45 protein-coding genes, 1 pseudogene and 1 riboswitch (1 of these 47 running past the window's edge) are annotated in these 57,671 nt (G+C 64.2%); of the genes and pseudogenes, 24 read left to right on the top strand and 22 right to left on the bottom strand.

The genetic code is table 11. The features are described from left to right. The 3 genes from GJ700_RS29815 to GJ700_RS29805 form a co-directional block, all read right to left on the bottom strand. Positions 1-856: the 5' portion of a S1 family peptidase gene (locus GJ700_RS29815; RefSeq protein ID WP_154380912.1), read on the bottom strand. 530 nt of this gene lie to the left of the window's left edge; only the first 856 of its 1,386 coding nucleotides appear in the window; the start codon lies at positions 854-856; its stop codon lies beyond the left edge, outside the window. A 111-nt stretch (positions 857-967) separates the two neighbouring features. Beyond that, complete coding sequence (ribA, locus tag GJ700_RS29810; protein ID WP_154380910.1) at positions 968-1,618, bottom strand: GTP cyclohydrolase II; 651 nt, start codon at positions 1,616-1,618, stop codon at positions 968-970. 122 nt (positions 1,619-1,740) lie between these two features. Beyond that, positions 1,741-2,442 (bottom strand): pirin family protein, encoded by a 702-nt coding sequence (locus GJ700_RS29805; RefSeq protein ID WP_154380908.1) that lies wholly within the window; start codon positions 2,440-2,442, stop codon positions 1,741-1,743. Positions 2,443-2,704: 262 nt separating this feature from the next. Here GJ700_RS29805 and GJ700_RS29800 point away from each other — a divergent pair, with 262 nt between their 5' ends. Next, positions 2,705-3,670 (top strand): EAL and HDOD domain-containing protein, encoded by a 966-nt coding sequence (locus GJ700_RS29800; protein WP_195764051.1) that lies wholly within the window; start codon positions 2,705-2,707, stop codon positions 3,668-3,670. Then, on the top strand, positions 3,663-5,852 hold the full coding sequence (locus GJ700_RS29795) for a putative bifunctional diguanylate cyclase/phosphodiesterase (protein WP_154380904.1): 2,190 nt from the start codon (positions 3,663-3,665) through the stop codon (positions 5,850-5,852). Before GJ700_RS29800 ends, GJ700_RS29795 begins: the two co-directional genes overlap by 8 nt. Positions 5,853-5,862: 10 nt before the next feature. On the opposite strand, the gene GJ700_RS29790 is transcribed toward GJ700_RS29795, so the two are convergent. Next, positions 5,863-6,039, bottom strand: a complete 177-nt coding sequence (locus GJ700_RS29790; protein WP_154380902.1) for a hypothetical protein — start codon at positions 6,037-6,039, stop codon at positions 5,863-5,865. A 107-nt stretch (positions 6,040-6,146) separates the two neighbouring features. Here GJ700_RS29790 and GJ700_RS29785 point away from each other — a divergent pair, with 107 nt between their 5' ends. After that, complete coding sequence (locus GJ700_RS29785) at positions 6,147-6,527, top strand: glutaredoxin (RefSeq protein ID WP_154380900.1); 381 nt, start codon at positions 6,147-6,149, stop codon at positions 6,525-6,527. Here the strand turns inward: GJ700_RS29785 and GJ700_RS29780 are convergent, their stop codons facing one another. After that, positions 6,528-7,064 (bottom strand): DinB family protein, encoded by a 537-nt coding sequence (locus tag GJ700_RS29780; RefSeq protein WP_154380898.1) that lies wholly within the window; start codon positions 7,062-7,064, stop codon positions 6,528-6,530. Between the two features lie 37 nt (positions 7,065-7,101). Further along, positions 7,102-7,320, bottom strand: a complete 219-nt coding sequence (locus GJ700_RS29775; protein WP_154380896.1) for a DUF3820 family protein — start codon at positions 7,318-7,320, stop codon at positions 7,102-7,104. A 102-nt stretch (positions 7,321-7,422) separates the two neighbouring features. Between GJ700_RS29775 and GJ700_RS29770 the strand changes: the two genes are divergently transcribed. Then, complete coding sequence (locus tag GJ700_RS29770) at positions 7,423-8,625, top strand: MFS transporter (protein ID WP_154380894.1); 1,203 nt, start codon at positions 7,423-7,425, stop codon at positions 8,623-8,625. Positions 8,626-8,656: 31 nt separating this feature from the next. Here GJ700_RS29770 and GJ700_RS29765 read toward each other — a convergent pair whose 3' ends face one another. After that, positions 8,657-9,187 carry a DUF5984 family protein gene (locus tag GJ700_RS29765; RefSeq protein WP_154380893.1) on the bottom strand — a complete coding sequence of 177 codons (531 nt, stop codon included), beginning with the start codon at positions 9,185-9,187 and terminating at the stop codon, positions 8,657-8,659. A gap of 329 nt (positions 9,188-9,516) precedes the next feature. After that, positions 9,517-10,719, bottom strand: coding sequence for a dGTP triphosphohydrolase (gene dgt, locus GJ700_RS29760; protein ID WP_154380891.1), 1,203 nt, complete (start codon positions 10,717-10,719; stop codon positions 9,517-9,519). Positions 10,720-10,776: 57 nt separating this feature from the next. Here dgt and GJ700_RS29755 point away from each other — a divergent pair, with 57 nt between their 5' ends. Both GJ700_RS29755 and sppA read left to right on the top strand, forming a co-directional pair. Further along, on the top strand, positions 10,777-12,276 hold the full coding sequence (locus GJ700_RS29755; protein WP_154380889.1) for a sodium:solute symporter: 1,500 nt from the start codon (positions 10,777-10,779) through the stop codon (positions 12,274-12,276). Between the two features lie 2 nt (positions 12,277-12,278). After that, positions 12,279-14,138, top strand: coding sequence for a signal peptide peptidase SppA (sppA, locus tag GJ700_RS29750; RefSeq protein ID WP_154380887.1), 1,860 nt, complete (start codon positions 12,279-12,281; stop codon positions 14,136-14,138). Here the strand turns inward: sppA and GJ700_RS29745 are convergent. Further along, positions 14,110-15,081: a LysR family transcriptional regulator gene (locus GJ700_RS29745; RefSeq protein WP_154380885.1), complete on the bottom strand. Its 972-nt coding sequence runs from the start codon at positions 15,079-15,081 to the stop codon at positions 14,110-14,112. The two genes, sppA and GJ700_RS29745, sit on opposite strands and share 29 nt — an antisense overlap. A 47-nt stretch (positions 15,082-15,128) precedes the next feature. On the opposite strand from GJ700_RS29745, the gene GJ700_RS29740 reads away from it, so the two are divergent. Further along, positions 15,129-15,617: a GNAT family N-acetyltransferase gene (locus GJ700_RS29740; protein ID WP_154380883.1), complete on the top strand. Its 489-nt coding sequence runs from the start codon at positions 15,129-15,131 to the stop codon at positions 15,615-15,617. 65 nt (positions 15,618-15,682) lie between these two features. On the opposite strand, the gene GJ700_RS29735 is transcribed toward GJ700_RS29740, so the two are convergent. From GJ700_RS29735 to GJ700_RS29725, 3 genes are all read right to left on the bottom strand, one after another. Further along, a complete protein-coding gene (locus GJ700_RS29735) occupies positions 15,683-18,151 on the bottom strand; it encodes an FtsX-like permease family protein (RefSeq protein WP_154380882.1) in 2,469 nt (822 codons plus the stop codon). Between the two features lie 172 nt (positions 18,152-18,323). Then, positions 18,324-19,664, bottom strand: a complete 1,341-nt coding sequence (locus GJ700_RS29730; protein ID WP_154380880.1) for a HAMP domain-containing sensor histidine kinase — start codon at positions 19,662-19,664, stop codon at positions 18,324-18,326. A gap of 11 nt (positions 19,665-19,675) precedes the next feature. After that, complete coding sequence (locus tag GJ700_RS29725; protein WP_154380878.1) at positions 19,676-20,368, bottom strand: response regulator; 693 nt, start codon at positions 20,366-20,368, stop codon at positions 19,676-19,678. 253 nt (positions 20,369-20,621) lie between these two features. Here GJ700_RS29725 and GJ700_RS29720 point away from each other — a divergent pair, with 253 nt between their 5' ends. From GJ700_RS29720 to GJ700_RS29675, 10 genes are all read left to right on the top strand, one after another. After that, a complete protein-coding gene (locus GJ700_RS29720; protein WP_154380876.1) occupies positions 20,622-22,073 on the top strand; it encodes an efflux RND transporter periplasmic adaptor subunit in 1,452 nt (483 codons plus the stop codon). Continuing rightward, positions 22,070-25,168 carry an efflux RND transporter permease subunit gene (locus tag GJ700_RS29715; RefSeq protein WP_154380874.1) on the top strand — a complete coding sequence of 1,033 codons (3,099 nt, stop codon included), beginning with the start codon at positions 22,070-22,072 and terminating at the stop codon, positions 25,166-25,168. The genes GJ700_RS29720 and GJ700_RS29715 overlap by 4 nt, the downstream gene beginning before the upstream one ends. Beyond that, positions 25,165-28,395 (top strand): efflux RND transporter permease subunit, encoded by a 3,231-nt coding sequence (locus GJ700_RS29710; protein ID WP_154380872.1) that lies wholly within the window; start codon positions 25,165-25,167, stop codon positions 28,393-28,395. The genes GJ700_RS29715 and GJ700_RS29710 overlap by 4 nt, the downstream gene beginning before the upstream one ends. Then, positions 28,392-29,873 carry a TolC family protein gene (locus tag GJ700_RS29705; protein ID WP_154380869.1) on the top strand — a complete coding sequence of 494 codons (1,482 nt, stop codon included), beginning with the start codon at positions 28,392-28,394 and terminating at the stop codon, positions 29,871-29,873. Before GJ700_RS29710 ends, GJ700_RS29705 begins: the two co-directional genes overlap by 4 nt. 119 nt (positions 29,874-29,992) lie before the next feature. Beyond that, the gene (locus tag GJ700_RS29700) at positions 29,993-32,602 is read left to right on the top strand and encodes a chemotaxis protein CheB (RefSeq protein ID WP_154380867.1); all 2,610 of its coding nucleotides are present in this window, start codon (positions 29,993-29,995) and stop codon (positions 32,600-32,602) included. Further along, entirely contained in the window at positions 32,599-33,468 is an 870-nt protein-coding gene (locus GJ700_RS29695; protein ID WP_154380865.1) for a sensor histidine kinase, read from the top strand. Before GJ700_RS29700 ends, GJ700_RS29695 begins: the two co-directional genes overlap by 4 nt. A gap of 76 nt (positions 33,469-33,544) precedes the next feature. Then, complete coding sequence (locus tag GJ700_RS29690) at positions 33,545-35,680, top strand: S46 family peptidase (RefSeq protein ID WP_229507324.1); 2,136 nt, start codon at positions 33,545-33,547, stop codon at positions 35,678-35,680. A 67-nt stretch (positions 35,681-35,747) separates the two neighbouring features. Next, on the top strand, positions 35,748-36,371 hold the full coding sequence (gene pnuC / locus GJ700_RS29685) for a nicotinamide riboside transporter PnuC (RefSeq protein ID WP_154380861.1): 624 nt from the start codon (positions 35,748-35,750) through the stop codon (positions 36,369-36,371). Next, positions 36,368-36,892, top strand: coding sequence for an AAA family ATPase (locus GJ700_RS29680; protein WP_154380859.1), 525 nt, complete (start codon positions 36,368-36,370; stop codon positions 36,890-36,892). The genes pnuC and GJ700_RS29680 overlap by 4 nt, the downstream gene beginning before the upstream one ends. Further along, on the top strand, positions 36,889-37,623 hold the full coding sequence (locus tag GJ700_RS29675) for a hypothetical protein (RefSeq protein WP_154380857.1): 735 nt from the start codon (positions 36,889-36,891) through the stop codon (positions 37,621-37,623). Before GJ700_RS29680 ends, GJ700_RS29675 begins: the two co-directional genes overlap by 4 nt. 3 nt (positions 37,624-37,626) lie before the next feature. On the opposite strand, the gene GJ700_RS29670 is transcribed toward GJ700_RS29675, so the two are convergent. After that, the gene (locus tag GJ700_RS29670) at positions 37,627-39,723 is read right to left on the bottom strand and encodes a TonB-dependent siderophore receptor (protein ID WP_154380856.1); all 2,097 of its coding nucleotides are present in this window, start codon (positions 39,721-39,723) and stop codon (positions 37,627-37,629) included. 52 nt (positions 39,724-39,775) lie between these two features. Continuing rightward, a riboswitch (TPP riboswitch) is annotated at positions 39,776-39,887 on the bottom strand. Positions 39,888-40,074: 187 nt separating this feature from the next. Between GJ700_RS29670 and GJ700_RS36410 the strand changes: the two are divergent. Together GJ700_RS36410 and GJ700_RS36405 are read left to right on the top strand one after the other, a co-directional pair. After that, positions 40,075-41,382: pseudogene (locus GJ700_RS36410) on the top strand (MCP four helix bundle domain-containing protein); the annotation flags it as partial. Positions 41,383-41,397: 15 nt separating this feature from the next. Beyond that, positions 41,398-42,789, top strand: a complete 1,392-nt coding sequence (locus GJ700_RS36405) for a methyl-accepting chemotaxis protein (RefSeq protein ID WP_443094169.1) — start codon at positions 41,398-41,400, stop codon at positions 42,787-42,789. Positions 42,790-42,800: 11 nt separating this feature from the next. On the opposite strand, the gene GJ700_RS29660 is transcribed toward GJ700_RS36405, so the two are convergent. The 6 genes from GJ700_RS29660 to GJ700_RS29635 all read right to left on the bottom strand — a co-directional run bounded on the left by GJ700_RS29660 (position 42,801) and on the right by GJ700_RS29635 (position 47,345). Beyond that, positions 42,801-43,958, bottom strand: coding sequence for an iron-containing alcohol dehydrogenase (locus tag GJ700_RS29660; protein WP_154380851.1), 1,158 nt, complete (start codon positions 43,956-43,958; stop codon positions 42,801-42,803). A 68-nt stretch (positions 43,959-44,026) separates the two neighbouring features. After that, positions 44,027-44,371, bottom strand: a complete 345-nt coding sequence (locus GJ700_RS29655) for a hypothetical protein (RefSeq protein ID WP_154380849.1) — start codon at positions 44,369-44,371, stop codon at positions 44,027-44,029. 17 nt (positions 44,372-44,388) lie between these two features. After that, positions 44,389-45,699, bottom strand: coding sequence for an RNA polymerase sigma factor (locus GJ700_RS29650; protein ID WP_371868197.1), 1,311 nt, complete (start codon positions 45,697-45,699; stop codon positions 44,389-44,391). Next, the gene (locus tag GJ700_RS29645; protein ID WP_154380847.1) at positions 45,696-46,403 is read right to left on the bottom strand and encodes a YciI family protein; all 708 of its coding nucleotides are present in this window, start codon (positions 46,401-46,403) and stop codon (positions 45,696-45,698) included. The genes GJ700_RS29650 and GJ700_RS29645 overlap by 4 nt, the downstream gene beginning before the upstream one ends. 29 nt (positions 46,404-46,432) lie before the next feature. Further along, positions 46,433-46,858 (bottom strand): YciI family protein, encoded by a 426-nt coding sequence (locus tag GJ700_RS29640; protein ID WP_154380845.1) that lies wholly within the window; start codon positions 46,856-46,858, stop codon positions 46,433-46,435. Positions 46,859-46,868: 10 nt separating this feature from the next. Then, a complete protein-coding gene (locus GJ700_RS29635) occupies positions 46,869-47,345 on the bottom strand; it encodes a VOC family protein (RefSeq protein WP_154380843.1) in 477 nt (158 codons plus the stop codon). Positions 47,346-47,578: 233 nt separating this feature from the next. Here GJ700_RS29635 and GJ700_RS29630 point away from each other — a divergent pair, with 233 nt between their 5' ends. Continuing rightward, complete coding sequence (locus GJ700_RS29630) at positions 47,579-48,958, top strand: MFS transporter (RefSeq protein ID WP_154380841.1); 1,380 nt, start codon at positions 47,579-47,581, stop codon at positions 48,956-48,958. 30 nt (positions 48,959-48,988) lie between these two features. Here GJ700_RS29630 and GJ700_RS29625 read toward each other — a convergent pair whose 3' ends face one another. Continuing rightward, positions 48,989-50,359 carry an ATP-binding protein gene (locus tag GJ700_RS29625; protein WP_154380839.1) on the bottom strand — a complete coding sequence of 457 codons (1,371 nt, stop codon included), beginning with the start codon at positions 50,357-50,359 and terminating at the stop codon, positions 48,989-48,991. A 13-nt stretch (positions 50,360-50,372) separates the two neighbouring features. Continuing rightward, a complete protein-coding gene (ompR, locus tag GJ700_RS29620; protein ID WP_308700723.1) occupies positions 50,373-51,131 on the bottom strand; it encodes an osmolarity response regulator transcription factor OmpR in 759 nt (252 codons plus the stop codon). A gap of 168 nt (positions 51,132-51,299) precedes the next feature. Between ompR and GJ700_RS29615 the strand changes: the two genes are divergently transcribed. The 3 genes from GJ700_RS29615 (at position 51,300) to GJ700_RS36160 (ending at position 55,722) form a co-directional block, all read left to right on the top strand. Continuing rightward, positions 51,300-51,683: a hypothetical protein gene (locus GJ700_RS29615; protein ID WP_229507323.1), complete on the top strand. Its 384-nt coding sequence runs from the start codon at positions 51,300-51,302 to the stop codon at positions 51,681-51,683. Between the two features lie 217 nt (positions 51,684-51,900). Continuing rightward, positions 51,901-53,838: a flagellar assembly protein A gene (locus tag GJ700_RS29610; protein ID WP_154380837.1), complete on the top strand. Its 1,938-nt coding sequence runs from the start codon at positions 51,901-51,903 to the stop codon at positions 53,836-53,838. Positions 53,839-53,841: 3 nt separating this feature from the next. After that, the gene (locus GJ700_RS36160) at positions 53,842-55,722 is read left to right on the top strand and encodes a flagellar assembly protein A (protein WP_371868196.1); all 1,881 of its coding nucleotides are present in this window, start codon (positions 53,842-53,844) and stop codon (positions 55,720-55,722) included. An 8-nt stretch (positions 55,723-55,730) separates the two neighbouring features. Here the strand turns inward: GJ700_RS36160 and GJ700_RS29600 are convergent, their stop codons facing one another. Then, entirely contained in the window at positions 55,731-56,804 is a 1,074-nt protein-coding gene (locus GJ700_RS29600; RefSeq protein ID WP_154380835.1) for an HDOD domain-containing protein, read from the bottom strand. 164 nt (positions 56,805-56,968) lie between these two features. On the opposite strand from GJ700_RS29600, the gene GJ700_RS29595 reads away from it, so the two are divergent. After that, positions 56,969-57,451 carry a chemotaxis protein CheW gene (locus GJ700_RS29595; RefSeq protein WP_229507322.1) on the top strand — a complete coding sequence of 161 codons (483 nt, stop codon included), beginning with the start codon at positions 56,969-56,971 and terminating at the stop codon, positions 57,449-57,451. Positions 57,452-57,671 lie beyond the last annotated feature (220 nt).

The raw sequence follows: 57,671 nt of genomic DNA, 5'->3' as shown, positions 1-57,671 counted from the left end.
TGGTCAGCGGCGTGGCCAGCAACTGGTCCACCATGGCTTTCTGGTGCGCCAGCAATTGCTGCGCCACGATGTTGGTGAAATCCTTGGGCGGCGCGCTTTTCGGCGTCACGGTTTTCAGCAATTCCTGCGCATAACGGGCCGGCACCAGGAAACTCACCAGCTCGCCGTCGAGACGCTTGGAGACGTTGACACCGGCGATCTCGCCATTCACCGTCACGCTGGGCCCGCCGCTCATGCCGGAGTTGATGGGTCCCGTGAACATCAGCTGGTCGTAAAAACTGCGCGCGATCACGCCGTTGTAGGCGCCTTCGGAAATCGCGAAGCCCAGGTCGAGCGGATTCCCCAGCGAGTACAAATACTGGCCCTGCGACAGCCGCGCCAGGTGTTCCGGCATGTTGAACACGCCCGTGCCGTTGCGGTTGACGCGCACCACGGCCAGGTCGTGCAGCACGTCGACCGCCATCAATTCCACGTTGCCGCGCTGGCCGCCGGTATCGACCCATTCGCCCGCATAGGTATCCGGTTCCAGCGCGAACTCCGACACCACGTGGTAATTGGTCACCACCAGGTTGCTGTTCCCGATCAGGAAGCCGGAGCCGACCGACGATTGCGTGCGGCCGCTTTTCAGCAGCGAGCGCACTTGCAGCAAGTCGGCCTTGGCGCTGGAGTACAGCTTTTGTGCGGAACTTGACGGCTGCGGCAAGGCGGCGGCTTCCGTAGCGGAAGCGGCGCCGTTGCCGTTATTGGTATTGAGCGGTGCGCGCGGCGCATCGGCCGGCGAGGTGGCGGGGGCGGCCAGTGCAGCGGTGCTGCCCCATGCGATCGTGAGTGTTACGGCGAGTTGGCGTAGTTTCATGCGGTAGCGACCAGGGCCGCCGCGCCGTAACCGCTTGCGCTGCCCCAGTGAATCAACGTTGTTACAGGATGAATGGTCAGGTTCATGCGGGGCGGGCGAGGTGGGCCGGGATTACAGCTCGCCATCCTCCGCGGCGGCAGGTGGCGGGGTCATCATGTGGCCCAGCTTGGCAGCCTTGGTGTTCAGGTAGTGCTGGTTGAACTTGTTGCGGTTGACCAGCAGCGGCACGCGTTCGGCGACTGTGACGCCCAGTGCTTCCATCGCGGCGATCTTGCGCGGATTGTTCGTCATCAGGCGCAGGCTGCTGATATTGAATTGCTTGAGCATCGGTTCCACCAGCGCGTAATTGCGCTGGTCGGCCTTGAAGCCCAGTTGTTCATTGGCTTGCACGGTATCGAAGCCCGCTTCCTGCAGGCGGTAGGCGCGCATCTTGTTGATCAGGCCGATGCCGCGGCCTTCCTGGCGCAGGTACAGCACGACGCCGCGGCCTTCTTCGGCCACGCGTTTCAGCGCGCCTTCCAGTTGCGCGCCGCAATCGCAGCGCTGCGAATACAGCACGTCGCCCGTCAGGCACTCGGAATGCACGCGCGCCAGCACCGGCGCGCCGTCCGTGATATCGCCCAGCACCATGGCCAGGTGTTCCTTGCCCGTCGCGTGCTCGACGAACGCGTGCAGCGTGAATTGCGCCCAGGGGGTCGGCAACAGGCACGACGTGACGTAATCGAGTTCTTCTTTGACAGGTGTTTCTGCAACGGGCTGCATAGCGTTCTTTCAAATGCTTCAAAATAGACAAGCATGCGCTTCTTTGACGAAACGCATGCCTGCATCATAGCAAAATTTGCGGAATGTCTATGCTGCCTATATTAGGTTGCATATTCACTTTTTCAATATGGCAAGTCAAACACCAGCAATTCCGCCGCATCCGCACTGTGAATCTCGACTTTATCTTCCGACAAGATTTTCAGTGCATCGCCGCCTTGCAGCAGGGTCCCGTTGACGGTGACTTTGCCCCGGATCACGTGCACATAGGCGGCCCGGTCCTTGTCCAGCGCGTGCTCCACGCGATCCGCGCCATTCAGGATGGTGGCGTAAATCGCCGCATCCTGGTGGATCAGCACGGAGCCGTCGCGGCCATCGCTGGAGGCGATCAAGCGCAGCTGGCCTTGCTTGCTTTCCGGCGTGAAATGCTTTTCTTCGTAGCCGGGAGCGATCCCGGTTTGCGAAGGCTGGATCCAGATTTGCAGGAAATGCACACCCTCCGTTTTCGAATGATTGAACTCGCTGTGGCGCACGCCGGTGCCGGCCGTCATGCGCTGCACGTCGCCGTAGTGCAACACGGAACCGTTACCCATGCTGTCCTGGTGCTCCAGCGCGCCGTCCAGGACATAGGAAATGATTTCCATGTCGCGGTGGCCGTGGGCGCCAAATCCCTGGCCCGCCGCCACGCGGTCTTCATTGATTACCAGCAGAGGACCAAAACCCGTGTGCTGGGGATCGTAGTAGTGGCCAAACGAAAAGGTGTGGTGCGAATCCAGCCAGCCGTGGTTGGCGTGGCCCCGGTCTTCACTTTTACGTACTTGCAGCATGTTGCGCTCCTTTGTGTGGGTTATGCGATAAATTCGAACGTTGTTTCCTGCGTTGCTCTTGTCTTTACCGCTTCGATGGAACACAGTATAGGCCGCCCGGTTTGTTTCAAAAAATGGAAAATATCCGGTCGAATCATCAAAAATTTCGAATATTGGGCGCCGGATGTGCTGGCGCCGGCAGCCTTGGGGCGTCACGGTAGTTGACCATCGCCAACAGTTTTCGGAGTACCATAATGAGACTACAACTGTTCCACCTTGCATCATGACCGTACCTGGCATCACCCCACCTGTCTTCCTCGAACACCTTGCCGACCGCAACGGCAAGCTGGCCGGCCTGTTGCTGGCCGCCGCCGCACCATCCGCGCAGCCCGATGACGAACTGACCACGCTGGCTGGCGCATTCCCCTGCTTTATTCCGGATGGTCTGGACGATGCACAGGCGTGGCTGGACGCTGGCTGGAAAGTGTTGCCGGAGGAGCAGGTGCAACGGGTCGATGGCGCCTTCGACAAGGGCGCGCTGGCGCCCAATGCGGCATGGCTGGCGGGCGACTGGCCGCTGGCGCCGCCGGCCAAGGCGGTGGGGGCGCAAGCCGCGTCGCGCGCGCTGGCGCTGCAACTGGTGCAACTGGTGTCGAACGACGCCGACACCCACGAAATCGAAGCGCTGCTGCGCCGCGATCCGACGCTGTCGTATCACTTGCTGAAGGTGGTCAATTCGCTGTCGATGGGTTCGGGCCGCAAGGTCGGCAGCTTTGCGCAGGCGATCCTGATCCTGGGCCGCCAGCAATTGCGCCGCTGGCTGAACCTGATGCTGTTTTCCGCGCGCGAAGGCGACGTGCGTTCGCCGATGCTGCTGGCGCGCGTGGCCGTGCGGGCACACGCGCTGGAAATGCTGGCGCGCGAAACCGGCATGGGCAAGCCGCAGCAGGAACAGGCGTTCATGGTCGGCATGTTTTCGCTGCTGGGCGTGCTGTTCGGCATGCCGCTGCCGGAAGTGCTGGCGCCATTGACGGTCAGCGATGCGGTGGCGCATGCGCTGCTGGACAAGGAAGGAGAACTGGGCGCCTTGCTGGCGCTGGTCGAAGCGGCCGAGCGGCGAGACTTTGCCGCCATCGCGGCGCGGTTGCCGGCGCTGCCGCTGGAGCCGGACGACTTCAACCGCATCGTCGGGGAATCGCACAGCTGGATGCTGAGCGTGGCCACCGACAGGGGATCGGCCCATGGTTGACAAGGCGATCGAGCGCTGCCTGGCACTGAGCCTCGCCGCCCGAACGCAACAGGGCGAAGCCCTGGCGGCCACGCTTGCCGAACTGGATGCGGCGCTGGCTGAAGTACAGTCCCGCTCCGGGGTTGGCGCCAACTTGCCGGCCGAGCCGGCGGCGCCGCCCGAAGCGATTTTGACGCTGGACCTGGCCGGGTACCTGACGTCATGGAATGCCGCAGCCGAAACGCTGTTTGGCTACACGGCCACCGAAGTATTGGGACAAAACATCCTGTTCCTGCATGCCGACGACGATGAAGACGACCACATCGCCGACCTGTTCATGGCCCAGGGCGACAACCCGGAGAACTCGGATAACCGGGTTACGGCGGAAGTGCGGCGCCGCCGCAAGAGCGGCGACGTGATCTGGGTCAAGCTGGCCATGCGGCTGTTGAAGGATGACGGCGGCGAACCGGTCGGCATGCACGTGGCCATGAAGCAGGTGCATGAACCGTTGTCCGAAGTGGACAAAGTCAGCCTGCACGCCCGCATCATCGAAGACAGCGACCAGGGCGTGCTGATCACCGATTCCAGCGAACGCATCGTCTCGATCAACAGCGCCTTCACCCGCATTACCGGCTACACGCCGGGCGAATCGCTGGGCCGCACGCCGGACTTGCTGCGTTCCGGCGTGCACGACGCGGAATTCCGCGCCAAGGTGCGCGCCGCGATGACGGGCGCCGGCCCGTGGCGCGGGGAGATCATCGGCCGCCGCAAGAATGGCGAACTGTTCCCGCAATCGGTCACCATCAGCGCCGTGCGCGACGAGGCCGGCAACATCAGTCACACGTTCTCGCTGTTTTCCGACATCAGCGTGCACAAGGATGCGGAAGCGCGCATGCAGCGCATGGCCAACTACGACACGCTGACGGGCTTGCCGAACCAGTGCCTGCTGTCGCAACTGATGGGGCAGGCGCTGACGGAAGCGCGCCGCAGCCACGAGCATGGCGCGCTGCTGTCGGTGGAAATCGGCCGCCTGGGCGCGATCAGCGATACGCTGGGCCATGACGTCGGCAATGAACTGTTGCAGGCCGTCGGCAAGCAATTCCGCGGCGTGCTGCGCGAAGGCGACATCCTGGCGCGGCTGGACGGCAACCGCTTCGCGGTCGCGCTGCTGCACATTGAAAAACGCGAACACGCGGCCATCGTCGCGCAAAAGCTGGCCAGTTCCGTGGCCGCGCCGATCGAACTGGCGCAGCACACGTTGCAAGTGCGCGTGCACACCGGCATTGCCGTCTATCCGGAAGATGGTTTCGATACGAACAGCCTGATCCGCCATGCGGATGTGGCGACGTCGAAAGCCGTGCAGGGGGAAGCGGAATTCCTGTTCTACAGTGAAGAAATGAACCAGCGCGCGAAAGAGCATTTGCGCATTGAAAGCGAATTGCGCAGCGCGCTGCACAACAATGAATTGCTGCTATATTACCAGCCCAAAGTCAGCCTGCGCAGCGGCCGTATCGTTGGTGCGGAAGCGCTGCTGCGCTGGAAGCACCCGGTGCGCGGCATGGTGTCGCCCGGCGTGTTCATTCCCGTGGCGGAAGAGACGGGCCTGATCCTGGAACTGGGCAACTGGGTGCTGGAAGAAGCGTGCCGCCAGGTGCGCGCGTGGCAGGACGAGAACCTGATCATGACGCCGATTGCCGTCAACCTGTCGGCGCGCCAGTTCGATGCGCGCCTGCCGGAGCGCATGGCGGACGTGATGCAGCGCCATGGCGTGCTGCCGGAACAGCTGATGCTGGAAATCACGGAAAGCTTGCTGGTGGGCGGCGCCGACAACGTCATCAGCATCATGAACGAACTGGTGGCCATGGGCCTGGCGCTGGCGCTGGATGATTTCGGTACCGGCTATTCCAGCCTGGCTTACCTGAAGAAATTCCCCATCAGTACACTGAAAATCGACCGCTCCTTCGTCATCGGCTTGCCGTACGAGGAAAACGATTGCGCGATTGCGCGGGCCATTGTCACGATGGCGCAGCAACTGCGGCAGGAAATTGTGGCCGAAGGGGTGGAAACCGCGGAACAGATGAGCTTCCTGCGGGAGCTGGGCTGCGACCAGTTACAGGGCTATTTCTTCAGCCCGCCCGTGCCGCCGGACGACTTTGCCCACATGCTGCGGGAAGGGAAGCGGCTGGCGTTCACTTCCCGCTGAAGATCGGGGATTACTGGACGGTGCGGCGCGCTTCGCGGCTGGCCGTGATCGGCGTGTCATACTCCGCTTTCATCATCTGGCTGGGCGTCGTGACTGCCTGCGCTTGCGCAGTGGTTGCAGCAGGTTGGGTGGCGCAGCCCGTCAGGGCAAGGCTTGCAAAGACAAGCAGGGCGAGTGTCGTTTTCATTGGATTTCCTCCACGGGTGATATGACACCATTCTAGCGTGGCATTGTGGAAATGTTGTCTCAAAAATGCCATCATCTTCCTAATTTAGTATCGGAGTTTGCAAAATAATGAGCCGCCCAGTCCTCGAGGAATCCCGCATCCACCCCGCCATCCGCGCGAAGATCAGCGGCAACCATGCCGATATCGTGCAGGAAGTGCAGGCCGCCGTCGCGGCCAACAAGATCGTCGTGGTCGGCATGGCCATGAATCCCTTCCCCCGCAAGGCGCGGGGCTTGCTGGACCGCCAGGGCGTGCAATACGCGTATCTCGAGTACGGCAGCTACTTGAGCCAGTGGCGCCGCCGCACGGCGCTGAAGATGTGGTCGGGCTGGCCGACGTTGCCGATGGTGTTCATCAACGGCACGTTGATCGGCGGCGCGCAGGATTTGCAGCGCCTGATCGACAGCGGTGAGTTCACGGCGCTGACGGCGCCCAAGATCGGCGGCTGATTACAGTGCGTCCGGTATCAGCACCAGCAAATCCGTAGCGCCGATATCCACGCCCGCCTGCGTCAGCAACGTCGACACCTGGCCCCGGTGGTGGGTCTGGTGGTTGAAGAAGTGCATCAGGACGCCGGACAACTGGCGGGAGTAGGGGATGCCCTTGGTGTTCGCGTAGTGCAGGGTGGACGCCAGTTCGGCGTCCGTGACGGTGTCGGCAAAGGCCGTGATGACGCCGTCGAGCCAGACGCGGTGCACCGTCATCGGCGCCAGGTCCGTGAACAGCATGGTGTCGAGCCGTTCCGGCAGCGGCAGTGACCGCACGGCTTCCAGCGCGGCAAATTGCGACGGGTGCGCGGCGAAGCGCTTGAGCCAGATGGTGTCGGCCACCAGCAGGTGGTTCAAGGTACCGAGGATGGAGCCGAAAAAGGCGCCGCGCTCGCGGGCCAGTTCTTCAGCGGGCAGCTTGCCGGCTGCCTCGTACACTTTCGCATTCATCCATGCGTTGTATTCGGCCATCTTGCGCACGTAGCTGGTGCCTGCCATGTCTGTCTCCACCATTAAAACTGCCATTGTAGGCCGCTCAGCGGCGCGGCGCGCGCAGCGGGTCCAGCAGGGCGCGCAGGTTGTTGTGGTCCAGCTCGTACATCAGGGCCAGCAGGCTGCCCAGCTGGCCCTTGGGAAAGCCTTCGCGGGCCATCCAGCCCAGGTAGTGGCCGGGCAGGTCGGCCAGCACGCGGTCTTTGTATTTGCCGTAGGGCATCTTGTAAGTCAGCAATTGCGCCAGCGCTTCTGCATTCATGATTGTTGATTTTCACTCAAATATATTCTGCCGAATGACGTATTTTTCGCAAAGACGATAGGCGCGATACTGCCGGGCATCCAACCTCGACAGGAGTTATTCATGCCTATTGCCTTGCTGGCGCTGACCATCAGCGCGTTTGCCATCGGGACCACCGAATTCGTTATCGTAGGGCTGCTGCCCACCATCGCCGCCGACCTGGGCGTCAACCTGCCATCGGCCGGGCTGCTGGTCAGCCTGTATGCGCTGGGCGTGGCCGTCGGCGCGCCGGTCTTGACCGCGCTGACGGGCCGCGTGCCGCGCAAGCAATTGCTGCTGGGGCTGATGGTGCTGTTCACCGCCGGCAACTTGCTGGCTTGGCTGGCGCCCGGTTACGGATCGCTGGTGGCCGCGCGCATTTTAACGGGGCTGGCGCACGGCGTGTTCTTTTCCATCGGTTCCACCATCGCCACGTCGCTGGTGCCGAAAGAAAAGGCGGCCAGCGCGATCGCCATCATGTTCACCGGCCTGACGGTGGCGCTGGTGACCGGTGTGCCGCTGGGGACGTTCATCGGCCAGCACCTGGGCTGGCGCGCCACCTTCCTTGCCGTGTCCGCGCTGGGCGTGCTGGCGTTCATCGGCAGCCTGCTGTTCGTCCCTTCCAATATTCGCCACAGCCCGCCCGCATCGCTGCTGCAACAGGTCAAGGTGCTGGGCCAGCCGCGCTTGCTGCTGGTGTATGCGATGACGGCGGCCGGTTACGGCGGTTCGTTCACGGCTTTTACGTATCTGGCGCCGATCCTGCAAAAACTGGCGGGCTTTGGCGACAATGCGGTGGGGCTGGTGATGCTGGTGTATGGCGTGTCGGTGGCCGTCGGCAATATCTGGGGCGGCAAGCTGGCGGACCGGCGCGGTCCGATCGGTGCGCTGAAGATCATCTTCGCGGGGCTGGCCGCCGTATTGCTGGTGCTGTCGTTCACGGCGCCGCATCCGGTGTTGGTGGTCGCAACCGTGCTGCTGTGGGGCGCTGTGGCGTTTGGTAATGTGGCGGGGTTGCAGGTGTATGTCGTGCAGCAGGCGGAGCATTACACGCCGCGTGCCGTGGATGTGGCGTCCGGCTTGAATATCGCGGCGTTCAATCTCGGGATTGCAGGCGGCGCGTGGGGCGGGGGCTTGATTGTCGAGCACCTGGGGCTGGTGCATACGGGGTGGATCGGGGCGCTGGTGGTGATGGGGGCGTATGGGTTGACGGCGTTTAGCGGGCGGCTTGATGTGCGGGATGGGGGACGGGTGGTGGCGGTGCGGCGGGTGGTGGGCGGGCATTGATCGGACAGGAGGCGAATGCGCTTACCTGGCATCAAGCAGTGGTATCGCCTGAAATCGTCATAATTGCACGCTGCACCTCATCCCACGAGGTGGTCACGGCATTCCCACTCGCGCGCTTGAAGGCCGAGTCAAGAAACCGGTTAAAGGACAATGCGTCCGCATACCCAGTTAGCCGCCAATATTCGTCTTCGTCAATCACATCGAATTGTTCGATGGACCATGAGGAAAGCTTGTTGCGCCACTTCTTCCCCGAATCGCCCGAGAGATACTGGACCAGCGCCGGTGGCACGGGCTCCATGACCGAAGGGAGCATGTCGAGGATATCTTCAAGCAGGCGGGCAATCTGGTAATCGCAGTAGCGCCGCGCGCCGGCGCTGCGTGCGTGTTCGCTATATTCGAAAAGCGAGGCCTCTCCGGCACTTATCCAATATTGGCCATCCGTTAAGCCAAACCAGGAGAGGCCGAGATTGTCTGGCTCCCCCCATGGCGCCACATTTTGAAGGGGAGTCAATTCGAAATTAATCAGCATGGGAAGCAAGTAGGTATGAAAAGCGTTCGGCAAGCATGCTCACAGGCTGCTCCACGAAAGGCCGGTATGCTTGCTGAACGCTTCCAGCAAGTCCACCGGCATGAAAATCGTGCGGTTAATGTGGGGCATGGCGGTCTCCTCGAAAAAGCCGGTTTTGCTAACGGCTGCTACCTCACACGAAGCAGCGCGGTTCAGCGATAACACGTACTAATTCTTGGACCGCTGTCACACGGTTTAGTTCCCCGCTTTTTGATGGCAGATTCAATCAGAACGGGAAAGCGGCAGGTAGCAAGGGATAGCGTAAATTAGTAAATCCGGAAAACGGGAAGGGCGCCTCCGTCGCCGGCAACCGCACTGCCGCGTCAGTAAATCGCCTCCAGGCTGCGTGGCCCGAAGTACTTCTCGTACTCCTGCGCCGCCGACGTATCCATCATCCCCGCAATGTAATCGATCACCAGCCGCTCGCGGCTGTCCTTCAGGCTGCGCAGTTCCGGCGGCAGCAAGATGTTGTCGCGGTTGTAGTGGCGGTCCGTCAGCACTTCGAACAGGCCGCGGATGATTTTCTCGCCCCGCTTTTCATACAACTGCACATCCTTCTTGCGCAGGATGGCCCGCCACAGCAAGCTTTTCAGGCCCTTGGCCAGCAACAGCTTGGAGCTGTACCCCAGCTGCCCGTCGACCACCGCGATATCGCGGCACAGTTCGTAGACGATCTGCGACGTCAGTTCCTTGCGCAGCACGATCGAATATTCTTCCGACGATGCATGCTGTTCGCACTTCAGCGCTTCGCTGTGCGCGAAATCCGCGATGCGGGAAAACTGGTCATAGGCGCCGCTGTAGTCGGGGCTGATCTTGAATTCATGGGCGATTTCCCCCACGGTGATGATGCCGAACGACAGCGCGTCTTCCACGTCGTGCGCCGCGTACGCGATTTCATCGGATAAATCCATGATTTGCGCATCGATGCTTTTCGTGACGGTGATGCCGTGCTTCGCCAGTTCGCCGGACAGGAACGCGTAATCGTCGTCGTACAGGAATTTCTTCGGGTTTTCCGCCCGCGTGTGGAAATACTTGGTGATGCCGAACAGCGTGCGCACCGTCAGGTTCAGGCCCGGATAGCCGTAGTGGCGTTTTTCCAGCGTGCGCAAGATACGGAACGCCTGTGCATTGCCTTCGAAGCCACCGGCGTCCGCGCACAGGCTGTCGAGGATTTTTTCGCCATAGTGGCCGAACGGCGGATTGCCGATGTCGTGCGCCAGCGAGCAGGTTTCCGTCACGACGCTGCGCTCCAGCCCCAGTTCGGCGGCGATCGAACGGGCGATTTGCGCCACTTCCAGGCTGTGCGTCAGCCGGTTGCGGTTGAAGCGATTGGCGTCCACGCCGAGCAGTTGCATCTTGCCCTGCAGGCGGCGGAACGATGCCGCGTACAGCACGCGCGCATAATCGCGCATGCCGTCTTCGCGGGCTTCGCTGCGGCCGTCATGCTGGGCGTGTGCGCGGTATTCGAGGGGGCGGATCAGGGTTTCCTGTTGCCGGGCGTAGGCGATGGTGTCTTGTGAGTACATGGCGCTATTTTAAGGCAGTGATATATTGCGCCCCAGTGTTTTCTGTAATGGAATTGTATGTCTCCCGCTTCCCTGTTTGCCGTCGTCCTCGCGTATTTCGCCCTGCTGCTGGGTGTCGCCTGGCGGACGTCGCGCAACGCCACCAACGACAGTTTTTTTATCGGCAACAAGAACAGCAACTGGCTGCTGGTGGCGTTCGGCATGGTGGGCACCACCTTGTCCGGCGTGACCTTCATCAGCGTGCCGGGCGCCGTGGGCCGCGACGGCTTCGGCTACCTGCAAATCATGCTGGGCTATGTGCTCGGTTACGTCACGGTGGCCTTTGTGCTGTTGCCGCTGTATTACCGGCTCAAGCTGACGTCGATTTACCACTACCTGGACGTGCGGCTGGGACGGCGCTCGTACCAGAGCGGCGCCGCCTTCTTCATCCTGTCGCGCACGCTGGGCGCCAGCGCGCGGCTATACCTGGTGGTCAATATCCTGCAAGCGACCTTGCTGGACAGCCTCGGCGTGCCATTCTGGGCCACGGCGCTGGTGATCCTGGCCATGATCCTGCTGTACACCTACGACGGCGGCGTGAAAACCATCGTCTGGACCGATACCCTGCAAACGGCGGGCATGCTGGCAGGATTGGTGGCTTGCGCCGCGTTCCTGCTGCATGCGCAGGACCTCGACGTGGCGGGGGCGCTTGCGCGCATGGACGGGCAGGGCCTGTCGCGCGTGTTGACACTGGATGTGCACAGCCCCGCGTATTTCTGGAAACAGGTGGTGGCCGGCATGTTCATCACGATCGCCATGACGGGCATGGATCAGGAAATGATGCAAAAGAACATTTCCGTGCGCACCCTGGCCGATGCGCAAAAAAACATGGTGCTGCTGACGGTGATTTTGACGGCGGTGCTGGCGCTGTTCCTGTTCCTCGGCGGCTTGCTGCACCTGTATGCGCCGGTGGCGGGCGTGGCCGCGAAGGGCGACCAGCTGTTCCCGGCGATTGTCATGGGCCATCTGCCGGCCGCGCTGCAACTGGTGTTTTTCATTGCGCTGATATCGGCCCTTTTCCCCAGCGCCGATGGCGCGATCACCGCGCTGACGTCGTCCGTGTGCATCGACTTGCTGGGCATTGCGCGCCGGAATGACTTGTCCGAAGCGCAGCGGGTCCGGCTGCGGCGGCGCGTGCACCTGGCTTTCTGTGCGCTGTTCCTGGCCCTGGTGATGGTATTTAAATGGATAGCCAGCCCCAGCATGATCGGTGTGATCCTGAAGCTGGCTGGTTACACGTATGGACCGCTGCTGGGCCTGTTCGCGTTCGGCATCCTGACGCGGCGCACCGTCGATGACCGCATGGTGCCGCTGGTGGTGCTGGCCGGGCCGGCGCTGTGCTGGCTGATCGACCTGTGGCAGGGCGCGCTGTTCGGCTCGTACCGGATCGGCCTGGAGCTGCTGGTGGTCAATGGATTGCTGGTGATGGGCGGGTTGTTTTTGATCTCCCGTCCCAGTGGCAAATCGGCCCCGTATCCGTTAAAGTGTTGCCAGAAATTAAATTTCAACAAGGAGTAACGATGTCACGATCCATCTTTTCCTATGTGCGCTCGGGCTTCGGCTTTGCCTGGCGCGCACTGGATGCGGGCCGCAGGGCCATTCTCAATTTACTGTTCCTGATCGTGCTGCTGGCGCTGGCGTGGGGCATCTTCTTTGGCGGCATCAAGCCGCTGGGAGAAAAAACCACCTTGGTGCTCGAATTGAAGGGCGACCTGGTGGAACAGTCGGCCAGCGGCGTGCGCGATGCCGTCAAGGCCAACCTGACGGGCGGGGAAACCCATCGCACCGTGGTGCTGCGCGACGTGCTGAACGTGCTGGACGCCGCCGCCAAGGACCCGAATGTCGGCAGCGCCTTGCTGTTGCTCGATGAAATGGAAGGCGGCGGCCAGGCCAGCCTGCGCGAAGTGGCGCGCGCGGTCGAGCGCTTCAAGGCGTCCGGCAAGAAGGTCGTCGCCTGGGGGAACAACTTCAGCCAGCGCCAGTACCTGGTGGCCGCGCATGCCAGCGAAGTGTACGTGCATCCGATGGGCGGCGTGTTGCTGGAAGGCTTTGGCCGCCACCGCAATTACTACCGCGACGCGCTGGACAAGGTCGGCATCACCGTCAACCTGATGAAGGTCGGCACCTACAAGAGCTTTGCCGAACCGTATATCGCCAATGGCCCGTCGCCTGCCGCGCAGGAAGCCGAGGCGTACCTGCAAAACGCGCTGTGGGCCAGCTACACGGACGAAGTGGAAAAAGCCCGCAAGCTGCCGCAGGGCCAGATCATGAAAATCATCGACGACTTGCCGGCGCTGTTTGAAAAGGCGGGCGGCGACCTCGGTAAATTCTCGCAGGAATCCAAGTTTGTCGACGGGCTGAAAACCCGCGATGAAATCCGCCAGATGATGATCGACCGCGGCGCCCGCGATGCGCAGGGCAAATCGTTCCGCCAGGTCGGCTTCGACGAATACGCGGCCCGTGTGCGTCCGAAACTCATGGGCGATGCGGTTGGCGTGGTGATGGCGGTCGGTGAAATCACCGACGGCACGGCGCCACCGGGCCAGATCGGCGGCATTTCGACCTCGAACCTGATCCGCGCGGCGCGCGAAGACAAGAACATCAAGGCCGTCGTGCTGCGTGTTGATTCGCCTGGCGGCAGCGCGTTCGCGTCGGAACTGATCCGCCGTGAGCTGGAACTGACCCGCGCTGCGGGCAAGCCGGTGATCGTATCGATGGGTAACGTGGCGGCATCGGGCGGCTACTGGATTTCCATGTCGGCCGACGAAGTGATCGCGGAACCGAACACCGTGACGGGCTCGATCGGCGTGTTCGCCCTGATGCCGACGGCGGACAAGGTCATCGACAAGCTGGGCATCCATACGGGCGGCGTGACCACCACGTGGCTGGCCGGCGCCGGCAACCCGCTGCGTCCGATGGACCCGCGTTTCCGCCAGTTGATCCAGACCAGCGTCAACCACATCTACAGCGATTTCACGACCCGCGCGGCGGCCGCGCGCAAGACCACGCCGGAGAAGATCGACGAAGTGGCGCAGGGCCGCGTCTGGACCGGTACGCAGGCGAAAGAGCGCGGCCTGGTGGACCGCCTGGGCAGCTATGGCGATGCGCTGAAAACCGCGGCGGAGCGCGCGAAACTGGGCCCGGATCACCGCGTGGTCTACATCGAGCGCGAAGTGTCGAAGTTCGACAAGCTGCTGGAACTGTTTGGCGGATCGGTGGCGCAGGCTTTCGCGCCGTTCGTGAAGGCGTCGATTGCGCCGACCGGCTTGCCCATGGGCGCCGCGGCGGAAACCGCGAAGGAATTGAACTGGCTGAACGACGTGGCGGCCCAGCGCAAACCATTCGCCGCCATTACGCACTGCCTGTGCGAGTCGCCCTGAGCGTCATCAGCAGGTTCTTCATCCATGAATGGGCGGCGGTCCGGCTGTGCCGGACGTGCCCATACACCTTGACGGTGTAGCGGGGAATGGCGAACGGCGCATCAAAGATGTTGATGGCCGCCGCTTCCCGCAGCGCCAGCGCCGCCTGGCGCGGCACCGTCATCACCAGTTCCGAGCCGCCGATCACGAACGGCGCCGCCAGCACGGACGGCAGATACAGCGCCACGTCGCGCCGGTGTCCCATCTTTTCCAGCACCTTGTCGATATAGCCGGACGATTCGTTCCACGGTGTGACCACGGCATGGCGCGCGGCCAGGTATTGCTGCAGCGTGATGGCGCCCCGGATGGCGGGATGGCCGTTCGCCGCGATCACCACGTAATCGTCCACCAGCCAGTCGAAGCTTTCGATGCCGGGCGCCGGCGCGATCGGGTCTTCCTCATAGCCGATGCCGAAGTCGATGCGGCCCGCCGCCAGCTCGTCGCTGGACGCGCGGCCGCTTGAATAGATGACCTTGCAGCGCAGCCGGGGCGCGGCCTGCTGCAAGCGCTTCAGCAGTGGCGGCAGCACGGCAAAGGCCGTGTAATCGGTGGCGGCCAGCACAAACGTACGCTCGCTGGTGGCGGGATCGAAGCCCCGCGCTTCGCCCAGGCCCTGCGTCAAGGCTTCCAGCGCCGCCGCCACCGGCGCGGCCAGCGCTTCCGCGTACGCGGTCGGTTGCATCGCGTTGCCGATGCGGACGAACAATTCATCGGCCAACGCTTCGCGCAGGCGCGACAGCGCGTGGCTCAGGGCCGAAGGGCTCATCGCGAGTTCATTGGCGGCGGCCGTCACGGAGCGGTGGCGCAGCAGCGCGTCAAACACGGGCAGCAGGTTCAAGTCGAGGCGGCGCAGGATGGAATGCATGGTGTTCAATTCTTTGTGAAATAAATGCACTTCATGCATTCTAATGGCTGGCGTAGCATGGCGCTTTTCCTTTGCCGAGATTTGCCATGACCATCCACATCCGTCCCGCCACCGTCGCCGACGCAGAACTGATCCTGCGCTTCATCGTCGAACTGGCTGTCTATGAAAAAGCCGGCGACCAGGTGGCTGCCACCGCCGACACGATTGCCGCCAGCCTGTTCGGCCCCGGCACGCCGGCCCGCGCGCTGATTTGCGAAGCGGACGGCGAGCCGGTGGGGTTTGCCGTGTATTTCTTCAATTATTCGACGTGGCAGGCGAAGAAAGGCTTGTACCTGGAGGATTTGTACGTGTCGCCGTCCAGCCGCGGCCGGGGCGCGGGCAAGGCGCTGCTGCGCCACCTGGCCGCGCTGGCCGTGGAAGAGGGCTGCGGGCGTTTCGAATGGAGCGTGCTGGACTGGAACCAGCCCGCGATCGACTTTTACCTGTCGATCGGCGCGTTGCCGCAGGACGAGTGGGTGCGCTACCGCATGCACGGCGCCGCGTTGCGCGATTTCGCGGCGGGCCAGGCCGCATAACCGATACGCTGCTTTCCGCGCAGCGGAAGCCGCCATGCATGCGCCGCCGATAGCGCACGCATGGTTCAGCTTCCCAGTACCGCAGCCGGTTGTAGCCGGACTGCCCGCCACGTATGCCGCGCCCCCGCGACACCGGTGGTGACCACCCCCAGCACCAGCGCGCAAACCAGCGGCCACCACCCCATCGGCGCGCGCTCCACATAGCCCGATAGGTAGCGCTCGATCGCGACCGCCGCCAGCGGCAAGCCCGCCACGGCGGGAATCGCCCCCAGCGCGGCCAGTTCCCGCGCCACCAGCCTGCCGATATCGCGCCCCCGCGCCCCATGCAGTTTGCGGATCGCGATTTCCCTGGTGCGGCGGCTGATGGCGTCCGCCGCCAGCACGTAGGCGCCGCTGGCCGCCAGCATCAGCGCAATTGCCGTGGCCATGGCCAACAGGCCCGCCAGCCGCAGTTCGTCGGCATAACCGGAGGCGTAGATATCCTGCGCGCCGCGCACGTCCAGCGGCGCGTCCGGGAAATAGCGCTGCCATGCCGTGCGGATGGCCTGTTCCGCCGCGGCGGGGGCGGCGGCCGCGCGCACCGTCAATACGGAACCGGCGGTCCACAATTCATAGGCGACGGGGCCGGGCGTAACCTTCATGGACTGGAAGCGCACTTCCGGCGCCACGCCGACGATGCGCTTGGCTATCCACTGCTTGCCCTTACGGAATTGCACGACTTGTCCGATCGCCTGGTCCGCATGGGCAAAACCCAGCAGGCGCGCGGCCAGTTGATTGACGACCAGCGGTTCCACATCGTCTTCGCGGTCCGTGCGGGAAGAAAACAGCCTGCCCGTGACGGGGGCAATGCCATACACGGTAAAGAACTCCGAGCTGACGGACTTGATGTCGGTGGCCACTTCCGCGCCGCCGACGCTGCGCAACCCCGTATGCCACGGGTCGCGGGCGGCGCCCACCGGGTCGGTGGAAATCGCCACGCCGGCAACAGCGGCATCCCGCGTCAATGCCTGCAGCAAGCCGCGCGCGGGCGCGCTGATCTTCGGGTTGTGCTGCTCCGGCAATTCCAGCACCAGCAGCGGGCGGGGATCGAAACCCGGCGACGCGTGAATGGCATGGCGGGTTTGCCAGCCGACGGCAATCGCATAGCTGGCCAGCGCCAGCGCGGCAGCCACCTGCAGCATTGCCAATGCCTTGCGCAAGCGCGCGCCGCCCGGCGCTTCGGCATCCGGCCGTCCCGCCAGCGCGTGCGCGGGACGCACGCGGAACGCCGTCCACGCGGGATAGGCGGCCGTCACCAGTCCCAGCCCGACGCCGGCCAGCAGCGCCGCCGCCACGTTCTGCGCCGACAGCAGGGTGGACAAATCCCGGTTCATGGCCGCGCCGAACAGGGGCAGCGCCAGCCAGGCCAGCAGCAATCCCAGCAAGGTGGCCAGCAGCGACACGGCCAGCGCCTCGGCCGTGAATTGCAGCGCCAGCCGTCCCAGCCCCGCGCCGAGCACCTTGCGCAAGCCGATTTCGCGGCGGCGCCGGATCACGCGGATGGTGGCCAGGTTGGCGTAATTGACAGCCGCCAGCGCCAGTACCAGCACGCCCACCACGGCCAGGCCGCCGGCGACGGCCCGGTCACCCCGTTCGATACGCATGGAAAAGAAGTTGACGGCCACGTCGTGGTCGAAATACGCGTCCGTCAATGGCGCGAGCTGCACTTCCATGGCCTTGCGCGACCCCAGCGCGGTGCGCGCATTGGCCGCCACCGCTTGCGCGAACGGCATGCGGTCCAGCGCCTGTTGCAGCCCGGCCGCCACGCCGGCAGGCGATGCGCCCGGCGCCAGCTTCACCAGCACATAGCCCCACCAGCCTTGTTCGCCTGTCAGCGCTTCCTGCCGCGCGTCGGGCGGCACGATGGCGGAAGCCATGCCATGCAGCGCTTCAAACGGTATCGTGGAATTGGCGGGCGGCGTGCGCACGACGGCGGCGATGCGCAGCGCGGCCCGGTGCTCGTGCACGGTGGCGGCCGCCACGGTCCGGTTCAGGACATCGGCCGTGCCGAACAGCCGCAGCGCCGCCGCTTCCGTCAGCACCAGCCCGTCGGGCCGCGCCAGCGCTTCGGCCACGTCGCCGTGGATGGCCTGTACGCCCGTCATGCGTTCAAAACCCGGCGTCACGGCCAGTGCTGCGACTTTATATGGACGGCTGTTCTCCGTGAGGGTCAGTGGGACCCACGTCACATAGGCTGCCGCCTGTTCGACACCGGCAAGCTGTCGCGCCGCGCCATACAGCATGGTGGGCGCCTGGTCATAACTGGGCGCGAGCGGGTCCGCGTTATGGCGCTGCTTGACGACATACACGCGCGCCGCATCGGGCACGTGCGCGTTGTATTGCCACGAATAGCGCACAAAACCCAGCAACAGCAGGCAGGCGGCCAGGCCGATGCCCAGGCCCGCAATGGCCGTCATCGCATAGGCGGGTTCGCGCGCCAGCAGGCGCAGGCCGACGCGGAAGTCCTGGACAAGGCTGGTCAACGTTCGTTTCATGATAATTGCGGTGGTGGTGAAGGATACCAGCGCAATCGCAAGAGGTGTGCCACACCGAAAACTGCATGCAGCGGAGCCGTGAAGCGCAACAAAGTGTCCGCCGCCGGACGGTGCGCCGGGCGCACTGTCCGGAAGCGGACAGCCGGTGCGGCAGGATTGCCGGCGTTGGCGGTCAAGCCAGCGGCAAGGTCACGACAAAGCGGCTGGTCCCGCCCCGGACCTGTTCGCAGCGCACGTCGCCGCCGTGGCGGCGCGCGATTTGCCGCACCAGCGCCAGGCCCAGTCCCGTGCCCGTGCTGTCCTGCACGTTGCCGCTGCGGTAAAACGGTTCGAAAATACGGTCCTGGTCGGCGGGCGGCACACCGGGGCCGGCATCCTGCACCGTGACTTCGGCCTGGTTGCCCGCGCAGCGCACGAACATGCGGGTGGGCGGCGCGCCGTGGCGGCGCGCGTTTTCCAGCAAGTTGCGCAACAGGCGGCGCAGCAGGCGCGCTTCGCCGTTCAGCACGGCCGATTCGCCTTCCAGTTCCGCTTCGTCGTAGCGCGCGCATTCCTCCGCCGCCAGCGCCAGCAAGTCCAGTTGCTCCACTTCCGAATGAGCGCCGTCCTTGTCGCGCGCCACGTCGGCCATGTCGAGCCGGCTGGCCAGCAGGATTTCATCGATCAACTGGTCCAGTTCCGCGATATCCTGCTCCAGGCCCGCGCGGCGTTTGTCCTCGAAATTCTCTTTCGACAGTTCCAGTGCGAGCCGGATCCGCGCCAGCGGCGTGCGCAATTCGTGCGACGCGTTGGCCAGCAAGGTCTTGTGCGCGCCCAGCAGCGCTTCGATCTGGTCGGCGGAGCGGTTGAAGCTGGCCGCCAGCCGCGCCACTTCATCGTTGCCTTCCACCTTTACCCGGGCCGACAGCTGGCCCGCGCCCAGCGATTCCACGCCGTGCTGCAAGCGCTCCAGGCGGCGCGTCAAGCGGCGCACCACCGGATAGGCGCCGATGGCGATGATGACGGCCAGCGCGATCAGCATGTAGTGCAGGCGGTAGCGGGGCGGCATGGGGCGCAGCGGCGTGGACGACACCACCAGGCGGCCATCGTCGAGCCGCATGAAGAAGCGGCGCGGGCGCAGGTTGCCATCGTCGTCACGCTCGACGAAGCGCGCCATCATGCGCTCGTGTTCCGCCACGGCCGATGCGGGGCCGTGTTCGATCATCATGCGCCGCTCGCGCCACATGCCGCGCGTGGGGCGGGGCAGCGGTTCGCCCACGTAGGCGAGGCGCTCGCCATCGCGGCTGTACAGCGTGATGTCCGCCTTGATGTCCTGGGTCAGCCGCGTCAGCGCCGCCTGCTGCTCGGCAGGGGATGTACTGGCCGGCGGCAGCGTGTTACGCAGCAGGACGCCCAGCGCGCGGTCCGACGCTTCGAACGGGCCGGCGTAATGCCACAGCAGCGCGGCCGCCGCCGTGAACAGCGCCAGGCTGGCCAGCAGCGCGATATAAAACCTGAAATACAGCCGTGGCATCGCGTACTCCGTCAATCCTGGTCCTTGGCGAACACGTAGCCGGCGCCGCGCACCGTGATGATGCGGCGGGGATGTTTCGGATCGTCTTCGATGGCGGCGCGCAGGCGCGACATGTGGACGTCGATGGAACGGTCGAATACTTCGCTCTGGCTGCCGGACGTGGCGTCCATCAGCGCTTCGCGCGACATCACACGTCCGGCGTTGCGGGCCAGCAGCAACAGCAGGTCGAACTGGCAGGCCGTCAGTTCGCACTGTTTGCCGTCCAGCCGCGCGGCATAGGCAATGGGTTCGATTTCCAGGCGGCCGTAGCGCAGCACTTCCTTCGATACGCGCTGCGGCTCGCCGCCCCGGCGCAGCACGGCGCGCAGCCGCGCCAGCAATTCGCGCGGCTCGAACGGCTTGGGCAGGTAATCGTCGGCGCCCAGTTCCAGGCCGATGATGCGGTCGATGGCGTCGCCGCGCGCCGTCAGCATCAGCACTGGCACGGTGGACGAGGCGCGCAGCTGGCGGCAGATTTCCAGGCCATCCATGTCGGGCAACATCAGGTCGAGGATGACGGCGTCCGCCCGGTTGTCCGCCAGCCAGGCCAGCGCCGGCTTGCCCCGCATGTGCGTGGTGACCGTGTAGCCGGATTTGGCCAGGTACTCCGACAGCATGTCGCACAGCCGCGGATCGTCTTCAATGATCAGGATATGTTCGCTCATGGTCGGTATTGTACGGACCGAGGGTGTCCGGCTGATAGGGATTTGTAGCGCCTTTGTATCAAACTGTGAAAGGCGGTAACCATCGCGGCGATGCCTGCCGGGCAAGGGTGTCATGTCCTTGCAGGGGCGGGCGCAAGGACTGAAGGCCCGTTCTATCGTGCTCCCGGCGTCCGATTGTTTCCGCCAGAAGCATTGCAAAAATAACCCTGTGCTAGTGTCCCATCAGATCCATTTGATCCTCCAGGGAATTGCCATGCAAGCGCCGACACCACCCCAACCTCCCGCAGCACAGCCCCGGCGCAGCCGCCGTTCCACCATCATCGGCGCGGTGATCGCCGTTGCCGCCATGGCGGGTGTGGGCTGGCTGGCGTGGCACTTGACGCACCCGGCGGCGGGCGACAAGCCCGCCATGGGGGCCGCGGGTGCGCCGGGCGGTCCCGGCGGACCGGGAGGGCCCGGCGGTCCAGGCGGCGGGCGGCGGGGCGGCGGCGCCACCACGGTTGGTGTTGCCACAGCGGAACTTACCGATATTCCCGTCGTGCTCGATGCGCTGGGCACCGTGACAGCGGCGGCCACCACCACGGTGCGCCCGCAGGTGTCCGGCATCCTGCAAAAAGTGCTGTTCAAGGAAGGACAGATGGTGCGCGCCGGGCAAGTGCTGGCGCAAATCGACCCGCGCCAGTTCGAGATGGCGCTGATGCAGGCGTCCGGCCAGCGCCAGCGCGATGAAGCGCAGCTGGAAAATGCCCGCCTGACCTTGGAGCGCTACCGCACGTTGCTGGCGCAGGATTCCATTGCGCGCCAGGACGTCGACACGCAAGCGGCGCTGGTCAAGCAGCTGGAAGGCACGGTCATGACGGACAAGGCCAACGAAGGCAGCGCGCGCCTGAACCTCGGTTATACCAAGGTGGTGGCGCCGATCAGCGGCCGCGTGGGCTTGCGCGTGGTGGACGTGGGCAACCTGGTCAGCACGGGCGACGCCAACGGCATCGCCGTCATCACGCAACTGGCGCCCATCGACGTCGAATTTTCCATACCGCAAGACCGTGCGCCGGATGTGATGGCGGGCATGAACGCCGGCGACAGGCTGTCTGCCGTGGCATTCGACCGCACCCGCACGCAGGAACTGGAGCGGGGCGCGTTTGCCGCGCTGGATAACCAGGTCGATACGCAGACGGGCACCATCAAGGCCAAGGCGCGCTTTGCCAATGCCAAGAACACGCTGTTCCCCAGCCAGTTCGTCAACCTGCGGCTGGAATTACGCACCATCAAGGATGCCGTCATGGTGCCGGTCACGGCGCTGCGCCACGGCCCCGGCGGCGATTTCGTCTATGTGCTGAAGGGCGACCGCACCGTGTCGCAACGGGCCGTCACGCGGGGGCAGGCCACCACCGACAAGGTGCAATTGGCCACCGGCGTGCAGGCCGGCGAGCAGGTGATCACCGAAGGCGCGGACCGGTTGAAGGATGGCGCCAAGGTCATGTTGCCGGGTGATAAGCCGCAGCAGGGCGGCGAAGGGCGAAGGGGACGCCGCGGCGGTCAGGATGGAGCAGGGCGCGATGGCGCCACGGATGGCGCGGCGCCGCGCGACGGAGCACGGCGGCATGGCGCCGAAAGCGGACAGGCGGGAGCCGCTGGCGATGGCACCGCGCGGCACCGCCGCCACCGCGACCAGGCCAGCGCGCCGGCGGGATCGACACCATGAGTCCGTCCCGTCCCTTCATCCAGCGTCCGGTGGCCACATCGCTGCTGATGCTGGCCATCGTGCTGGCGGGGCTGGTGGGCTTTAAATTCCTGCCGCTGTCGGCGCTGCCGCAAGTGGATTTCCCCACCATCCAGGTGCAGACGCTGTACCCGGGCGCCAGCCCGGAAGTCATGGGCCAGACCGTGACGGCGCCGCTGGAGCGCCAGTTCGGCCAGATGGCGGGCTTGCAGCGCATGAGTTCCACCAGCGCGGCGGGCGTGTCCATCATCACCTTGCAATTCGCGCTGGGCCAGACGCTGGACGTGGCGGAGCAGGAAGTGCAGGCCGCCATCAATGCGGGCGGTTCGCTGTTGCCGACGGACTTGCCGGCGCCGCCCGTCTACGCGAAAGTCAATCCGGCCGACGCCCCCGTGCTGACCTTGGCCATCACGTCCGACCAGATGCCGCTGACGGAAGTGCAAAACATCGTCAACACACGGCTGGCGCTGAAGATTTCCCAGGTATCCGGCGTCGGCCTGGTGACATTGAGCGGTGGCCAGCGTCCCGCCGTGCGCATCCAGGCCGATACGCAGGCGCTGGCATCGTATGGGCTCGGGCTGGATACCTTGCGGACCGCCATCACGGCGGCCAACGCCAACAGCGCGAAGGGCAGCTTCGACGGCCCCACGCGCTCGTTCACCATCAATGCCAACGACCAGCTGCTGGCCGCCGACGATTACCGGCAATTGATCGTCGCGTGGCGCAACGATGCGCCCGTGCGCCTGCAGGACGTGGCGCGCGTGGTCGACAGCGCGGAAAACGTGCGGCTGGGCGCCTGGTCCGGCAACAAGGGCAAACTGACCCCGGCCATCATCCTCGAAGTGCGGCGCCAGCCGGGCGCCAATGTGATCGCCACGGTCGATGCGATCCGCGAACGCTTGCCGGAATTGCAGGCGGGCTTGCCGGGGGCGTTGAAAGTCGACGTGCTGAGCGACCGCACCAATGGCATCCGCGCCTCCGTCGAACACGTGGAAATCGAGCTGGTGCTGGCCGTGGTGCTGGTGGTGCTGGTGATTTTCGCTTTCCTGCACAGCCTGCGCGCCACCGTGATCGCCAGCCTGGCCGTGCCGATTTCACTGATCGGTACCTTCGGCATCATGTATTTGCTGGGCTACAGCCTGAACAACCTGAGCCTGATGGCGCTGACGATCGCCACCGGTTTTGTTGTGGACGACGCCATCGTCATGATAGAAAACATCGCCCGCTACATCGAGGAAGGCGAATCGCCGATGGACGCCGCGCTGAAAGGGGCGACGCAAATCGGCTTCACGATCATCTCGCTGACGGTGTCGCTGATTGCCGTGCTGATCCCGCTGCTGTTCATGGGCGACGTGGTGGGGCGGCTGTTCCGCGAATTCGCCGTCACGCTGGCCATCACGATTTTGATTTCCGCCGTGGTGTCGCTGACCCTCGTGCCGATGATGTCGGCGCGCTGGCTGAAAAGCCATGCGCATGGTGAGACGGGTTCGAAGGTGGGCGACGCGATCCAGCGCTTTTTCGACAAGGTGATCGTGCGCTACGACACGTCGCTGCAATGGGTGCTGGAACGCCAGGGCATGACGTTGCTGGTGGCGCTGGCCACCCTGGCGCTGACGGTGGTGCTGTACGTCTTCATCCCGAAAGGCTTGTTCCCCACGCAGGATACCGGCCAGCTGCAGGTGCGCATCGAAACCGCGCAAGCCGTGTCGTATGAGCGCATGGCGCAATTGCAGCAAGCCGCCGCGCAAGCCATGCTGCAAGACCCGGATGTGGAAAGCCTCAGTTCCGTGGCGGGCGTGGATGCGGCCAACAACACGATGCTGCACACGGGGCGCGTGCTGGTCAACCTGAAGAAGGACAGGGGGGACCAGCAAGCCATCATGGAACGGCTGAAGCGCCGCGTGGCGGAAGTGCCCGGCGTCACGGCTTACCTGCAACCGACGCAGGACTTGACCATCGATGCGGAATCCGGACCCACGCAATACCGCGTGTCGCTGGAGGGCGCGGACAATGCCACCGTTACGCAATGGGCCGGCAAGCTGGCCGCGCAAATGCAGCGCAAGGCGCAATTGCGCAATGTGGTGTCCGACGCGGGCGCCATGGGCGTCGCCGCGCACGTGGCGATCGACCGCGACACGGCGTCGCGCCTGCAAATCACGGCGGCTGCCATCGATGATGCGCTGTATTCCGCCTTTGGCCAGCGCATCGTGTCGACCATCTTCACGGAAACCAACCAGTACCGCGTGATCCTGGAAGCGCAGCCGGGGAGTTTGAGTACGCCGGAATCGCTGGGCAACCTGCAATTGCGTACCGGTTCCGGCAAGCCCGCGCCGTTGTCGGCGGTGGCCACCGTGACGGAAAAACCGGCGCCGCTGCAAATCACGCACGTGGCGCAATATCCCGCCACCACCCTGGGCTTCGATACGGCGCCGGATATTTCCCTGGGCCGGGCGGTGGAAGCGGTCAAGGAAGCGGCGCGGGAAATCAATTTGCCGCCGTCCGTCACCATGACGTTCCTCGGCGCGTCCGGCGCCTACCAGGCGTCGCTGACCAACCAGCTGTGGCTGATCCTGGCCGCCGTCATCTGCGTCTACATCGTGCTGGGCGTGCTGTATGAAAGCTATATCCACCCGCTGACGATCCTGTCGACATTGCCGTCGGCCGGCGTCGGCGCCTTGCTGGCGCTGCTGGTGACGGGGCAGGACCTGGGCGTGATCGGCATTATCGGCATCATCCTGCTGATTGGCATCGTCAAGAAAAACGCCATCATGATGATCGACTTCGCGATCGAAGCGGAACGCGACCAACACAAGGCGCCGCGCGACGCGATCCACCAGGCGGCGCTGCTGCGCTTCCGGCCCATCCTGATGACGACGCTGGCCGCGCTGTTTGCCGCGGTGCCGCTGATGTTCGGCTGGGGCGAAGGGGCGGAATTGCGCCGCCCGCTGGGCCTGGCCATCTTTGGCGGCCTGATTGTCAGCCAGGTGCTGACGCTCTATACGACGCCGGTGATTTACCTGGCGTTTGACCGGCTGGGACGGCGCTGGCGGGGGCGCAGCAGCGAGGTGGCGGCATGAACCTGTCCGAACCGTTTGTCCGGCGCCCGATCGCCACGGTGCTGCTGACCATCGGCCTGGCGCTGGCGGGGATTGCCGCCTTCTTCGTGCTGCCGGTGTCGCCGCTGCCGCAAGTGGACTATCCGTCGATTTCCGTCAGCGCCAACCTGCCCGGCGCCAGCCCGGACACGATGGCGTCCAGCGTGGCCACGCCGCTGGAGCGGCGCCTGGGCGTGATTGCCGGCGTCAATGAAATGACGTCCAATTCCGGCAACGGTTCGACCCGCATCAGCCTGCAGTTCGACCTGAACCGCAAGATCGATGCCGCCGCGCGCGAAGTGCAGGCCGCCATCAATGCATCCCGCGCCGATTTGCCCGCCACCTTGCGCAGCAACCCCACGTACCGCAAGGCCAATCCGTCCGACGCGCCCGTCATCATCCTGGCGCTGACGTCGCCCACACGCTCGCCGGGACAGATTTACGAAGCCGTCGCCAACGTGGTGCAGCAAAAGCTGGCGCAGGTGCAGGGCGTGGGCGACGTGGAAATCGGCGGCGGCTCGCTGCCGGCCGTGCGGGTGGAAATGCTGCCGTATGCGCTGAACCGCTATGGGCTGGCGATGGAAGACGTGCGCGCCGCGATCCAGGCCGCCAATGCCAACCGCCCCAAGGGCGCGCTGGAAAACCAGGGCCGGCGGCTGCAAATCTATACGCATGCGGGATCCGCCAACGATAGCGACAAGCGCGCCACGGCGGCCGATTACCGCGACCTGGTGGTGGCGTGGCGCGGTGACACCGCCATTCGGCTGCGCGACGTGGCCAGCGTGACGGATGGCCAGGAAAACCGCAACACGCTGGGCCTGTTCAACGGCGACCCGGCCGTCATCGTGCTGGTGACGCGCCAGCCGGGCGCCAACGTGATTGAAACCGTCGATGGCGTGCGGGCGCTGATCCCGCAATTGCAGGCGCAGTTGCCGCCCGACGTGAAATTGCAGGTGGCGTCCGATTCCACCAATTCGATCCGCTCGTCGCTGCATGAAATCGAAGTGACCTTGCTGATTTCCATCGTGCTGGTGGTGCTGGTGGTCAGCGCCTTCCTGCGCAGCGCGCGCGCCACGGTGATTCCCGCCGTGGCCACCGTGGTGTCGCTGCTGGGCACGTTCGGCGCCATGTACATGCTGGGCTTTTCACTGAATAACCTGAGCCTGATGGCGCTGACGGTGGCGACGGGTTTCGTGGTCGACGACGCCATCGTGGTGCTGGAAAACACGGCGCGCCACGTGGAGGCGGGCATGGACCGTTTCAAGGCGGCGTTGCTGGGCGCGCGCGAAGTGGGTTTTACCGTGCTGTCGATCAGCCTGTCGCTGGTGGCGGTGTTCATCCCGCTGCTGTTCATGGGCGGGCAGGTCGGACGGCTGTTCCGCGAATTTGCCGTGACCCTGTCTGCCGCGGTGCTGATTTCGCTGGTGATTTCCCTGACGACGACACCGATGATGTGCGCGTGGCTGCTGAAGCCGGGGCAGCATGGCCGGCAGCAGGGCAGGGTGGCGCGCTGGTTCGAGCGGGCGTTTGGCGTGGTGCTGCGCAGTTATGAACATTCGCTGGACTGGGCGCTGTCGATGCGCTGGCTGGTGATGGCGATCCTGGTGTTTGTCGTGGGCCTCAACGTCTACCTGTTTTCCGCCGCGCCCAAGGGCTTTTTCCCGCAACAGGATACGGGCCAGGTCAATGGCGGCTTGCGTGCGGACCAGAGCATCTCGTTCCAGGCCATGCAGCAAAAGCTGAAGCAGCTGGTCGACATCATTCGCGACGACCCCGCCGTCGCCACCGTGGTCGGTTTCACGGGCGGCGGCAGGGCGGGCGGCGGCTTCATGTTCATCAACCTGAAGCCCGTGTCCGAACGCAGCGATTCCGGCCAGGCCGTGATTGCGCGCCTGCGTCCGCAACTGGCCAAGGTGACGGGTGTGTCGCTGTTCCTGAATCCCGTGCAGGATTTGCGCATGGGCGGGCGCGCCAGCAGTTCCACTTACCAGTACACGCTGAAAAGCGATAACCGCGCGGACTTGAAAAACTGGGCGGCCAGGCTGGCCGATGAAATGAAACAGTCGCCACTGCTGACGGACGTCGACACGGACCAGGCGGAAAACGGCGTGGAAACGTTCGTCCATATTGACAAGGACACGATGACGCGCATGGGCGCCGGCGTGCGCGACGTCGACAATGCGCTGTACAACGCGTTCGGGCAGCGGCAGGTCGCCACCATTTACGATGAGCTGAACCAGTACAAGGTGGTGATGGAAGCGGCGCCGATGTATGCGCAAAGCCCGGAAGCGCTGAAGGATGTGTATGTGCCGGTGAAGGGGGCGTCGGCCGGCGCCGCGGCCAGCGGCGGCGCCAACAGCACGGCCAACAACGTGGCGGCCGCGCGCGACCTGTCGTCCGGCTCCGCGCTCAGCACCAGCGTGAAAGCCATGGCGCCGTTGACGGCGATGGCCACGTTTGCCGAGCGTTCGACCCCGGCTTCCATCAACCACCAGGACGGCGAACTGGCCACCACGGTGTCGTTCAACCTGCCGGAAGGAGTCAGCCTCAGCGAGGCGCAGAAAGCCGTCAAGGATGCGGAAAACGCCATCGGCATGCCCAACAACGTGCGGGGCAGCTTCCAGGGCACGGCGCGCAGCGCGCAGGAATCGAACCAGCAGCAACCGTTGCTGATCCTGGCCGCCATCGTCGTCATCTATATCGTGCTGGGCATGCTCTATGAAAGCCTGGTGCATCCCGTCACCGTGCTGTCGACGTTGCCATCGGCCGGCGTCGGCGCCGTGCTGGCGCTGCTGATGTTCAGGATGGAGTTTTCCATCATTGCGCTGATCGGCGTGTTCCTGCTGATCGGCATCGTCAAGAAAAACGCCATCCTCATCATCGACTTTGCGCTCGATGCGGAGCGGGCGCGGGGGCTGACGTCGATCGAGGCCGTGCGCGAAGCGTGCCTGCTGCGCTTCCGCCCTATCCTGATGACGACCCTGGCGGCCGTGCTGGGCGCGTTGCCGCTGGCCATCGGCTTTGGCGAAGGGTCGGAGTTGCGCCGCCCGCTGGGCGTGGCCATCATCGGCGGGCTGATCGCCAGCCAGTTATTGACCTTGCTGACCACGCCCGTGGTGTACGTCCTGATGGACAAGCTGCGCCGGCCCGGCCAGTCCGAATCCCATTTAAGCCGCCATGCGGGCGGCCCGATCGAGGTTGCGCCATGACTCACCCCATTCAACCACGACACCTTGCGCTGATCGCCGCCGTACTGGCGGCGCTGGCCGGTTGCGCCGCGGCGCCGCCGTATCAAACACCCGCCACCGCCAGCCCTGCCGCCTTCAAGGAAGCGCAGGGCTGGGCGCCGGCCGCACCGGCCGACTTGCTGGACAAGGGACCGTGGTGGACCCTGTTTGGCGATCCGGTGCTGGACCGGTTGATGGAAGCGGTCAACGTGTCGAACCAGAACGTGGCGGCCGCCAGCGCCGCCTATGCGCAAGCCCGGGCGCTGGTGGCGGAACAGCGCGCGCAATGGTTCCCGCAGGTGGACCTGGGCGCCAATGCGTCGCGCAGCGGCGGGGGCGGCGCCACGCGGACCGCCGGCCAGTACCGGGTCAATATCGGTGGCAGCTGGGAACCGGATATCTGGGGCAGGCTGGGCGCCGCCGTTTCCGGCGCGCAGGCCAGCGCGCAGGCGTCGCAGGCGGACCTGGCGGCGGCAACCTTGTCCGCGCAGGGGGAACTGGCGGCCAGTTATTTCGCGCTGCGCGCGGCCGATGCGCAGGCCGCGCTGCTGGACGCCACGGTGGCAGGGTATGAAAAGGCGCTGCGCATCGCGGACAACCGCTTCAAGGCGGGGATCGCCGCGCGCACGGATGTGCTGCAGGCGCAGACGCAACTCGACAATGCCCGCATCGACCGGCTGTCCGTGACGCGCCAGCGCGCGCAGCTGGAACACGCGATGGCCATCCTGCTGGGCAAGGCGCCTGCCGACTTCACGCTGGCGGCTTCCGCGGAGCGGAATCCGCCCTACGGAACACCGCCGCGGACTGCGGACCTGAACGGACCCGCCGCTGTGCCCGTGATTACCGTACCGCGCCTGCCGGACGTACCCGTCATCCCGGCCGGCGTGCCGTCCGAACTGTTGCAGCGGCGTCCCGATATCGCGGCGGCGGAGCGGCGGGTGGCGTCGGCCAATGCCCAGGTGGGCGTCGCGCGGTCCGCATATTTCCCCAGCCTGACCCTGAGCGCATCCTATGGTTTCGGCGCCAGCCAGGTGGCGGGCTTGTTCAGCGCATCGAACAGCCTGTGGTCGCTGGGGCTGGCGGCCGCGCAAACGCTGTTTGACGGGGGCGCCATCAAGGCCCGCGTGGCTGGCGCGGAAGCGGCGCGCGACGAAGCCGTGGCGCGCTACCGGCAAACCGTGCTGGCCGCGTTCGGCGACGTGGAAGACCAGTTGGCGGCCGGCCGCGTGCTGGAACAGCAGCAGGCGCTGCGCCAGAGCGCATCGCAGGCTGCCGACCTGGCGGAACAGCAAATGGTCAACCGCTATCGCGCCGGCCAGGTCGGCTATACGGACGTGGTGCAGGCGCAGGCATCCGCGCTCAGCGCCCGCCGCGCCTTGTTGCAGGTGCAGTCGGACCGCCAGGCGGTGGCCGTGGCGCTGATCCAGTCGCTGGGCGGCGGCTGGCATGCCGGGCGCTGAATCGATGGGCGGGGCGGCAACGGCCAGGTGAAGATATTCTCGCCATGGCTGGCGGGGGCTTTGTATAATCGGCAAACCGAAGCTTCCTTTCCTGGTGTCCGCGCCGGACCCGCAACTTGATGAGCAACCCCAAGAACGTCTTCGCGGAGCAAGCCGAGCCGCCGGGGCCGCCTGATTCGCCCCCATTGGCCCCCCCCTCGATTGAACCGGCACAGGCGCTCACGCCCGTGGTGGGCATCGGCGCATCGGCCGGCGGACTGGAGCCGCTCAGCGCATTTCTCGCCGCAGTACCGGCGGACAGCGGCATGGCCTTTGTCGTGGTGCAGCATTTATCGCGCGACCACGACGGCGCCTTGCCGCAGTTGCTGCAGCGTGCCACGGCGATGCCGGTGCGCGAAGCGTGCAACGGCATGCGCATCGAGCCCGGTTGCGTGTATGTGATCCCCCGCAACGCCGAACTGACCCTGTCGCAGCATGCGCTGGTGGTGGCGGAACCGCGCCAGAAACAGGGTTTGCGCCTGCCGATCGATATCTTTTTCACGTCGCTGGCGCTGGAGTATGGCGAACTGGCCACCGGCGTGGTGTTGTCCGGCATGGGGATGGATGGCACCTGCGGTTTGCGGGCGATCCAGGATGCGGGCGGACTGGCCATCGCCCAGCATCCCGATTCCGCCCAGTTCGCCCCGATGCCGAAAAACGCCATCGATGCCGGTGTGGTGGATATCGTCGAGCTGCCCGGGCGCATGCCCCGGCACATCCTGGATTGGGCCAGCGGCTGCACCCCGCCGCAATGGCTGCGCGAGCCGCGCCTGGCGCACCGGGAAGCGCTGGGCGAATTGCTGGCCATGCTGCACGAACAGACGGGTAATGATTTTTCCGACTATAAGATGAATACCATCATGCGCCGCATCGAACGGCGCATGAACCTGCACGGAGTGAAAACCCTGGTGCAGTATGTGAACGTGCTGCGGGAAAATCCGCCGGAAGTCGATTTGCTGTTCAAGGAATTGCTGATCGGCGTGACCAGCCTGTTCCGGGATCCCCGCGTGTGGGATGAGCTGAAACGCCAGGTGCTGCCCGAGTTGCTGGCCCAGCATCCGAACGGCGCGGATTTCAAGGCGTGGGTGCCGGCTTGTTCGACGGGGGAAGAAGCGTATTCGCTGGCCATCACGTTCAATGAAGTGCTGGCCGAACTGAAGCCCGGCGCCCGCTACACGCTGCAAATCTTCGCCACCGACCTGGACCCGGATGCCATTGAGCGGGCCCGCCAGGGCTTGTTTCCACGCGCCGTGGAATCCGTGCTGCCACCCGAGCGCCTGCGGCGCTGCTTCGCCGAAGAAGATCAGGGTTTCCGCGTCCGCAAGGATGTGCGCAACATGATTATCTTTGCGCAGCAAAACGTCATTTCCGATCCGCCGTTTACCAAGCTGGACTTGCTGAGCTGCCGCAACCTGCTGATTTACTTCAGCACCAGGTTGCAGCAGCAATTGATTCCACTGTTTCACTATGCGCTGAAACCAGGCGGCAGCCTGATCCTGGGGAATGCCGACACGCCGGGCCGGTTTTCCGAATTGTTTGCCGCACGGGCGCCGGGAAGCCGGATTTACCAACGCCTGGAGGCGAGTGGCCAGCGCAGGCTGATTTACTTCCCGAGCCGGGTTGCGCTTGCGCCCCCCGTCATTCCTTATGAAACGAGAGCGGCAAACATGAGCAGCAATTTGCAGAGCCAGGTGGAACAGCACTTGCTCAAGAACCACACGCCGGCGTCTGTCCTGATCAATAAAGAAGGCGACATCCTGTATATCCACGGCCGTACGGGGGCTTACCTGGAGCCGGCGGCAGGCAAGGCCAACTGGAATATCCATGCCATGGCGCGCGAGCCGCTGCGTTATGAACTGGACGACTTGCTGCGCCGCGCCGCCCAGGGTGACAGCCAAGTGGTGCAGCGAGGCGTGCTGATCCAGGACGCGGGCGGGCAGCCTTTGCAGCTGGACATGACGGCGGAACCCTTGCGGGCCGACGACGGGTTGCAGGATACGCTGTTGGTGACATTTTCCACGTCGGTCCCGATGGCCGGCCGCGAGCGCGACCCGGCCGCCCATGCCCCGGTGACGGAGCTGGAGCAGCAGTTGTCGCAAGCGCGCCTGGAAGTGCGTTCCGTGCGCGCTGAAATGCAGGCATCGCGTGAAGAATTGCGCTCCGCCAATGAGGAATTGCAGTCAACCAATGAAGAATTACAGTCGACTAATGAAGAATTGACGACCTCCAAAGAAGAAATGCAGTCGCTCAACGAAGAGCTGTATACGCTGAATGCGGAGCTGCAAGCCAAGGTGGATGACTTGTCACAGTTGAACAGCGACATGAAAAACTTGCTGAACAGCACGGATATCGCCACCATCTTCCTGGACAGCGCCCTGCATATCCGCCGCTTCACCACGCCGGCCACCCAGCTTTACAAGCTGATTGCCAGCGATGTGCAACGTCCCTTGTCGGATATTGTCAATGACCTCGACTATCCGGAACTGGAACGCGATGCGCTGGAAGTGCTGCGCACCCTGATGTTCAGCGAAAAGAAAGTCGCCGCCCGCGATGGCCGCTGGTTTACCGTGCGCATCATGCCGTACCGGACGGCGGATAATGTGATTGACGGCGTGGTACTTACCTTTATCAACATCACGGAAGCAAAGCGCCTGGAAGCGCAATTGCTGGCGTTACAGGGCGGAACATGATGCAAGTGGAACAGGCACAGTTGCGGGAGCTGGCGGAGCGCCGGATCGGGCGTGCGCCGCTGGGCCCCGAAAGCACTGACGTGCTGCGTCAGCGGCACGAACTGGAAGTGACACAGGTCGAGCTGGAGATCCAGACTGAAGCGCTGCTTGAATTGCAGCAGCGCCATGACCGTGCGCAGCAGGAACTGGAGCGCGAGCAGCGGCTGTTCGGCCACTTGATGCGCGACCGTGAAAACGAACGGCAGCGGCTGGCGCGGGAAATCCATGACGACCTGGCGCAAAACCTGCTGGCGCTGCGCATCGATGTCGCCATGTTCGGTTCCCGCACGGCCGGCCGCCACGGGCGGTTGCATGAGCGCGCGGAACAAGTGTTGGGCCACGTGGACGTGGCCATCCGCAAGGCGCGTGGCCTGATCAATGAGCTGCACCCGCCCGTGCTCGAACTGGGCTTGCCGGCGGCCATGGAGTGGCTGACGGCGCGCTTCCGCCGCGAGACCTTGCTGGGCTGTACCCTGAGCGTGCCGGACGACGCCGCTTGCCGGGCGATCGCGCCCGCCACGGAGGTCGCGCTGTACCGCATGCTGCGCGAAGCGCTGGCCAACGTGCGCCGCCATGCGCATGCCACACAGGTGGAGGTGGCGCTGCGCATCAGCCATGGCAACGTCACACTGTCCGTGGCCGATAACGGCATCGGCATCGCCCCGCATATCCAGGGCAAGCCGGACGCGTATGGCTTGCAAGTGATGGCCGAATGCCTGGCGGAGATGGGGGGCGACATGGTGGTGGATGAATACGCGCCGGGGCGGGGCTGCCGCCTCGCGATCAGCATGCCGCTGGCGCAAGCCATGCCGCCGCAGGCGCGCTAGCGGGCGGCCGGGCCGGGCAATGGCCCCGGCCTGGAATGGTCTATACTGCCGGGGCTTCACTACCCGGAGACCCGAATTGTATAAATTGCTAGTCCTCCCGGCCGCCCTGCTGGCCGTGTCCGGCGCTACCCGCGCCGACGAAGGGCAATGGCAGCCGCACCAGCTGCTGCAGCTCAAAGCTGAACTCAAGAAAACCGGCATCGCGATCCCCGCTGAAAAGCTGGCCGACCTGTCGAAACACCCGATGAGCGCCATCGTGTCGACCGACGGCTGCTCCGCGTCGTTCGTGTCGCCCGACGGCCTGGTGGTGACCAACCACCATTGCGCGTATGACGCGATCCAGCGCAATTCCACGCCGGAACATAATTACATCGCCAACGGCTTCCTGGCGAAGACCCGCGCGGCGGAATTGCCGGGCGGCCCGAACCTGCGCGTCTACGTGACGGACAAGGTGGAAGACGTCAGCGCCCGCGTGCTGAAAGGGCTGGACGCCATGTCGGGACGCCAGCGCCACGAAGAAGCGCAAAAGCGCATCAAGGCGCTGATCGCGGAATGCGAAACCGACAAGATGTACCGCTGCTCCGTGCCGAGCTTCCACCGGGGCGCCGAGTACTACCGCATCCGCCAGATGATGATCCGCGACGTGCGCCTCGTCTATGCGCCATCGGACAAGATCGGCAATTACGGCGGCGACATCGACAACTATGAATGGCCGCGCCACACGGGCGATTATTCGTTCCTGCGCGCCTACGTCGGCAAGGATGGCCGTCCGGCCGATCCGTCGCCGGACAACGTGCCGTACCAATCCAAGGACTTCCTGGTGGTGTCGGCGGAAGGCTTGAAGGCGGGCGACGCGATCCTGCTGGCCGGCTACCCGGGCCGCACCAGCCGCTACAAGCTGCCGGTGGAAATCCGCTATGCGCGCGACCACGCGTATCCGCTGCAAGTGGCGGAATACCAGGCCGACCTGGACACCATCGCGGCCGCCACCAAGGGCGACGATGCCGCCGACGTGCGCTATGCCAGCGTGGTCAAGGGCATCAACAACCGGATGAAGAAAACCCAGGGCTTGCTGGACGGCTTCGCCCGCAAGGACCTGGCCGCCATCAAGGATGGCCAGGACGGGGAATTCCGCGCGTGGTATGCGAAGCAGCCAAATAAATCGGCCACCATGCTGGCGGAACTGGACGCGGCGATTGCCGCCGACATGGCGCTGTCGAACGAGGAATTCGCGTTCGCGGTGGCCACCAACAGCGATTTGTTCAAGAGCGCCCGCACCCTGTACCGCCTGGCGCTGGAAAAGCAAAAGCCGGACGCAGAGCGCAAGGCGGGCTACCAGCAGCGCGACCTGTCGTTCATCAAGGCCCGTTTGACGCGCCTGGAACAGTCGTATGACGCGAAAGTCGACCAGGCGCGCTATGCGGCAGGTCTGGCGCGCTATGCGAAGCTGGCGGCCGGCACCCATCCGCAAGGCCTCGACGCGCTGCTGCCGGCCGCGCAGGACGTGGCCGTGCTGTACCAGCAATCGCGCCTGGGCGACACGGCGCAGCGCGTGGCGCTGATGGAGCAGGACGCCGCCGCCTTTGCCGCTTCCGGCGATGCGTTCGTCAAGCTGGCCGTCAAGCTGCACGCACTGGGCATGTCGCTGGAAGAGCGCCGCATGGAAGTCGACGGCAACCTCGAACGCATCGTGCCGCAATACATGGCCGCCGTGATTGCGTGGAAAAAGTCGCAGGGCAAGCCGGTCTACCCGGACGCCAATTCGACCTTGCGCGTGACGTATGGCACCGTGTCGGCTTACTCGCCGAAAGACGGCGTGACCAAGGGCCCGTTCACGACGGTGGAAGGCATCGTGGAAAAGCACACGGGCAAGGAACCGTTCGTGGCGCCACAGGCGCTGATCGACGCGGTGAAAGCCAAACGCTATGGCCAGTTCAAGGACCCGGTGCTGGGCACCGTGCCGGTGGACTTCCTGTCCAGCGCGGATACCACCGGCGGCAATTCCGGCTCCGCCGTGATGAACAGGAACGGCGAACTGATCGGCCTGAATTTCGATTCCACCTATGAATCGATCACCAAGGACTGGTATTTCGACACCGCCATCACGCGCGCGATCCACCTGGATATCCGCTATATGCTGTGGGTGATGAAGGAAGTCGACCATGCCGATAACGTGCTGAAGGAAATGCGCATCAAGTATCCGAAGCGTTGATACCGGGTATCCCGATGCATGGAACGGCGGCTTAAGGCCGCCGTTTTCCTTATAATTGCAAGTTACCATGAACGAATCCTTCTCCCTGCTCGGCTTGTCCACCACGCCGCTCGAACTGCTGTCCTTTATCCTGTCGGTGGCGACGGTATTGCTCAACATCCGCCAGAACCACTGGGCATGGCTGTTTGCCATCCTGTCGTCGGCCACCTATGGCGTGGTGTTCGCCGGCGCCCGGCTGTATGGCGACATGGCGCTGCAACTGGTCTTCATCAGCGTCTCGTTCTGGGGCTGGTACCAGTGGCTGCACGGCAGTTCCACGCATGACAAATTGCCGGTGACGGAACTGGACCGGCGCGGCATCGTGCTGTCGGCCGTGGGCTGGCTGGCCGGCTTTGTCGTGCTGGCGTCGTTCCTGAGGCACTTTACCGATACCGACGTGCCGAACATGGATGGTTTCCTGACGGCGGGCAGCCTGGTGGGCCAGGTGCTGTTGTCCCGCAAGAAAGTCGAGAACTGGCACGTGTGGATCATCGTCGACATCATTTATGTCGCGCTGTACGTGCACAAGCATCTGATCCTGACCGCCGTGCTGTATGGCTTGTTCGTGCTGATGGCGGTGGCCGGCATGGTGGCGTGGAAGCGCGCCGCGGAAGGCGTGGGCGACGCGGACGAAGCGGTGGTCTTGAAATGACGCGGCGCGTCGCCATCGTGGGCGCCGCGTCGGCCGGCAAGTCCACCTTGGCCGCGCGTCTCGCCGCGCACTATGGCACCGTGTGGGTGCCGGAATACCTGCGCGAATTCGTCGACGTCCATGGCCGCATGCCGGTGGCGGCAGACCAGATCGCGATTGCCCGCACCCAGGTGGCGCGCGAGCAGGCGGCGCTGGCGCAGGCGAAGGGCTTCCTGTTTTGCGACACGTCGCCGCTGATGACGGCGGTCTACAGCCGCCACTATTTCGGCGGTATCGACAGTGAACTGGAGCGGCTGGTGCAACGCTGCCGCTATGACGTCACCCTGGTGTGCGCGTCCGATATTCCGTGGGAACCGGATGGCCAGCGCGAACCGCTGGACGAATGCGCCGTCATTGCCGGCTTGCTGTTCGATGAACTGGACAAACGCAACATTTCCTATACGATGGTGGCGGGCGACGCGGCGCGGCGCCTGCTGAAAGCCGAGCAAGTGCTTGGCAAGCCTGCTACAGTTGGGGAATGACTAGAAAACTCTTCGCGGCAATCACACTGTGCGGCTTCCTGCCATGCGCGCAGGCGGCGACCGGTTATTACCTGGTGTCCGTCTATGACGTCGAAGGCCAGCACGGCATCGACTACAAATACTGGAACGCGGACTACACGAATTCTTCCAGCAGATCTTCCCCTGAAATCGGCTACAGCTACGGCGTGACGTCGCGCTGGTACACGGAATTGAGCGCGGTCTGGTTCCGCGCGCACGGGCGGGATGGCAGCGAACTGTCAGCGTTCAGCTGGCAAAACGATGTGCTGCTGACACAGGGCCAGTATGCGGCGGACGTGGCGCTGCACACCGAGCTTGCCCGCAGCACGGACAAGCCGCATGTGACCAGCCTGGAAATCGGCCCCGTGCTGCAAACCGAGTATTACCGCACGCAGTTCAACGCGAACCTGTTCCTGCAACGGGATGTGAAGGGCAAGCCGGGTGCGGAAACACAGTTGGCCTACCAGTGGCAAATCAAGCAGCGCTGGAAAAGCTGGCTGCAGCCCGGCATTCAGGGCTTTGGCGAAGTGGGGAAGTGGAATGACTGGCTGCCCCGTGAACGGCAGTCGCACCGCGCAGGGCCTGCCGTGTTTGGCAGCGTGGACGCGGGGCCCGGGCAGGAAATCAAATATGAGGCGGCCTGGCTGGTCGGTAAAAACTCTGCGCGCAGTGCGCAGAGTTTTACCATGCGGGTGCAGTACCTGTTCCGGTGACGCTTAGAAGTCGACCTGCGCCGACAGTTTATAAGCGCGGTCGCCGCCAGGGAACAGGTAGCCGCCCAGGTCCGGCGTGACGTCGCGCCAGTAGAACTTGTTGGTGGCGTTGCGCACCGATGCGCGCAGCACGGTCTTCACGTCACCCACCTTCATCGCATACGACGCACCCAGGTTCAGCACGCCGTAGCCCGGCACGAACACCGTGTTGGTCTCGTTGAAAGCCTTGCGGCTGGCGTATTGCCAGTTCGCGTTCAGCTTCAGGCCATCGATTTGCGGCAGCGCGTATTCCGCCCACAGCGACGTCTTGAACTTCGGCACGTTGGTGACGCGCTTGCCATCCATGGCAGGATTGCCGGTGCCGCTTTGTTCCGTGTCCAGCGCCATGGCCGTGAACCACAGTTTCAGGTCGCGCGTGAGCTGGCCGTTGGCGCGCATTTCCAGGCCGCGGTGCTGGCGCTCGCCGCCCCGTACGAAGGTGCTGGCGGCATTGATGTAATCGAGGCCCTTGCGGATCTGGAACACGGCCATGGCCAGGCTGATGTCCTGGCCGATATCGGCCTTCACGCCCAGCTCCACCTGCTTCGAGACGGACGGCGCCAGCGCATGGCCGACATTGGTGGTGCCGATCGGCGCCACGTCGCCGTATTCCAGGCCCTTGGCCCAGCTGGCGTAGGCGGTGGCGTTGGCTTTCGGCGCGTAGACCAACGACAGGTTCGGCAACAGGAAGTTCTCGTCCACTGGGGCGACGCCGGCTTCGTTGCGCTTCAGTTGCGCGCTGCGCACACCGGCATGCAGTTTCAGCTTGTCGGTCAGGCCGACGACGTCCTGAACAAACACGGCTTGTTCGCGGTCCGCGCGGCGCTCCGACACGGGGCCGGTGCCGCCCACGGCAGGCTTGACGACGACGGGCGCGTACAGGTTGCTGGTGCCGGCGTAGTCGTACAGGTAGTCGCCCCATTTCTCGCTGTTCCGGAACCATGACCAGCCAACCGTCACCGCGTGGCGCAGTTCACCGGTGGCGAGCTTGCCTTGCAACATGGCTTGCGCGGCTTGCGGCGATTTGCGCTCGCCCGTGCTCTGGTAATCGTACACGTCGAAGTCGCCATTGCCGCAGAAGCCCGGATACAGGTCTTGCGCGCCGCAGCCATACGGGAAGGCGGCATAGTCGTCGCGCTTGAACGAGTGGCGGTTGGCCGAGACGGTGGCGCTCCAGTCCTGGTTCAGTTGCACCAGCAGGCGTGCGCCGATGTTGCTGGTCTCGGTTGTGACAGGCTTGCTCCATGGCTGGGCGTTGAGCTGCATGTCGGCCGGCACGTTGGGGAACGTGGCGTTGTTAATCAGCTGGAAGCCGGGCGCCGTCACCTGTGCTTTTTTCTGGTAATCACCATCGATTTGCAGCAGCGCATCGGGCGTGATTTGCCAGTCGAACGCGCCGGACACAAAGTTGCGGTGGCCGTCGGAACCCTTGATGTACGAACGCAGGCGCTCGCCGGCCACGTTGATGCGGTAGCCGAAGCGGGTATCGGCGAAGCGGCCGCCCAGGTCCACGTGCCCCAGCAAGGTGCCGCGTTCGCTGGCTTCCACCGTCACGCTGCGCAGCGGCGTCGACGTCGGGCGTTTCGTCACGTAGTTGACCACGCCGCCCGGCGCCGCCACGCCGGCCTGCAAGCCGGCCAGGCCTTTCAGCACTTCGATGGCTTCCTTGTTTTCCAGCGGGATTTGCGTGTCGCCGGAAATCGCCAGGCCATCCTTGCGGTAGCTGTTGGCGTTATTCAGCTTGAAGCCGCGGATCGAAAATTGTTCGGCATAGCCGACCGCGTTATACGCATCGCTGATGCTGGCGTCGAATTTGGCCGCATCGGTCGTGGTGCGGATATTCAATTCCTGCATTTTTTCACGGTCCAGCACATTGACGGACGCCGGCGTCAGCAACAGCGGCACGTCGCCAAAGCCGCCGACGGCAGCATGGGTGCCGGGCAGCTTGGTGCCGGTGATGACGACTTCGGCCATGGCCTGGTCTTCGGCATGGGCGTGGACGGCAAAGGCCTGGGCCACCGCCAGCGCGGCGGCGGATACTGCGAATTCTCGTTTGAACATAGTGGCTCTAAAAACTTGTGAGCCAGCGGAAGAAAGGGAAACGGCGGAAGGGGGTATCGGCGCGACGCTTTCCTTCGCTGGCATTATCCAGATCAGGTACGGAGGGTATCTCTCACCCAGGCCGCTTGTTCATGACAAAGCGCCCAGGACCCCTAGCGAAGCGGCAAGTGTAACACAAAGGCACGGAACCCCTGATTCACCGCCACGCCAGCCCTGCGCCGCCCTCGTGATAATTGGTGATAATTGCCCGGGCAGGGGCAGCGCATAATCGGCCAAGGCGGCGCATATTGCGGCAGATCATCATGCGCATCCACATATCGTTATTAAAACGCGACCGGACGTGGAGGAAGTATGAGGAACTTGAAAATCGGCACCCGCATGGCGCTGAGCTTTGCCGTATTGCTGGCGCTGATGACGATGCTGGCGGTGATCGGACTGGGCCGGATGGCGGACATCCAGGACAAACTCGATGACGTCGTCAACGACAACATGGTGAAAATGAACCTGATCAGCCAGATGACGGACACTATCCGCGTGCGCGCCATTGCCGTGCGCAACGTGGTGCTGCTGACCGATGAAACCGAGTCTGCCGCCGAAGTCAAACGCATCATGGATGAGCGGGAAAAATATGACCGCTTCAGCAGCCAGCTGGCGGACAAGGTGAAAAGCGACACCGGCAAAGCATTGCTGGCCCGGATTGCCGAAGCACGGGCCGAGACCTTGCCGCTGATGGAGCAGGTGATCGTGTTGGGCAAAGCCAACAAGAATGACGAAGCGATCAGGATGTTGATCAAGCAAGTCCGCCCGGCGCAAAACAAGTGGCTGGCGGCGCTGTCTGAACTGGACAATTTCCAGGCGAAGAACAATGCGCAAAATGCCGAGCAAGCCATGCAAGCCTATACCGGCGCGCGCACGTTGATGCTGTCGCTGACGGCGCTGGCGATTGCATTGGGCGTGGTGATCGCCTGGCTCAGCACGCGGTCGATCACGGTGCCGATGCGGGCGGCGGTCAAGGCTGCCGAAGGCGTCGCCAGCGGCGACTTGAATTGCCACATTGAACTCAATTCGCGCGATGAAGCGGGGCAGTTGCTGGCGGCGATACGCCACATGGTGGGCAAAATGACGCAACTGGTCCATGGCCAGCAACAGGCGGTGGAAGCGGCCAACCGGGGCAATTTCGACGTGCGCATCGACCTCGCCGGCTTGCAAGGCTTCCAGAAAGAGCTGGGCGACGGCTTGAACCAGTTGATGGGCACCACCGGCGCGTCGATTGCCGACGTGGTGCGCGTGATGGGGGCGCTGTCCGAGGGTGACTTGAGCAAGAAAATCGACAAGCCATACCAGGGCGCGTTCGACGAATTGAAGCGCTATGCCAACAATACCGTGGACAAGCTGAACCAGGTGATCGATGGCCAGCAGCGCGTGGTCGACGCCGCCAACAATGGCGACTTCGCGGCCCGCGTCAAGCTCGACGGCTTGCAGGGTTTCCAGAAAGACCTGGGCGAGGGCTTGAACCGGCTGATGAGTACGACGGGGGCGTCGGTGGCCGACGTGGTGCGCGTCATGAGTGCGCTGTCCGAAGGCGACTTGAGCAAGAAAATCGACAAGCCGTACCAGGGCGCGTTCGATGAATTGAAGCGCTATGCCAACAACACCATCACCAAGCTGAACCAGGTGATCGAAGGGCAGCAGCGCGTCATCGACGCGGCCAACCATGGCGACTTCAATGCCCGCATCAACCTGGACGGGTTGCTGGGCTTCCAGAAAGACCTGGGCGACGGCTTGAACCAGTTGATGGCCACCACCGGCGCATCGATTGCCGACGTGGTGCGCGTGATGAGCGCCTTGTCCGAGGGCGATTTGAGCAAGCGGATCGACCAGCCGTACCAGGGCGCGTTCGATGAATTGAAGCGCTATGCCAACAATACTGTCGACAAGCTGAACCAGGTGATCGATGGCCAGAAGCGCGTGGTCGAAGCGGCCAACCACGGCGACTTTACCGCGCGCATCGACCTGGCAGGCTTGCAGGGATTCCAGCGCGAGCTGGGCGATGGCTTGAACCGGCTGATGGTGACGACCGGCGCATCGATCGACGACGTGGTGCGCGTGATGGGGGCGCTGGCCGAAGGCGACTTGAACAAGACCATCGACAAGCAATATGAAGGCAGTTTCGGCGAACTGAAGTCGTATGCGAATAATACGGTGTCCAAGCTGTTGCAGGTGGTCACCGAAGTCAACGATGGTGCGCAGGCGCTGGCCAGCGCGTCCGAACAAGTGTCGGCCACGGCGCAGGCGCTGTCGCAGGCGTCGAGCGAACAGGCCGCCAGCGTCGAGGAAACCAGCGCGTCACTGGAACAGATGACGGCGTCGATTTCGCAAAACACGGACAACGCCAAGGTCACCGACGGCATGGCGGCCAAGGCGGCGCTGGAAGCGACCGAAGGGGGCGATGCCGTCAACGCCACGGCGTCGGCCATGAAACAGATCGCCACTAAGATCGGCATCATCGACGATATCGCGTATCAAACCAATTTGCTGGCGCTGAATGCGGCCATTGAAGCGGCGCGCGCGGGCGAACACGGTAAAGGCTTTGCCGTGGTGGCCGCCGAAGTGCGCAAGCTGGCCGAACGTTCGCAGGTGGCGGCGCAGGAAATCGGCGAAGTGGCCAGCAGCAGCGTGGAACTGGCGCAGCGCGCCGGCCAGTTGCTGGGCCAGATGGTGCCGAACATCAAGCGCACGTCGGACCTGGTGCAGGAAATTTCCGCCGCGTCGACCGAGCAGTCGTCGGGCGTGGCGCAAATCAATTCCGCCGTGCTGCAACTGTCGCAGACCACGCAGCAAAATTCCGCCAGTTCGGAAGAGCTGGCGGCCACGGCGGAGGAAATGAGCGGACAGGCGGAACAGTTGCAGCGCGTGATGTCGTTCTTCCGCATCGACCAGGCCGGGCAGCGTGAAGTTGTGTCGAAAGTGCGCAAGGGATCGGCGGCGAGGGCGCCGATCCGCAAGGTGGTGGGTCAGCAGCCGATGCCGCTGGACACGGACGAAGCGAACTTCGCCCGGTTCTGAGCCGGGCGTCCTTAGCGGCTCAGTTCCAGCGCGGCGCGGCTGGCGTCCGCATCGACGTCGCGGTGCTCGCCCAGCTTGACCATGCGGTGTTCGACCAGGCGCGCCACCACGGCATCGATGGCGCCGCCATCCAGTCCGTAATCGGACAAACGGGTTTTCACGCCCATCTGTTCGAAGAAGCCGCGCGTGCGTTCGATCGCTTGCGCAATGCGCTCGTCTTCGCCGCCTTCCGTGATGTTCCAGACACGGGCCGCATATTGCAGCAGCTTGGCGCGCTTGGCGTCCCGGCGCACGCCCAGGATGCCGGGCAATACCACGGCCAGCGTTTGCGCATGGTCCAGCCCGTACAGCGCCGTCAGTTCATGGCCGATCATGTGGGTGGCCCAGTCTTGCGGCACGCCGACGCCGATGATGCCGTTCAGCGCCATCGTCGCGCACCACATGATGTTGGCGCGCACGTCGAGGTTTTCCGGTTCCGCCAGCGTGCGGGGACCTTGCTCCACCAGCGTTTGCAAGATGCCTTCGGCCCAGCGGTCCTGCAGCGGCGCGTCGACCGGGTAGGTCATGTACTGTTCCATCGTGTGCACGAACGCATCGACCACGCCGTTGCCGACCTGGCGCAGTGGCAGGGTGAAGGTTTTCGACGGGTCCAGCACGGAGAATTTCGGGAACACGGCGCGGTGCATGAAGGCGCGCTTCTGCTGTGTGGCCGCGCGCGTGATGACGCTGGCCGCGTTCATTTCGGAACCGGTGGCCGGCAACGTCAGCACGGCGCCGAAGGGCAGGGCGGACGTGATGGTTTTGCCGCCTTTTTCCAGGATCAGCCACGGATCGCCGTCATGCTGCGCCGCCGCCGCGACGAACTTGGTGCCGTCGATGACGGAACCGCCGCCCACGGCCAGCAGGAAATCGATGTTTTCCGCCTTGACGATGTCGACCGCCTTCATCAGGGTTTCATAGTGCGGGTTCGGTTCGATGCCCGCGAATTCGATGACCGTGTGGCCCGACAGTGCAGCCTTCACTTCGTCGTAGACGCCGTTGCGCTTGATGCTGCCGCCGCCATACAGCATCAGCACGCGCGCGCCGGCCGGCACCAGCGGCGTGATGGCCGCGATCTGGCCCTGGCCGAACAGGATCTGTGTGGGATTGTAAAAATCAAAATTGAACAAGGCTGCCTCCCGGTTGGTAAGGCAGCTATTATCGCGCAAGCGGGAAAACCGTGCGCGCTGCCAGGCAGCTAGACCAGGACCTCGGCCGCCGCCACGTTCATCGGATGCACCTTCTGCACCACGCACGCATCGAGCTGCAACGCCAGGTGATGGACGAAGGAGACGGTTTCGCTGTCGATGCCGGGAAAGTACAGGCGGCCCTGCGTGATTTGCACCGGCAACTGTTGTCCGGAACTGTGGCCCAGCCAGATATAGACATTGGCCGCGTCCAGCTCCACGTCGCCAATATAGATGTGGCAATCGAGGGAGCGGTCGGGCAGGGTGAAATCGGCGCGCTGCGCGATCAGGCTCTCCCACTGCGCAAGCGTCACCGGCGGATGACGCACGATATACAGTTCGTCGAAGTATTCCATGCCGCCATGATAGCGTGTTACGGCAGCGCCGGCACGCAGGCGGCGGCACGGGCCAGCAGCAAATCGCGTTCCCGTTGGTTTTGCGCCAGTGCGGCGGCCCGTTCGAATTCGCCGCGCGCTTCGGCAATCCGGCCCAGCTTGAACAGGAAATCGCCCCGCACGCTGGGCAGTAAGTGATAATTTTTCAATGCCGGCTCGTCCAGCAGCGTATCGGCCACTTCCAGCCCCGTTTCCGGGCCAAACGCCATCGACAGCGCCACCGCGCGGTTCAGTTCCACCACGGGCGACGGCGCCAGCTGGGCCAGGCCGTCGTACAAGGCGGCAATGCGGCCCCAGTCGGTATCGGCGGCGCGGCGCGCCCGCGCATGGCAAGCCGCGATCGCCGCCTGCAGCGCATACGGGCCCAGTCCCCGCTGCTGGCGCGTGCACAGCGCTTCGGCGCGGGCCAGCGCGGCCAGGCCGCGGCGGATCAACAGCTGGTCCCAGCGCGAGCGGTCCTGGTCCAGCAACAGCACGGGATTGCCCTGCGTATCGACGCGGGCCCGCATGCGCGACGACTGGATTTCCATCAGCGCGGCCAGCCCGTGCACTTCCGGTTCCAGAGGCGCCAGGCCGGCCAGCACGCGGCCCAGCCGCAGCGCTTCTTCGCACAGCGTGGGCCGCATCCAGTCGGCGCCCGCGCTGGCCGCATAGCCTTCGTTATAGATCAGGTAGATCACTTGCAGCACGGCGGCCAGCCGTTCGCCCAGTTCCGGGCCGCGCGGCACGTCGAACGGCACCTTGGCTTCGGCCAGCGTGCGCTTGGCGCGCACGATGCGCTGCGCCACCGTGGGTTCCGGCACAAAGAAGGCGCGCGCGATTTCATCGGTGGTGAGGCCGCCCAGCAGGCGCAGGGTCAGCGCCACCCGCGCTTCCATCGACAGCAGCGGGTGGCAGGAGATGAAGACCAGGCGCAGCAAGTCGTCGCCGATGTTGTCGTCCAGCGCCTGCTCGACGGACAGCGCCACGTCCGGCACCGTGTCTTGCAGCTGGCCTTCGATTTCGTACGTGAGCTCGAATTCCTTGTCCTGCTGCAGCTGGCGGTGCCGCAGCAAGTCCAGCGCGCGGTTTTTCGCCACCGCCATCAGCCACGCGGCGGGATTGTCCGGCGTGCCTGTTTCCGGCCATTTTTCCATGGCCGCCACCAGCGCATCCTGGGCGATTTCCTCCGCTTCGCCCACGCCGCGCAGCATGCGCGCCACCACGGCGATGATGCGCGCGGATTCGATGCGCCAGACAGCCTCGATGGTGCGGCGGATGTCGCGCTGCGTACCTTGCTGGGCGCTCACGCCTGGGCGGGAAGATGCACGGTGCGCAATTCCACTTCCAGCGCATCGGGATGGGGGAACGGATAGTTGCGTACCCAGTCCATCGCCTGTTCCAGCGTATCGGCCTGGATCAGCCAGTAGCCGGCGATCAGTTCCTTGACTTCGGCAAACGGGCCGTCGATGAATGAGGGCTTGCCGCCGGAAAATTTCACGCGGCCGCCCCGGGCCGTGGATTTCAATCCTTCGCCGGCCAGCGCGATACCGGCCTGGATGCCGGCCTGGTTGGCGCGGTTCATGGTGTCGATCACGGACGGCGGCGGTTCCAGGTCCGCTTCGCTGCCGGCGTCGGAGCGCAGCAGCACGGCATAGGCCTTGCCGCGCGGGGTTTCCCCCGTATCGAAACCGACGCAGCCGCCGGGGCAGCCCGCTTCCCGTACTTCCAGCACGGCGTCGCCTTCGCCGTCGGCCGTCGGCCAGCCGGCCGCCCAGGCCAGCGCCTGTTCGCGGCTGTCCGCTTCGATGAAGGTATAGCCGGCCACCAATTCATCCGTGGGTGCAAACGGCGCCGGCGTCACGCTCCACTGGCCCGCGGCGCGCGCCATGCGCACGCCGGAGGCCGAGGGATGCAGCCATTTCGCGGCAGGCACGGCCTGCACCAGTTGCGGCGGCGGAAAGCCTTCCGCTTCCGTGCCCTGGTCGGCCCTGCGCAAAATCATGAATTGCATTGCATCCCCCTGTGGTGTGTGTTGGTGGTTCAGGCGTTGGCGGCCGCCTTCGCCATGGTGCGCGCTTCCTGCTCGCGTAATTCCGGTGTGAATTCGGCGCCGAAATCCTCGGGATCGAAGACCTGGCGGATTTCAATGTCGGAATCGCTTTCCATCGGGTTGGGGCAGCGCTTGACCCACTCGATGGCTTCGTCCAGCGACTTTACCTGAATCAGCCAGAATCCGGCGATCAATTCCTTGGTTTCCGAGAACGGGCCGTCCACCACGGTGCGCTTGTTGCCGGAAAAGTGGACGCGCACTCCTTTCGAGCTGGGGTGCAGGCCTTCGCCGGCCAGCAGCACGCCCGCGTTGGCCAGTTCTTCATTGTATTTACCCATTGCCGTCAGCAAGGCTTCGCTGGGCATCTTGCCGGCTTCCGATTCCGGGCTGGCTTTCACGATGATCATAAAACGCATGGCAGTCTCCTTATTGGCCTGGGCAGCCCGGGGTTTGCTTTTTCATTTCTTCCTGCATCTGTTCCGGCGTCAGGTCGCGCTGGTGGGTGGCGATCGACCAGGTATGGCCGAACGGGTCGGTGACCTGGCCATAGCGGTCGCCCCAGAACATGTCGGCCGGCGGCATCTTGGCCGTGGCGCCCGCTTCGACGGCGCGCTTGAACCACGCGTCGGCATCTTCCACGTACAGGTGCATGACGACAGGGGAGCCTTTCAGCGCTTTCGGGCCGAGGCTGCCCCAGTCGGGGAAATCGTCGACCAGCATGACAAACGCGTTGCCGATCTGGATCATGGCGTGCATCAGTTTGCCGTCCGGGCCGGGCATGCGGCCCAGTTCAACGGCGCCAAACGCCTTCTTATAGAACTCGATCGCGTTGGCGGCGCCTTCGCAGACGAGGTGCGGGGTGACGGTGGAAAAACCGGCAGGAATCGGGGCAACTTGGGTCATGACTATCTCCTTTAAAAGTAGGGAATCAGAGCGCATGGTTATTCAGACAAGTCCGGGCGCTCATACTCACACGACGTGCGGCGAAATGCCAGATCGACACGGCAGAAAAAAATATTTGTGGTTTTCTTGCGGCGCGTGCATTTAGGTTGTACGATGACATACAACTGATCGTGCCATGCACACCCCGTGGAGACCGGGGCGGATCGTCAACCATAACCACAAAGTGATCGACCATGAACCTGAGCGAGCCCGTCAATCAGCAAGTCCTCGGTAAATACCGCTGGACTATCTGTGCGCTGCTGTTTTTTGCCACCACCGTCAATTACCTGGACCGCCAGGTCCTGAGCCTGCTGGCGCCGGACTTGTCGAAGGAATTCGGCTGGTCCAATTCCGACTACGCCAATATCACGGCCGTGTTCCAGTTCGTGTATGCGATCTCGATGCTGTTTGCCGGCCGCGTGGTGGACCGCATGGGCACCAAGCAGGCGTACATCCTGGCCATCGTGGTCTGGTCGCTGGGCGCCGTGCTGCACGCGTATTCGGTGCCGATGGGCGAGGGCGTGGCGGCGGTGCTGGGTGCGTTCGGCATGGCCGCCGTGCCGGTGTCGATCGCCGGCTTCATGCTGTCGCGCGCCGTGCTGGCCGTGGGCGAGGCGGGCAACTTCCCGGCCGCCATCAAGGCCACGGCGGAATACTTTCCCAAGAAAGAACGTTCATTCGCCACCGGTATCTTCAATTCCGGCGCCAACGTGGGCGCCATCCTGGCCCCGCTGACGGTGCCGTGGATCGCGCTGAACTGGGGCTGGCAAGCCGCCTTCATCGTGATCGGCGTGGTCGGCTTTGCGTGGATGGTGGCGTGGCAACTGATGTTCGATACACCGGAAAAGAAACTCGGCGCGGCGGAACTGGCGTATGTGCGCAGCGATGCGGTCGCGCCGTCCACCGCCCAGCCTGCCGCGCAGGGTGCCAAAGTGCCGTGGACCCGCTTGTTCGGTTACCGCCAGACGTGGGCCTTCGTGACCGGCAAATTCCTCACCGATGGCGTGTGGTGGTTTTTCCTGTTCTGGCTGCCGAAATACCTGTCGGCGCAATACGGCATGGGCAAGGCCGACATCGTGGTGCCGCTGGCCGTGCTGTACAGCATGACGATGATCGGCAGTATCGGCGGCGGCTGGTTCCCTGCTTACTTCATGAACAAGGGCATGAATCCGTATGACGGCCGCATGCGCGCCATGCTGGTGATTGCGCTGTTCCCGCTGGTGGTGCTGCTGGCGCAGCCGCTGGGTTATATCAGCTACTGGGTGCCCGTGCTGCTGATCGGTATCGGCGCTTCCGCCCACCAGGCGTGGTCGGCCAACATCTTCACCACCGTGTCGGACATGTTCCCGCAAAAGACCGTGGCGTCAGTGGTGGGGATCGGCGGCATGGCGGGCGGCCTGGGCGGCGTGCTGGTGTCCAAGCTGGGCGGCTGGCTGTTCGACTACTACGGCGCGCAAAACCAGATCGCCACCGGCTACATGATCATGTTCTCGATCTGCGCGCTGGCTTACCTGGTGGCGTGGAGCATCATGAAGGCGCTGGTGCCGCACCATAAGGAAATCACGGACTTGTAATTGTCCGGTTGACGTAACGAAGGCGCGCCGTCACAGCGCCTTCATCGTGATCTGGAACACCAGCCCGCCGCCGTCGCGGTTCTTGACATGGAGTTCGGCGCCGTGGCGCTGCAGCACGCGGTCGACGATGGCCAGGCCCAGGCCGGCGCCGTTTGCCTGGCTGCGGGCGGTATCGAGGCGCGTAAACGGCTTCAGCAATTGCGCGATCTGTTCATCCGGCACGCCGGTGCCATGGTCTTGCACTTCGATCGTCACGCGCTTGAACGCGCCCATGCCTTTGACGTCGCAGCGGACGTCGATTTCCGTGACGTCCTGGCCCGGCGTCTTGCCGTAGCGGCGTGCATTTTCCACCAGGTTGTTCAGCACCCGCTTCAAATCCGTGCCGTTGCCCAGCACGTGCGCCCGCTCATCGATCTGCGTGGTGATCTTCACGTCCGGCAGGCGCGCCGCCTCGTTGGCGGTTTCCTGCAGCAGCGCCGCGATATCGACGTTGACGAAGCTGGACGCTTCCGTCGGCTTTGCGTAATCGAGGAACTGGCCGATGATGGCGTCCATTTGCGCGATATCGGACTGGATGCCGTCGCGCGCTTCCGCCGACAGGTTGGCCATTTCCACTTCCAGCCCCATGCGCGCCAGCGGCGTGCGCAAGTCGTGTGAAATGCCGGCCAGGATCACGGCGCGGTCCGATTCCACCTGCGCCAGGTCTTCCACCATCTGGTTGAAGCTGCGGTTGGCCTGGGCGATTTCCGCCGGCCCCTTTTCCGGCAGCGGATCGGGACGGCGGCCTTCGGCCACGTCGCGCGTGGCCGTGGTCAGGCGCGCCAGCGGCTGGTTGATCAGGCTGGAAATCAGCGCCGCGCCCAGCAGCGACAGCACGGACACCACGCCGGCCCAGCCCAGCCACTGGATACCCGTCAGGCCGCCGATGCGTTCGCGCTCCAGCATCAGCCAGTAACTGTCGTCGCCGATATTGAAACTGACCCAGAAGCCGGGCATGCCGTTGACGCTGGACGAAAAGCGCGTGTGCGGGCCCAGCTTGGCTTTCACCAGCGCTTCGATTTCCGGCATCAGCGCGTTATCGGGCGGCGGCTCGACTTCATCGTCGTCTTCCAGCGTGAAAATGCGGATGCCTTCGTTCGACACCAGTTCGAACAGCAATTCGCGCCGCAATTCGGGCGCCGAATGGGTCAGGGCCGCATGCGTGATGGTGACGACGGAAATCACCTGGGCGGAGATTTGCTGCACTTGCGGTTCGCGCTGCACCACGCTGATCATGTAGACCCAGGCCGACATCGACAGCGTGGTGAGCACGCCCAGCAGCAGGAAGGTGCGCCAGAACAGGCCGCTTTTCAGGGCGGCCAGCGACAGCAGGCGGGATAAGCGGGACAAACGGGAACCCATCGTTGCCGCCCGGTCAGCGCGGCTGGCCCTCCGGGATGAACACATAGCCCAGGCCCCACACGGTCTGGATGTACAGCGGGCTGGACGGGTCCGGTTCGATCAGTTTGCGCAGGCGGGAAATCTGCACGTCCAGCGAACGGTCGAACACTTCGTATTCGCGGCCGCGCGCCAGTTCCATCAGTTTTTCGCGCGACAGCGGCTGGCGCGCATGGCGCGCAAACACTTTCAGTACGGAGAATTCACCCGTGGTCAGCGGCACGGTTTCGCCGTTTTTCTTCAGGGTGCGCGTGCCCAGGTCCAGCACGAACTGGCCGAATTCAAAGGTTTGCGGCGTTTCCGACGGCGCGCCCGGAATTTCGTCCGGTTGCTTGCGGCGCAGCACGGCGCCGATGCGGGCCACCAGTTCGCGGGGATTGAACGGCTTCGGCAGGTAATCGTCGGCGCCCATTTCCAGGCCGACGATGCGGTCCACATCCTCGCCCTTGGCCGTCAGCATGATGATCGGCGTCTGGTCGCCGGCGCCGCGCAGGCGGCGGCAGATCGACAAGCCATCTTCGCCCGGCAGCATCAAATCCAGCACCAGCAAGTCATAGCGCTCACGCAGCCACAGCTTGTTCATGGCGGTGGCGTTTTCCGCCGTGAAGACATTGAAGCCTTGCTCCGTCAGGTAGCGGCGCAGCAAATCGCGCAGGCGGACGTCGTCGTCGACCACCATGATCTTGGCTTGGTGGCCCGGGGTGGTGTTGCCTGGTTCGTTAGGAGTCGTCATCATGGTTCTGGAATTGTGTAAAACGTACTTGCTATGGTAACGTCATATTGGCTTGGAGCAAACGTTCGCACCAACCCATTACAAATCGTTACAAACTTTACCCTATAGGCATTACCCTGTGCGGCAATTGCCCATACACTGCGAACTACGGTGGCAAGAAAGAGGAAATCCATGAACAAGCACTCCCACAAATCGAACCAGGCACAGCAGGCCACTGCGCATGTGCCGCCGTTCGGCCGCGTTGCGGTGGGTGCGCTGGTGGTTTCCTGCACCTTGCTGGCCGCCGCGGCGCCGGCCCACGCATTCGGCCCTGGCGACCGCGAACCGCCCCGGCGCGAAGAACGCGATACCCGGGACAACCGCAGCGACCGTGAACGCGAACGCGACAACCGCGCGTTCGAACGCGCGGAAGAACGCCGCCGCATCATGCAGGAATCCGGCAATAGCGACATGTCGCGCCGCGTCGACCGCATGACGGCCGACGAACGCCGCGACCTGCGCCGCCAGATCAACGAAGCGGGCCAGGAAATTTATGTCCGCCCGCAGCGCCGCTGATTTTCTCTGCTCTTTCACGCCATCCCGCTCAGCTTGACATAGTTCCGCCACGGATGGCGCCGCCGACTGGCGGCGCTTCCGCCATCGGCGTAGCATTGATGCATCACTTTTGACTTTTTCCCTGCTGCTTGACGTACCTGTAATATTTATTCCTTGCAAGAATGTTGCTTGCAACGGATGATATTGGCGCCGGTATTGGCCCTGTCAGGAGGATCTTGTGGTAGACAAAGCAGCTGAAGCCGCCGCTACAGCTTTGCCCAATGGCGTGTCCATGCGCCAGGATGGCGTGTACCTCGATGTTTCGCTGCCGCCATCGCAACTGGGGGCGGCCGTGTCGCAAATCTTCGCCGCCGGTTCGTTCCTGGTGGAGCTCGATTATCCCGCGTTCATCCGCGCGCTGTTCCAGGTCGGGCCGCCGTTGCCGCCCGGCTTGCCCGGCGACACGTGCGTGCGGGTCGCGTCCGCCATCCAGAAATTCGACCCGCGCCGCCAGGCCCTGTACCGGGGCATGAAAATGGGGCGGGGCCTGGCGGAATACGTATTTGAACCGCTGTTCTTTGAAGAGCAGGAATTGCCGGACGGCACCATCATCCCGGAAACCCCCGTCAAGCTGGATTTCGATGAATTCGTCGCCGACATGTGGATCAAAGGCGTGCGCTACGGCATCGAAGAGCAGACTGTGCGCAACGGCATCAATGCCGCCAAGGGTGACCGCGTGACCGTGGCGCGCCGTCTCGAGCCGGAACCGTCGATCGATGCGCACGTGGTGGAAGTGTCGCAAGACTTGCACCGCAGCGACGCGCCGAAAGCCCGGGCCGACGGCCGCATCGACTTGCACAGTTTCCAGAACCGTTTTCCGCAAATCCGCAAGGGCATGCGCCTGCTGCGCAAGATGCCCGGCGTGCAGGGCGCGCGCGGGCTGGAAGTAACGGGCACGGTGCTGCTCTCGGCGCCGCCGGCCGACCTGGATTTCCGCCGCTGGATCGGCGAGGGTACCAGCATCGACCGGGGCGAGCAGGGCGAATACCTGGTGGCGGACAAGGATGGCTTCCTCGACGTCGACGCCAAGGCAGGCACCATTTCCGTGCGCGACAAGATCGTCAGCCGCGAAGGCGTCAGCGGCCGCACCACGGGCAACCTGGAACTGGCGGGCGCATTCGAGGAATTCGGCGACGTGCAGGAAATGCGCGACGTGCATGGCAGTGACATCACGATCCGTGGCAACGTGTTTGGCAACATCCATTCCACCGGCGGCGAGATCCTGCTGGGCGGAAATGTCGTGGGCGGCAGCGCCATCAACGCCAGGGGCGACATCAAGGTCAAGGGCGTCGCATCCGGCGCCACCTTGCACACGAAAGAAGGAGAAATCGTCCTGAAAGGGCGGGCCGAAAATTGCGTCATCATCGGCACCAGGGTCACGATCGAGGAAGCGTCGAATTGCGACATCATGGCCGATGAAGTGCACATCGTGCTGGCCGAAGGGTGCGCGGTGGCGGCGCGCAGTATCGATATCGACAGCGCCGGGCCGCGCCGCCAGACGGAAATGCTGGCCCTGGTGCAGATTCCCGACACCACGGTGCTCGATGCGCAACTGACCGAACTGGAAGGCAAGGTGGGGGCGCTGGAAGGCTACCGTGCGCAATTCCAGCGCGAAGCGGAGCAGATCACGTCGGTGCCGCAAGTGCGCGCCTACATGAACCTGACCGCCCGCCTGCGCAAGGGTGAAGCGACCCTGACGCCGGAACAGGCGCCGCAACTGAAGAAGATGGCGGCGCTGGTGGAGCCGCAACTGAAGCAGGTCGGCCAGTTGTTGCAAAAAATGAAAGCGGCGGAATCGCAGGTGGCGGTGCGGCGCGCGCAACTGGCAGAAGTCCGCAAGCAAAAGGACGAACTGGTTGCGCAAGCCCACTGTACAATCAAGATGGTGTCGGGTGACGTGACCGTACGCAGCCTGGCGTTGACGCCGGGGGCGCCGGCCGCCGCGACGCTGGCGCCCAAGGACGTGCGGCCTTTCCTGCGTGGCCCGCTGCCTGCCGCCACGGTGATTTTTTCCGACAGCATGGGCTCGGTGAGTTGGGTGTGCCGCCCTGACGCCGCGCCGGCAGCGCAGCCTGCCCAGGCGGAGGATATGGCAGACCCGGCGGAAGAGGAGTAAACGGTGGCGGAACATGTGAAGGCCGTTGTCATGCCCTCCGAAGGCGAATTGCCCTCGTCGCTGGTGCAGCGCGACGACGGCGTGTATTTCCGCGCCGATGCGACCGGGGCGGCGTGCCAGGCTGCCGTCAACCAGGTCTTTCTTTCCAACGGTTATTTTTCCGGACTCGATTACGCGGTCTTCATCCGCGTGCTGTATGACGCCGGCGCGGAATTGCCCGCCGCGCTGAAGGGCCAGGAACTGGTGCGCTTTGCCGACACCGTGCTGCCGTTCCATGCGCAGCGGCGCGAATTGTACAAATCCGTCCGCATCATCAATGGCGAAGCGGAGTATTACTTCGAACCCGTCTTCTTCACGGTGCCTGACATGCCGCCGACGCCCGCGCGCCTGAATTTCGACGAATTCGTGGCCGACATGTGGGTCAAGGGCATCCGCTTCGGCATCGATGCGCCAGCCGTGAAAGCCACCATCGCCGGCGGCCGGGTCACGCGCCTGATCGCCGCGCGCCGCCTGAATGCGACGCCGGGACGCGATGCCGTCATCGTCGAAGTCGCGCAAAACATCCACCGCAGCAACGCTCCCCGCGAAATGGCGAACGGCCGTTTCGACCTGCACACGTTCCAGAACCGATTTCCGCAAATGCCGCCCCACGTGCGGCTGCTGCGCAAGGTGCCGCGCGTGCCCGGCATCCGTGGCTACGAATTGTCCGGCATCCCGCTGGAACCGCCGCAGCCGCGCGATGTCGACCTGGCCGCCATGGCGGGTCCCGGCACGGCGGTGGAAGAAGCCAACGGCGTGGAATTCCTGGTGTCGACCACCGAAGGTTTCCTGTCGATCGATGGCAGCAAGCGCGTTTCCATCGGTCCCAAGATCGTCAGCCGCGAAGGCGTCAGCGTGCGCACCACGGGCAATTTGCAACTGACGGGCGAATACGAGGAATTCGGCGAAGTGCAGGAACAGCGCAGCGTCGATGGCGGCAACATCACGATCCACGGCGACGTGTTTGGCAACATCAATTCGCGCGGCGGCGTCATCAGCCTGCGGCGCAACCTGATGAGCGGCACGGCCGCCAATGCGGATGGCGACATTGAAGTGAAAGGCGTGGCGTCCGCCTCCGTGGTGCAAACCAGGAAGGGCACGGTCACGCTGGGCCGCGCGGAAAGCTGCGTCATCACCGGCACCCGGGTCGTGATCGGCGAAGCGTCGAACTGCGAAATCATGGCCGACGAAGTGGAAATCAAGACGGCCGAGGGTTGCGCGATTGCCGCGCGCCGCATCGCCATTGGCCGCGCGGGACCGCGCCGGCAAATTGAAATGCTGCTGTTCCCGCTGGTACCCGATACGTCCAAGTACGACAAGAACATCGCGGAACTGGAAGAAAAGGCGGCGCGCCATGCCGCCGCCGCGGCGAAGGTCAAGTCGGAAATCGACGCCATCACCAACGAGCCGGACGTACGCAATTACCTGACCCTGGCCACCCGCGTGCGCAAGCAGGAAGTGGTGCTGACGCCGGAACAGCTGGCGCTGTTCCAGAAAATGGCGGTGCAGGTGGGCCCGGCGCTGCGCACGGTGGGCAAACTGTCGCTGGGCGTGAAGGAAGCGCAGGCGGAGCAGGCCAAAGTCCAGGAACTGGCGGCGCAGGTGCGCCAGCGCAAGCGGGAAGTGGCGGGGCAGGGTATGTGCAAGGTCGACATGGTGACGGGCGACACGGTGGTGCGCACCATGGAATACAACCCGGACCATGGCGCCGCGTACGACCAGCCGGCCAAGGACATCAAGGCCCGGCTGCGCGCCGCCACGCACCGCACGGCGCCGGTGTTCTCGGGCAGCGCCGGAATGGTGGACTGGAGCTCGGCCGGTCTGCCGGCGCCCGCTTCCAGCTGATCCTTGCGTTACTGGTAATTCCCCGACGTCTTCACGATACCCGGATAGCACGCCTGCACGCTGGCGGACAGGCCGTCGAACAAGCCTTCTTCCTGCGCCGACACCTTGCCCTGTTCCGCCAGGATTTTCACCTTGCACAGGTATTCGGCCTGCGCCAGCAGGCGGCCCATGGCGGACATGGCGGCCCCTTTGCGCACCGCCACCTGTTCGGTCAGCGCCTGGCTGACGGCGTCCGGGAAGCGCCACTCTTTGGCGATGCCGGAGGCGACCAGCCGCGCCGCCGGCGCCAGGCGCGCCGTGAAAGCTGTGCTGCCGAGGCGCTCGCCATCCCTGGCGTTGCGGTCCATCATGCCCAGCGAGACCATCAGGCCGGCATTCTGCACCAGCCCGGCCAGGAAAGCGTCCAGCGGTTCCACGCCGAATTCCGGCGCCAGCTTGCGGCACAGGTGGGCGCAACGCTCCGAATGGTCCCAGATGCGGGGCGCGATGCGCCGCGTGTGGGGCCCGGCATTGAGGTCGATGATGGGGCGGAATGCCACGGAGGTGACCAGTTGCCGCAAGCCTTCCTGGCCGATCACCAGCACGGCGTTTTGCACGCTGGCGACGGGTTGCCCGGACGCCAGCGCGGAACTGTTGGCGAGGCGGATCACTTCCGCCACCATCACCACGTCGCTGGAAATCTTGCGCGCGATGTCCGCGCCGGAAAACGTTTCACTGCGCAAGCTTTGCAGCAATTGCGGCACCACGCCGGGCATGCGGCGCATCAGGTCCGCGCCGGAGTGCTGCGAGCGGGCGATGGCGTTCAACGCTTCCAGCACCCGCGCTTCGGCCGCGCCGCTATCGGCGTCGGCATGGCCGTCGCGCCAGGCGCCGAACAGCCAGTCGGCAAAGGCGGTGTCGATGCGTTCTTTTTGCTGGTACGCGGGAGCGGCGGCAGGCTCGGCAGTGGTGCCGTTGACAGTCATGTCCGCGGCGTCCGCAACATCCCCGGCGTCTTCCTGCGGCGGCGTTTCCGCCACGGCGGGGGCTGGCGTTTCAGGCTGGCCGGCGTCTCCGAGCAAGCGCTTGAGCCACTGGTACATGCATGCCTTTCAGGGAGGGATGGCGTAGGTCGCAATCCATTGTACCGGCTCTTTGCTCGAATGCAATCGCTCCGCCGTCACGGGGCTTTTGTTGCGCACAATCAATTTGTTGCAGCTAGGCACGGTTAGCATGGTTCCAACGCGTGACTCACAGCGAAAGGAACATGATGCTCACCTCCAAGATGCCTGGCGCCGCCAGGGCCGTCCTGCGGCAATACCTGAGTTTCCGCCTGGGCGGACTGGAATATGCGCTTGATTACCGCAACGTGCGCGAATTGCGGCCCTTGTCCGCCATGGACCGCTTTGCCGAGGATGGCACCCTGCTCAACGGCGTGGCCATGTCGCGCGGTGTGATCATGCCCATCGTCGACATGCGCATTGCCTTCGGTCCCCGTCCGCCACAGCACGACCCGCGCACGGATGTCATCGTTCTGCAATTAACGAACTGCGTGATGGGGATGGTGACGGATGGCGTCACGGATGTGGTGCTGCTCGATGACAAAAGCATCCAGCCGATGCCGGGCGCGGCGCGCGACGTGGATTACCTGCTGGGGATCGGTGAGACGGCGGCGGGGCGGCGGCTGATCGTGGTCGACATCGACAAATTGATGGCGATCCGGCGCGGGCGGGAATTGCATGCCGCGTAACGGCATGCAACCCAACCACGTCACTCTATGCGAGGGCACGAATGCGTAGGGCGGGTTTTATAAACCCGCCGTGCGTGCGTCAACGCGGCGCAAGCAGGCGGCTTTGTAAAAGCCGCCCTTCTATGAAGTTTGTCCAGGTACGTCAGCAAATTCTTTCCAAACTGTGCTCCGCCTATTCGCCGACTGGCCCGGGGTCAAGGGTGTATCTTCCTTGACGCCG

Origin of the sequence: Pseudoduganella rivuli (assembly GCF_009674485.1) — a bacterium.
GTDB lineage: Bacteria > Pseudomonadota > Gammaproteobacteria > Burkholderiales > Burkholderiaceae_D > Rugamonas > Rugamonas rivuli_B.
The sequence above is the reverse complement of the archived record's forward strand: the minus strand, read 5'-3'. Positions and strand labels throughout refer to the sequence as shown.

Bases quoted from the DNA above. Each gene is read 5' to 3' on its own strand.
- ribA (WP_154380910.1), bottom strand. From the start codon at position 1,618: ATGCAGCCCGTTGCAGAAACACCTGTCAAAGAAGAACTCGATTACGTC.
- GJ700_RS29805 (WP_154380908.1), bottom strand. From the start codon at position 2,442: ATGCTGCAAGTACGTAAAAGTGAAGACCGGGGCCACGCCAACCACGGC.
- GJ700_RS29800 (WP_195764051.1), top strand. From the start codon at position 2,705: ATGACCGTACCTGGCATCACCCCACCTGTCTTCCTCGAACACCTTGCC.
- GJ700_RS29795 (WP_154380904.1), top strand. From the start codon at position 3,663: ATGGTTGACAAGGCGATCGAGCGCTGCCTGGCACTGAGCCTCGCCGCC.
- GJ700_RS29790 (WP_154380902.1), bottom strand. From the start codon at position 6,039: ATGAAAACGACACTCGCCCTGCTTGTCTTTGCAAGCCTTGCCCTGACG.
- GJ700_RS29785 (WP_154380900.1), top strand. From the start codon at position 6,147: ATGAGCCGCCCAGTCCTCGAGGAATCCCGCATCCACCCCGCCATCCGC.
- GJ700_RS29780 (WP_154380898.1), bottom strand. From the start codon at position 7,064: ATGGCAGGCACCAGCTACGTGCGCAAGATGGCCGAATACAACGCATGG.
- GJ700_RS29775 (WP_154380896.1), bottom strand. From the start codon at position 7,320: ATGAATGCAGAAGCGCTGGCGCAATTGCTGACTTACAAGATGCCCTAC.
- GJ700_RS29770 (WP_154380894.1), top strand. From the start codon at position 7,423: ATGCCTATTGCCTTGCTGGCGCTGACCATCAGCGCGTTTGCCATCGGG.
- dgt (WP_154380891.1), bottom strand. From the start codon at position 10,719: ATGTACTCACAAGACACCATCGCCTACGCCCGGCAACAGGAAACCCTG.
- GJ700_RS29755 (WP_154380889.1), top strand. From the start codon at position 10,777: ATGTCTCCCGCTTCCCTGTTTGCCGTCGTCCTCGCGTATTTCGCCCTG.
- sppA (WP_154380887.1), top strand. From the start codon at position 12,279: ATGTCACGATCCATCTTTTCCTATGTGCGCTCGGGCTTCGGCTTTGCC.
- GJ700_RS29745 (WP_154380885.1), bottom strand. From the start codon at position 15,081: ATGCATGAAGTGCATTTATTTCACAAAGAATTGAACACCATGCATTCC.
- GJ700_RS29740 (WP_154380883.1), top strand. From the start codon at position 15,129: ATGACCATCCACATCCGTCCCGCCACCGTCGCCGACGCAGAACTGATC.
- GJ700_RS29735 (WP_154380882.1), bottom strand. From the start codon at position 18,151: ATGAAACGAACGTTGACCAGCCTTGTCCAGGACTTCCGCGTCGGCCTG.
- GJ700_RS29730 (WP_154380880.1), bottom strand. From the start codon at position 19,664: ATGCCACGGCTGTATTTCAGGTTTTATATCGCGCTGCTGGCCAGCCTG.
- GJ700_RS29725 (WP_154380878.1), bottom strand. From the start codon at position 20,368: ATGAGCGAACATATCCTGATCATTGAAGACGATCCGCGGCTGTGCGAC.
- GJ700_RS29720 (WP_154380876.1), top strand. From the start codon at position 20,622: ATGCAAGCGCCGACACCACCCCAACCTCCCGCAGCACAGCCCCGGCGC.
- GJ700_RS29715 (WP_154380874.1), top strand. From the start codon at position 22,070: ATGAGTCCGTCCCGTCCCTTCATCCAGCGTCCGGTGGCCACATCGCTG.
- GJ700_RS29710 (WP_154380872.1), top strand. From the start codon at position 25,165: ATGAACCTGTCCGAACCGTTTGTCCGGCGCCCGATCGCCACGGTGCTG.
- GJ700_RS29705 (WP_154380869.1), top strand. From the start codon at position 28,392: ATGACTCACCCCATTCAACCACGACACCTTGCGCTGATCGCCGCCGTA.
- GJ700_RS29700 (WP_154380867.1), top strand. From the start codon at position 29,993: ATGAGCAACCCCAAGAACGTCTTCGCGGAGCAAGCCGAGCCGCCGGGG.
- GJ700_RS29695 (WP_154380865.1), top strand. From the start codon at position 32,599: ATGATGCAAGTGGAACAGGCACAGTTGCGGGAGCTGGCGGAGCGCCGG.
- pnuC (WP_154380861.1), top strand. From the start codon at position 35,748: ATGAACGAATCCTTCTCCCTGCTCGGCTTGTCCACCACGCCGCTCGAA.
- GJ700_RS29680 (WP_154380859.1), top strand. From the start codon at position 36,368: ATGACGCGGCGCGTCGCCATCGTGGGCGCCGCGTCGGCCGGCAAGTCC.
- GJ700_RS29675 (WP_154380857.1), top strand. From the start codon at position 36,889: ATGACTAGAAAACTCTTCGCGGCAATCACACTGTGCGGCTTCCTGCCA.
- GJ700_RS29670 (WP_154380856.1), bottom strand. From the start codon at position 39,723: ATGTTCAAACGAGAATTCGCAGTATCCGCCGCCGCGCTGGCGGTGGCC.
- GJ700_RS29655 (WP_154380849.1), bottom strand. From the start codon at position 44,371: ATGGAATACTTCGACGAACTGTATATCGTGCGTCATCCGCCGGTGACG.
- GJ700_RS29645 (WP_154380847.1), bottom strand. From the start codon at position 46,403: ATGCAATTCATGATTTTGCGCAGGGCCGACCAGGGCACGGAAGCGGAA.
- GJ700_RS29640 (WP_154380845.1), bottom strand. From the start codon at position 46,858: ATGCGTTTTATGATCATCGTGAAAGCCAGCCCGGAATCGGAAGCCGGC.
- GJ700_RS29635 (WP_154380843.1), bottom strand. From the start codon at position 47,345: ATGACCCAAGTTGCCCCGATTCCTGCCGGTTTTTCCACCGTCACCCCG.
- GJ700_RS29630 (WP_154380841.1), top strand. From the start codon at position 47,579: ATGAACCTGAGCGAGCCCGTCAATCAGCAAGTCCTCGGTAAATACCGC.
- GJ700_RS29625 (WP_154380839.1), bottom strand. From the start codon at position 50,359: ATGGGTTCCCGTTTGTCCCGCTTATCCCGCCTGCTGTCGCTGGCCGCC.
- ompR (WP_308700723.1), bottom strand. From the start codon at position 51,131: ATGATGACGACTCCTAACGAACCAGGCAACACCACCCCGGGCCACCAA.
- GJ700_RS29615 (WP_229507323.1), top strand. From the start codon at position 51,300: ATGAACAAGCACTCCCACAAATCGAACCAGGCACAGCAGGCCACTGCG.
- GJ700_RS29600 (WP_154380835.1), bottom strand. From the start codon at position 56,804: ATGTACCAGTGGCTCAAGCGCTTGCTCGGAGACGCCGGCCAGCCTGAA.
- GJ700_RS29595 (WP_229507322.1), top strand. From the start codon at position 56,969: ATGATGCTCACCTCCAAGATGCCTGGCGCCGCCAGGGCCGTCCTGCGG.